Origin of the sequence: Williamsia soli (genome assembly GCF_017377795.1) — a bacterium.
Taxonomy (GTDB): domain Bacteria; phylum Actinomycetota; class Actinomycetes; order Mycobacteriales; family Mycobacteriaceae; genus Williamsia; species Williamsia soli.
Genome location: NZ_JAFRDR010000009.1, coordinates 57,001 through 113,499, shown reverse-complemented (window position 1 = coordinate 113,499; position 56,499 = coordinate 57,001). Strand labels below are relative to the sequence as shown.

The window sequence follows — 56,499 nt, the reverse complement described above, 5'->3', positions numbered from 1 at the left end:
CGCCGAACTCGCCGCCGCCACCGAACTGTCCCGTCCAGCGGTGCGGCGAATCCTGCTCACCCTGCAACGCCTCGGCTACGTCGCGGGGTCGGGCGGCCGCTGGTCGCTGACACCCCGGGTGCTGAGCATCGGCCAGCATTACACCGCCTCGCATTCCCTCGCCGACACCGCGATGCCACATCTGCTGAAGATCGTTGAGAGCGTGCATGAATCGGCGTCGCTCGGTGTGCTCGACGGCGCCGACGTCGTCTACGCGGCCCGCGTCCCGGTGCGCCGGATCATGAGCATCAACGTGTCGGTCGGTACCCGGATCCCCGCCTACGCGACGTCGATGGGCCGCGTGTTGCTGGCCTGGGCGAGTCCCGACGTCGTCGATTCCGTGGTCGCCGACGCCGGCTTCGGCCGCCATCTCACCCCGACCACAGTGTCGTCCGGATCCGATCTCGAGCGTGAACTCGCCATCGTCCGGTCGCGGGGCTACGCGCTGACGTCGCAGGAACTCGAAGTCGGACTCATCTCGCTGGCCGCCCCGGTCCGCGACGCGACCGGTGTGGTCGTGGGTGCGCTCGCGTGCTCGTCCTCGTCAGCGCGCACCACCCCGGAAGCGTTCGAATCCGATGTGGCGCAGTTCCTGGTGGAAGTCGCCGCCGAGTTCAGCACTGACCTCGGCGCGCGTCGATAGCCGAAAAGTCGCCTTAAATTCTGAGTGATCGAAACCCTGATGGGCACCTCGACCTTGGGATCCGTGACAAACACTGGCCTGCAACTGCATTGGCGGTTTGACCGGTCTCTGAGCTGCGCTTAATGTCGAAACGAATCATCAGGAGCGATTGAGAGACCCGGCTCGCTGACGTCGCAGCAACCCCCTGCATGTGTGGGTGAGGGTGCTACTGCCGGGACCGATGAAGGGCGTGTCGTGTCATCTGTGCAGGAGTCCGCGTGAAGTTTCTGTTGATCACGCTGATCACCCATACCCCCGATCCCATCACCGGACTCACGCCGACACCGGCCGAGCGGTTCCGCGAAGTGATCGATAATGCAGTCCTTGCCGAAGAGCTCGGATTCGACGGTTACGGCGTGGGGGAGCGGCACGAGCGGCCGTTCATCTCCTCGTCGCCACCGGTGGTGCTGAGCCACATCGCGGCCCGGACGTCGAAGATCGCTCTGTTCACCGCAGTGACGACGCTGAGCCTTCTCGACCCGGTCCGGGCGTTCGAGGACTACTCGACACTCGACAACCTCTCGGATGGTCGGCTGCAGCTGATGATCGGCAAGGGAAACGGCGCGGCGCAGGCCAAGCTGTTCCATGTCACCGAGGCCGATCAGTGGGAGCGCAATCGTGAGGGCTACGAGTTGTTCCGGCAGCTGTGGGAGAACGACACCGTCACGTGGGAGGGCACCTATCGACCGTCGTTGACCGAGGCCGAGGCGCTGCCGCGTCCGTTGCAGAAGCAGATCCGGATCTGGCACGGCAGCGCCACCAGCCGCGAATCGGTCGACCTCGCGGCCTCCTACGGTGATCCGCTGTTCTCCGCAAACGTCACCAATCCGATCGAGCCCTACGCCGAGCTCATCGACTACTACCGGGAGCGATGGGCGCACTACGGTCACGACCCCGCCGCCGCGCTGGTGGGTGCCGGATCGGCCGGTTTCTATACAGCGAAGAACTCGCAAGACGCCATCGACGCCTATCGGCCGATCTTCGATGCCACCGTCAAGCGGATCGGATCATTCGGCCTGCCTCTGGTGTTCCCGACGCTCGAGGACGCCATCGAACGCAGCTCCTTGCTCCTCGGCAGTCCGCAGCAGGTGATCGACAAAGTCCTGCGCTATCACGAGAAGTTCGGACACGAGGTGATGCATCTGCACGCCGATGCCAGCGGGCTTACCGATGCTCAGCACCGCGAGTCGCTCGAGATATTCCAGAGCGAGATCGCGCCGGTGCTGCGGCGGGAGATCCCCAGTCGCCCCATCTCTCCGAGTACTTCTCTGGTGGCAGTGTCATGAGCAACAACCGGGTACCCCTGTCGATCCTCGATCTCGCGCCGATCAGCGAAGGGGCGGACGCGGCAACTGCGCTGAGGAATTCCGTCGACCTGGCCCGGCACGCCGAACTCTGGGGTTTCAAGCGGTTCTGGCTCGCCGAGCACCACTTCGTCGCCGTCGCCAGTTCGTCGCCGACGGTCGTCATCGGACAAATTGCCGCGGCCACCTCCAACATCCGTGTCGGTTCCGCTGCCGTGCAGGTGGGGCAGCGGACCGCGGCGTCGGTCGTCGAAGAGTTCGGCATCCTGGACGCCTTCTATCCGGGGCGGCTCGACCTGGGGCTCGGGCGTACGGGACAGCGCCGTTCGGAAGCGCAGAAGGCTACACCTGTACCTGAGCCCGCACCGGAGCGCGAGCGCGAGGTGGTCGACGGTGTCATCATCCCTGCGCCTGTGGATCTCAGCGAACTGCTCAAGGGCTCCCGGCTGGCCGCGACGTTCGGTGTTCTCACCCAGCCGGGCGCCCAGGCGCCGGACTTCGCCGAGCAGGTCGCCGACATCGAGGCGCTGCTGGCCGGCACCTACCAGACTCCCGACGGTCTCGAATTACACTCGACCCCAGGCGAACACGCTGATGTCGAACTGTGGATCTTCGGCAGCAGCAAAGGGCAGAGCGCGCAGGTCGCCGGCGCGAGGGGTCTGCCGTTCGTCGCCAACTACCACGTGAGTCCGGCGACCACGGTCGAAGCCGTCGACGCCTACCGCGCGGCCTTCGTCCCGTCAGGGACGCTTGCCGAGCCCTACGTGGTGGTGTCCGCCGATGTGGTGGTCGCCGACGACGATGCGACCGCGCAGTGGCTCGCGTCCTCGTTCCCGCAGTGGGTGTACAGCATTCGAAGCGGGCACGGAGCAATTCCGTACCCGGACCCGGAGACCGTGGCGCCGTTGCCCGCGGAGAAGTTCGACCTCGTCGCAGATCGGGTCGAAACCCAGTTCGTCGGCAGTCCGGAAACCGTGGTCGGACGTCTCGAAGCTCTACAAAGGCTCACCAAAGCAACAGAATTGGTGATCACCTCGGTGACCCACGATCACGAGGACCGCCTGCGGTCCCACGAATTGCTCGCGAAGGCGTGGGGTCTGTAACCCTCCTTTGCCGCAGCCCGACTCTCCACACCTCAGTAAGGACGCCGTCATGCCAGTTGAATTCCTGGGTATCGCCGCCACCAACGATGCCACCGAGATCCATCCCCGTACCACCGCCAGTTCTTTCGACAAGGAGTACACACTCAAACTCGCTCGTGCACACGAGGACTTCGGCTGGGATCGCATTCTGTTCGCCTACGGAGCGGGTGCACCGGAGCCCGCGGCCGCGGCGTCGTACATCGTCAGCAACCTCGACCGCATCCAGATCCTGCTCGCGCACCGTCCGAACGTGTCCTATCCGACCTTCGCAGCCAAGACCTTCGCCACGCTCGACCAGATCTCCGGCGGGAGGGTGACGGTGCACGTCATCACCGGCGGTAACGATGCCGAGCAGCAGCGCGAAGGCGACTTCCTGTCCAAGGACGAGCGGTACGACCGCACCCGTGAGTACATCCAGATCGTCAAGAAGGCCTGGACATCCCACGAGCCCTTCGATCACCACGGCACGCACTACCAGTTCAACGACTTCGTCTCCGACATCTTCCCGGTCGCGCAACCGCGTCCGAACATCTCGTTCGGTGGATCATCGGCCGCGGCCTACGCAGTCGGCGGCGCCGAAGCCGACATCTACGCGTTGTGGGGCGAACCGCTCGAGAACACCGCCGAGCAGATCGCGTCGATCACCGACTCGGCCAAGGCTGCAGGCCGCGAGAAGCGACCGCGCCTGCAGGTCGCCTTTCGGCCGATCATCGCACCTACCGACGAATTGGCCTGGCGTAAAGCCGAATCCATCGTCGAACGGTTGCACGCACGCACCGCCGGGGGAGCTGCGATCTCCCGCAGGCATTCGCTGACGGCGCCGCAGAACGCCGGCTCTCAACGCCTGCTGGGGATTGCCGACTCCGTCGACCGCTTCGGAAAGGCCGGATGGACCGCGACGGCCAAGGCGACCGGGGGAGCGGGTAACTCCAACGCGCTGGTCGGTTCGCCGGAGACGGTGGCAGCCGCGCTGCTCGAGTACTACGACCTCGGGATCGAGATCCTCTCGGCCCGCGGCTACGACCTCCTCGACGACGCCATCGACTTCGGTCGGTACGTGATCCCCATCGTGCGTGAAGAAGTGGCCAAACGTGACAAGCGGATTCAGGGCGCGGCGTGACGAACAGCAGTTAAAACCTGGCTGATTCTATTGAAGATATTGGTGCGCAACCATTTAGCGTAGTAGTTCTGCCCGGATTCATGGAGGAAATCGATGACCGCACGTATGTCCCGCCCGCTGATCGCCGTTGCCGGCGCAGCACTGTTGTCGGCAACGCTGCTCAGTGCCTGCGGCTCCGACGACTCGTCGAGTGGAGGTGACGCCGGCCCGGCGCAACCGGGCGGCACGCTGCGCTACGGACTCTCGCAGGCGCCCACGTGTTCGGACCCCGCGCAGGGCGGCAGCAACCAGACGATCTACGTGACCCGCCAGGTGGTCGATTCGCTGACGGATCAGGATCCCAAGACCGGCGACATCACCCCGTGGCTCGCGGAGAGCTGGGAGATCAGCCCGGACGCGAAAGCGTTCACGTTCAAGCTCAAAGACGGTGTGACCTTCAGTGACGGCACGCCGGTCACTGCCGACTCGGTCAAGAAGAACTTCGATGCGATCGGGACGCTCGGGGCTGCCAAAGCCCCTCTGGCCGCGAGCTACCTGTCGGGCTACACCGGCACCACGGTCGTCGACCCGCTGACGGCGCAGGTGAACTTTGCCCAGCCGAACGCCCAGTTCTTGCAGGCCACCTCGACATCGCAGCTCGGCTTGCAGGCCGATTCCACCGTCGCCCAGACCGCCGAACAGCGCTGCCTCGGCACCAATATCGGTAGTGGCCCGTTCACCTACGCGGACTGGCAGCAGGATCGCTCGGCTTCGCTGGCCAAGCGTGTCGGCTACAACTGGAGCTCGCCCGTGTTCGGACACTCCGGTGAGGCCTACCTCGACACGATCGACTTCACCGTGATCCCCGAATCGGGCGTGCGCACCGGTTCGTTGGCCTCCGACCAGCTCGATGCGGTCAGCGACGCGCTGCCGCAGGACGCCCCGCAGATCGAGTCCACCGGCGGCGAGGTTCTCACCACGCCGAACCCGGGAGTCCCGTTCGGTTTCCAGCCCAACGTCTCCCGCGGCGTCCTCGCCGATCCCGCTGTCCGTCAGGCCCTCATCCCGGCGATCAACCGGCAAGAGCTGATCGACACCGTGCTCAACGACGACTTCAAGGTCGCGACCGGCTCGCTGGCCGCCAACACTCCCGGCTACAAGGACCTGTCGTCGGAGGTGACGTTCGACCAGGACAAGGCGAAGTCCATCCTCGACAAGGCCGGATGGGTCGAAGGCAGCGACGGCATCCGCGAGAAGGACGGGCAGAAGCTCTCGTTCACCCTCTCGTTCAGTGCTGTGTTCGCCGGCAACCAGGCGATCCTCGAACTGGTCCAGCAGGAACTCAAGCAGGTCGGCGTCGACATGAAACTCGGGCTCGTCTCCAACGCCGAGTTCACCGCCCTTCAGGGCAGCGGCGACTACGACGCGGTGTACTACAACAGCACCCGCGCCGACGGCGACATCCTGCGCACCACCTTCGGGCTCGAGAGCCGGAACTTGAACAAGCGCGGCCCGATCCCTGCCCTCGACGATGCTCTGACCGCCCAACTGGCGGCCACGGACAAGACCCAGCGCGACGGCTACCTCGCCACCGCGCAGGAACAGATCATCTCGAACGGGCTGTGGATCCCGACCACCGAACTCTCGCAGATCATCGGCAAATCCCCGAAGACACAGGATCTGAAGTTCGATGCGTCGGCACGGCTCGTGTTCTTCGACACCTGGATCTCCGGGAACTGATCATGGTCCGGTATGTCGGGTTGCGGGCACTGCAGGCGATCGGTGTCCTGTGGGCATCGTTCACGGTCGCCTTCCTGATCCTGTTCATCCTGCCGTCTGACCCGGTCAGCATTGCGGTGCAGGGCAACTCGGCAACACCGGTCGATCAGCAGGCCGTCGAGGATCTGCAGGCGCGGTACGGGCTCGACCAGTCGCTGCTGTCTCAGTACTGGACCTCGCTCAGTCATGCGGTCCGCGGCGACTTCGGCACGTCGATCTCGACGGGCCAGCCGGTGACGACCGCGATCGGCAACGCGTTGCCGAATACCCTGGCGCTGGCTGTCTTCGCGGTGGTTCTTGCCGTCCTGTTCGGCGGTCTGATTGCCTTTGCGACCACGTACACGAAAGCGCAGTGGTTGCGTACCGCTTTGCAGGCGCTGCCGCCGCTCGGCGTGGCCGTTCCGACCTTCTGGGTCGGACTGATGCTGTTGCAGCTGTTCTCGTTCGATCTGCACATCTTTCCCGCCTTCGGTGACCAGGGGTTCTCGTCTCTGGTGCTCCCGGCGATCACGCTGGCCCTTCCGACGGGTGCGGTGATCGCGCAGGTACTCGCGTCGAGCATGGGCACCACCTGGCGGCAGCCGTTCGTCGAGACAGCGCAGGCCAAGGGGGCGAGCCGGATCAGGGTGGTGCTGCACCATGTGGTCCGGCTGGCCAGTGTTCCGGCGCTGACCATCGCCGGTGTCCTCTTCGGCAACCTGCTGGCGAGCGCGGTCGTCGTGGAGACGGTGTTCTCTCGTGCCGGGGTCGGGCGGCTGATGCAGACATCGGTCATGGCCCAGGACATCCCGGTGGTGCTGGGGATCGTCGTCTTCTCGACGGTGACGTTCGTCGTCATCAACTTGATCGTCGACCTGCTGTATCCGCTGATCGATCCAAGGATCGTCGAGTCCTTCCGGAAGAAGCCGGCGGCGCCCGACAAGGCCACGCCGGCAGCCGACAAGGCGGAGGCAGCTCATGTCTGATCTCATCCTGGCTGACAACGAGATCCGCGAGGCCGAGGCCGCGTCGGAACCCGTTGGTGACGACACCCAGCGCAGGCCTGCACGCAGATTCGGTGTGCGTGGTCTGTTGCAGTATGCCGTGCTCGCGATCTCGGTGGTCGTCGTGCTGCTCGTCATCGGATTCGCACTCTTCCCGTCGGTGTTCGCGAGCGGTGATCCCTTGACCGGCGTCCCGGCGGAGAAGTTCGAGGCCCCCAGCGCCCAGCACTGGTTCGGCACCGACAACATCGGCCGGGATGTCTACACCCGGGTCGTACACGGGTCCGGGTTGTCCCTGACCGCAACGTTGCTGGCGGTGGGTATCGCGCTGGCCGCCGGCACCCTGATCGGGTTGCTCGCCGGGTCCATCGGCGGCATCGTCGACGCGTTCTTCATGCGTGTCGTCGATGTGCTGTTGTCGATCCCGGCGCTGCTGCTGTCGCTGGCGCTGGTCACCGCACTCGGATTCGGAACGGTCAACGTCGCGATCGCGGTCGGTGTCGCCATGGTGGCCAGTTTCGCTCGTGTCACCCGATCCGAGGTGCTGCGCGTACGGCGAGCGACGTACGTCGAAGCCGCCTTCGCGTCCGGGGTCCGCTGGCCCACCGTCCTGTTCCGGCACATCCTCCGTAACTCCTATGCCCCGGTGATCTCCCTCGCCGCTGTGGAATTCGGTATGGCGATCCTGGCCGTATCGGCACTGAGCTTCCTGGGGTTCGGGGCTGTACCGCCCACACCGGAGTGGGGGTCGCTGATCGCCGAAGGGCGCAATTACCTCGCGGTGGCCTGGTGGATGACCACACTTCCAGGCCTCGTCATCGTTGCGGTGGTGCTCTCCGCCCACCGCATCGGACATCAATTCGACCGGAGTGGACACCGATGAGCACCTCGACTCCGGTCCTGCAGATCAAGGGCCTGCGGGTTCAGTACGGTTCCGGTGCCGATATCGCCAACGCGGTCGACGGGATCGACCTCGAGGTCGCCCAGGGTGAAGTCGTCGCGATTGTCGGCGAATCTGGGTCGGGTAAGTCGACCACAGCGCAGGCCGTCATCGGGTTGCTGTCCGGAACCGGGAAGATCGCCGCCGGGTCGGTGAGTTTCCGAGGCAACAGGATCGACAACCTCCCCGATCGGGCACTCGAGAAGATCCGGGGCGCACACATCGGATTGGTCCCGCAGGACCCGACCACGTCACTGAACCCGGTGACGCGGATCGGTGAGCAGGTGGGTGAAGTGCTTCGCATCCACGGCCGGGCCAACCGCCGTACTGCCGCGGTCGAAGCGCTGCGCATCCTCACCGAAGCGGGCCTGGACAACCCAGGACTCCGTGTTCGGCAATACCCGCAGGATCTTTCGGGTGGCCAGCGTCAACGCGTCCTGATCGGTATCGCCCTGGCGTGCGAGCCGGAACTGATCATCGCCGACGAACCGACGAGTGCACTCGACGTCACGGTCCAACGCCGGATCCTCGATCATCTCGACGAGCGGATCGCCGCCACCGGCGCTGCCGTTCTCCTCATCACCCACGACCTCGGCGTCGCGGCCGACCGCGCCGATCGCATCGTGGTCATGAGTGAGGGAAAGATCGTCGAGACCGGGACCTCCGAGCAGGTGCTGACGAATCCACAGCACCAGTACACTCAGAAGCTTCTCGCCGCGGCGCCCAGTATGACCGCGGTGTCCGGCGTCTCCGTTCGCAAGCCACGCGCGGCATCCGGCGACGCTCCGGTGTTGTCGGTACGACATCTGACCAAGACCTTCCGGGTGGGTCGGGGCAGCTCTCTCACGGCGGTCGACGACGTGTCGTTCGATTTGCCTCGGGGACAGACTTTTTCGCTGGTCGGAGAATCAGGTTCCGGCAAGTCGACGACCGCACGGATCGTGGCACGACTGGAGGCCGCATCGTCGGGCACCGTCGACTTCGAGGGGGCCCCGATCACCGATCTGCGCGGAAAGGCGCTGCGGGAGTTGCGGCGCCGCGTGCAGCTCGTCCACCAGAACCCGTACGCATCCCTGGACCCCAAGCTCACGATCGACAAGATCGTGGCCGAACCGTTGCAGGCGTTCGGAATCGGCTCCGCGCAGGATCGGCGCGACAAGGTGCGCGAGCTGCTCGATCAGGTGGCACTGGGGGACAAGTATCTGTCCCGCCACCCGGCGCAGCTCTCGGGCGGTCAGCGGCAGCGCGTCGCGATCGCCCGCGCGTTGGCCCTGAACCCGCAGCTGGTCGTCCTCGACGAACCGGTGTCGGCGCTCGACGTCTCCGTGCAGGCGCAGATCCTCGACCTGCTCGCGCGGCTGCAACGCGAGTACGACCTGAGTTATCTTTTCATCTCCCACGACCTGGCGGTGGTCCGCCAGATCAGTGACGGTGTCGCGGTGATGAGACGTGGTCAGATCGTCGAAACCGGTCCCATCGCAGATGTTTTCGACACTCCCTCGCACGAGTACACACGCGAACTGCTGGATGCGATCCCCGGGAAACGGGTGGCTCTGTCGTGACCTGGGTGGCTCCGAGATTCCACTGGTTCCTGCCCACCGGCGGCGACGACGAGAGACTCGGCGCCCGCTCGCACGGGGTGTCGATCGCCAGCGGGTACGACGGCGACGCGGCCGAATCCGACGGGCATCGCGACGCGTCACTGGAGTACCTGACCGACTTGGCCAGGACCGTCGACGAACTCGGCTACGACGCCGTCCTGACCCCGACCGGCGGACACTGCGAAGACGCCTGGCTGGTGACAGCGGCGCTGATACCCGCAACCCGTCGCCTCAAATTTCTTGTCGCGTTCCGGCCCGGTGCGGTCGCACCCGTGCTCGCCGCGCAGATGGTCAGCACCTTCGACCGTCTCTCCGCGGGGCGCATCCTGCTCAATGTCGTTGTCGGGGGCGATGATGCGGAGCAACGGTCATTCGGTGACACGTTGGGTAAGGACGAGCGGTACGCCCGCGCCGATCAATTCCTCGAGATCACCCGGGATGTCGGATTGGGCAAACCCGTTCAGGTCGATGGGCCGTACTACACGATCGACCGACCGCGATCGCCCGGCTTTGCCGGCCATCCGAGCGTCCCGATGCCGGACGTGTACCTCGGCGGATCATCCGAGGCAGCGATCGACGTCGCGGCACGGCAGGCCGACGTCTTCCTCACCTGGGGCGAACCACCGGCCGCCGTCGGCGAGAAACTCGCGCGGGTCAAGCAACGGGCTGCCGATCTGGGACGAACCATCCGCGGAGGCATCCGGTTGCACGTCATCGCCCGGGACACCGCGGAGCATGCCTGGCAGGCGGCGGACGAACTCATCTCCGGCGTCGACGCCGACACCATCGCGGCACGACAGCAACAACTCGCCGCCATCGAATCCGAAGGTCAGCGGCGGATGCTCGCACTGCACGGCGGCGATCGGGCCAACCTGGTCGTCGGACCCAACCTGTGGGCCGGAATCGGACTGATCCGCGGCGGTGCGGGTACTGCGCTGGTCGGCAGCCACGACGAGATCGCGGACCGCATCGACGAATACCGGGACGTGGGCATCGAGGAGTTCATCTTCTCCGGCTATCCGCACATCGAAGAGGCCCGCCACTTCGGCACCGGAGTCCTCTCGAAGTACCGGTCGGGGCAGCGGACATAAGGGTGCTCTACACCGGGCCGGCCCGCCCGGGACGGTAGCGTCGATCCATGCACTTCATCGACAGCCTGGTCGACGGCGGCAAACTGCCGATGTTCTTGCTGTTCCTGTCGTTCCTGGTGACCTTCATCGTCACCCGGACCATCACCCGCATGATCCGGGCGGGTAAGGGGCCGTTCAAGGACAACGTCTCCGGTGGAGTTCACATCCACCACTCGATCCCGGGCATCATCCTGATGATCGTCGGCGCCTTCACGTCGGTCGGCGTCGACGGACATTCGCCCTGGGCCGAGGTGAGTGCGGTGATGATCGGAATCGGTTCGTCGCTGGTGCTGGACGAATTCGCGCTGATCCTGCATCTGAGCGACGTGTACTGGTCGTCGCAGGGGCAACTCTCGGTACAGCTGGTGTCGCTGACCATTGCCTTGCTCGGCCTGGCCCTGCTGGGGATCAACCCGATCGCCGAGACCACGGGCTTCACCGGCGGACATGCCGTGGTGCTGGCGTATCTGCCGATCCACATCTTTGTACTGCTCGTGTGCGTCGAGAAGGGGAAGTACTCGACAGCGGCGATCGGGGCCTTCATCCCGCCGGTCGCGTGGGTGGGGGCGGCTCGGCTGGCCCGCCCGAAGTCACGATGGGCTCACAAGCGCTACTCGCCCGCGAAACAGCAGTCCGCCCGCCACCGCGCCGACCGCTTCGACGAGCGGTTCGGGCAGTGGGGCCTGGACGTCGAGGACCTGGTGGCGGGTAAACCGACCGCGCCGGTACAACCGTCGAAGTGATTTATCCGATGTTGACGCCGTAGTCGCGGGCGATCCCGGCGAGTCCCGAGGCGTAACCCTGGCCGATGGCACGGAACTTCCACTCACCGCCGCGCCGGTAGATCTCACCGAAAACCATTGCGGTCTCAGTGGATGCGTCTTCGCTGAGGTCGTAGCGCGCGAGCTCGCGGCCATCGGACTGATCGACGACTCGGATGAACGCTCCATGAACCTGCCCGAAGCTCTGCCCGAGGGTGTCGGCGTCGTGGATGGTCACCGGGAAGATGATCGACTCGACCTCGGGGGAGAGGGCCTTGAGGTCGACGTTGATCGACTCGTCGTCGCCCTCGCCCTCACCGGTCCGGTTGTCGCCGGTGTGCTCGATCGCGCCGTCAGGCGAGCGAAGATTGTTGTAGAACACGAAGAAATTGTCGTTGACGACCCGCTTGCCGGAGTTGATGCCCAGTGCGCTGGCGTCGAGGTCGTAGTCGGCGCCGGTCGTCGACCGCACATCCCACCCGAGACCAACACTCACCGCCGTGAGGTTCGGTGCCTCTTTGCTCAGCGATACATTTCCGCCTTTGGCCAGACTGACTGACATCTTTATCGTCCTCCGTCGATCGATATGGACTGTGCTTTCGGTGGTGATCAGTCACCCAAGCCTACCGATGGCATGGAGTCCGCGGTTTACAGTCGGGGCATGCGCATCGACCTCAGCGGAAAGACAGCATTGGTGACCGGTTCGAGCCAGGGCATCGGATGGGCCATCGCGAAGGGCCTCGCCGAGGCCGGAGCGAAGGTGGCGATCAACGGCCGGGATCGGCGGAAGGTCGACGCGGCCGTCCGCGACATACAGACCCGCGTCCCGGATGCCGATCTGGTCCCGGTGGCCTACGATGTCACGACTTCCGATGGGGTGAACAGTTTGCTCGGTGAGCTCCCGGCCGTCGACATCCTGATCAATAATCTGGGCATCTTCGGCGCCGAGCCGGCACTGGAGATCTCCGATGACGAGTGGCGCCGGTACTTCGAGGTGAACGTCCTGGCCGCTGTGCGCCTGATCCGCGGTTACCTGCCGGGGATGACCGAAAGCGGTTGGGGCCGAGTGCAGAACATCGCCAGCGACTCCGCCATCGCGATACCCGCGGAGATGATTCACTACGGCATGTCGAAGACCGCTCTGCTCGCCGTCAGTCGTGGGTTCGCCAAAGAAGCGGCCGGAACGGGTGTGACCGTCAACTCGGTGATCGCTGGACCCACGCACACTGGTGGCGTCGAAGACTTCGTCTACCAACTCGTCGATGGGAATCTGTCGTGGGACGAGGCGCAACGCGAGTTCATGCGGCTCCACCGCCCGCAGTCCTTGCTGCAACGCCTGATCGAGCCCGAAGAGATCGCCAACATGTGCGTGTACCTGGCGTCGACGCAGGCGTCGGCGACCACCGGGGCAGCGGTACGCGTCGACGGTGGATACGTCGATTCCATCGTGCCCTGACGACCGCCGACCGTGCCCTTCCGGTCGCCGACCGTGCCCTTCCAATCGCCCACCGTGCCCTTCCGGTCGCCGACCGTGCCCTTCCGGTCGCCCACCGTGCTCTTGCGGTATCCGCGCGTGCCTTTTCATGCGTCGGACGTGGGTCTGGGGTCCACTCCTTCGGATATTGATCGGTCAGAGAATGGAACCGATCTCGGTCCGCCGCCGTCGATCAGTGTATGGAATCGGGTGACGTTTCACTGTGGGGTTCGGGTTCATCGCGTCGCGCGTCGCGTCAGGTCTATCGTGGTGTTCACGTTCCGCCAGACGCAGATATCGACCCTGCCTGGCAGATGCGCTGCGCACTGCAACGGGCCGGGCCGGGAGCGGTCATCAGCGGGGTCTCGGCAGCGATTCTGCACGGAATAGCGTGGTATGACGATGATTTCGAGGTCGAAGTCTGTCGCCCGGCCACCGGTCAGGGCCGCAACCGTGGTGGAATCAAGGTGGTGCGTGCCGATTTGGGCCCGGGTGACGTCACGACTGTTGATGGCATTCCGGTTCTATCGGTGGTGCGAACAGCTTATGACCTCGGTCGAAGACCTCCGGAGTGGAGGGCGCTCGGCCATCTCGATGACCTGATGAAGGCCACCGGTCTCGAATCATCCGACCTGTGGGCCTATGTGGTCGCGCATCCGGCGAAACGCGGTGTCTGTCAGATCCGGGGTTTGATCCCCCACATCGACACCAACGCCGAGTCACCGCCCGAGAGTTGGTTGCGACTCCTGATGATTCGGGGTGACCTTCCCAAGCCCGAGGCACAGATAGCTCTCCACGATCGCAGTGGCCACGAGTTCGCTCGATTGGACCTCGGCTACCGGAAGTATCGCATCGGTGTTGATTACGACGGCGAAGAGTTCCATTCGACCGAGCAGCAGCGCGCTCACGATGAGGCTCGTGATGCGAAGGCCGGCGCAATGGGTTGGGTCATCATTCGGGTGCGCTCGGAACAAATACGGAACGACCCGCGAGATGTCGTGGACGAGATCCGGAAACATCTATGGGACAGAGGATATCGAGAGTGATCAGCTAGGCACGTTCGGCGACGGGAGGGGCACGGTGGGCGACTGAAAGGGCACGGTGGGCGTTGGGAGGGGCACGGTGGGCGACTGAAAGGGCACGGTGGGCGTCGGGAGGGGCACGGTGGGCGACTGAAAGGGCACGCTCGGCGGGGGTCGGGAGAGGTCAGGGGACGAGGTAGTCGCTGTCTCGGGCGTCGGTGATGACCATGTGGCCGGGGGCGTGGCCGATGGCCAGCGCCGGCCGCGACTCCATGACCGCGGCTTGCGGAGTCACGCCGCAGGCCCAGAACCCGGGGATCTCGCCGGGTCGGATCTCGACAGGGTCGCCGAAATCGGGGGCACTGAGATCGCCGATGCCGATCGCCTCAGGGTCGCCGATGTGAACGGGGACGCCGTGGACGGCCGGGTAGCGTGAGGTGACGCGCACGGCAGTCGCGACGAGATCGGCGGGTATCGGGCGCATCGACACCACCTCCGGTCCGTGCAGGCTTCCGGCCGGGCGACATCGCCTCGACGTGCGGTACATCGGCACATTGCGACCCTGCTCGATGTGGCGCACGGGTACCCCGGCGTCGAGGAGTGCGGCTTCGAAGGTGAAGCTGCAGCCGATCAGGAAGGACACGAGGTCGGGGCGCCACCACGACGTGACGTCGATCGTTTCAGCGACCATCTCGCCGTACTCGTAGACGCGGTAGAGCGGGACGTCGGTGCGGATGTCGCCGTCTCCCAACAGCGGTCCGCTGACGTCACCGGCATCGAGTACATCGAGCACCGGACAAGACTTCGGATTGCGTTGCGCGAAGAGCAGGAAATCGTAGGCGTCCGCGCGGGGCAACGTGAGAAGGTTCGCCTGCGTCCACCCGGGAGCCCATCCCGCGGTGGGTGTCACCAGACCGTCGCGGAAGAGTGCCCGCGCGGCGATTGGGTCGATGGCAGCGGCATCTGGGTGTGTCATCGCCGACTCCAATGCAAGCGCACCGACTGACCGGGACGAATCTGGGCTGCGATGTCGGTGTCTTCGTCGACCAGTACCGCGACCACCGGATAGCCACCGGTCATGGGATGGTCGGCCAGGAAGATCACCGGCTCGCCGCTCGGCGGCACCTGGATCGATCCGCGCACCAAGCCCTCGCTGGGCAGCTGCCGGTCCTCATCGCGGTGCCGGAGTCCGGGAGCGTTGCCGCTCAACCGCATCCCGACGCGGTCACTGTGATCGGACGCCTGCCAGACCGTATGCACCAAATCGTCGACGTCGACGACCCAATCGTCGCGAGGCCCACGCAGCACACTCAACTCGACCTCGTCGGCCTCCGGTGTGGCGACGGCGGCGACATCGAGATCCGGGAGATCGCCGGGTCGCGGTCCGATGGCCAGGGTGTCGCCTTCGGCGAGCGGCTCGGGTCCCAGCCCGGACAGGGTGTCGGTGCTCCGGGAGCCCAAGGTGGGTTCAACGGCGACACCCCCGCGGACAGCGACGTAGGCGCGCAGACCTGCGCGCGCCATCCCGAGCGTGAGAGTGCCCCCCGCGGGGACGACGAACGCGGCATTGCGGCCGACGGCCACCGGTCCGGAACCACTGTCCACCAACACCTCCAGGTCGGCGCCGGTCACCGCGAACCAGGTCTCGTCGCCGACGCGCAACGACAGCCCGCCGAGCGTCACCTCCAGTGCGGCCGCTCCGTCGGGGTTGGCGAGAAGGCGGTTGGCCAAACCGTACGACCGGCGATCGGCGGCACCTGATCGCCCGACACCCAACGCGGCCAGACCCGACCGGCCCTCGTCCTGGACGGTGGTCAGCGGACCGGCGGCGAGAACTTCAAAGGAACTCATGACTCGGCCCTGCGGAACTGGACCCGGGTCCCCGGCTGCAACAATGCCGGAGGGTCGCGGTCGACGTCCCACATCGGTAAGTCGGTGTGTCCAAGCAGTTGCCAGCCACCGGGGGACGACCGCGGGTAGATGCCGCTGAACTCCCCGGCCAATCCGACCGCTCCGGCCGGGACCCTGGTGCGCGAGGTGTCGCGGCGCGGCACCTCCAATCGGGTATCTCCGCCGATGAGGTAGGCGAATCCCGGTGCGAAGCCTCCGAACGCGACCTTCCACGTGGTTCCCGCATGTGCCTCGATCACCTCGTTGGTGTCGAGACCGGTCAGGCGGGCGATGTCGTCGAGGTCGGGGCCGTCATAGACCACCGGCACCTCGACTACTGGTCCGTCGTCGAGTGTTGTTGTCTCGGTGGGCGACAGCCCTTTCAGGTCTTTCTGCAGGCGGGGTATCACCTGTGGCTCGTCGCCGATCATCAACACGGTTCGGGCACCGGGCACCAGGTCGACCACCCCGGGCAAGGCGGCGTCGCGTATCGCTGTAGTCCAGCCGATCACCTCATCGGTGTCAGCGACCTCGAGGAGCAGGGCGCGGTCACCATAGGTCAGCAGGTTCATGTGAACGCCTCCAGGTCAACACCTTCGGATGTCAGTAGGTCCCGCACCGCCCGTGCCATCTCGACGGCCGCGGGTGAATCACCATGTACACAGACCGAATGTACGTCGACGTCGACAACCGAACCATCGACGGCCTCGACCTGACCGTCGGCCACCATCCTCAGCACCCGCGCTGCCACCTCGGCCGGATCATGCAGAACGGCACCGGGTTCCTTCCTCGACACCAGAGTCGCCTCCGGCGTGTACCCGCGGTCGGCAAACGCCTCGCGCACCACGCGGAGGCCGTGTTGCTCACCGAGTGCCAGCAGTCGGGAACCCGGAAGACCCAGGAGCGCCAGCGTCGGGTCCACCGAAACAATAGCGTCGACGACCGCCTGCGCGTGCGCTTCATGATGAACCGCGGTGTTGTACAGCGCACCATGGGGTTTGACGTATGTGACGCGTCCGTCGGCCGCGCCGGCCAGTGCCTGCAGGCCGCCGATCTGATAGACGATGTCGTCGGTCAATTCCGTCCGGGAGGCGTCGACGAAGCGCCGTCCGAATCCGGCGAGGTCGCGATACGCCACTTGCGCGCCGATGCGGACGTGGCGTTCGACCGACCAGCGTGCCGTCCGGGCGATGGTGCTGGGGTCACCGGCGTGGAATCCGCAGGCGATGTTCGCGCTGGTCACCAGATCGAGCATCGCCTTGTCGTCGCCGAGTTCCCAGCGGCCGAAGGATTCGCCGATGTCACTGTTGAGGTCGATGGTGCTCACAGGTCTCCCAACGTGGTCAGTGATTCGTAACCGAGGTACAGCGTGATCAACCAGGCGATCACGCCGATACCCAACAACCAGATGGGATAACGGTAGTTACCCATCAGATCGCGTCGACGCCAGGCGACCCACAGGATGAGCGTGAAGCCGAACGGCAGGATGATGCCGTTGAATGCACCGGCGAAGATCAGCAACTTCACCGGGGTTGTCTCGATCAGCAGGTAGATGACGGTGCTGATCGCGATGAAGGCGACGGTCAGTAGATTTCGTCGGCGCGGAGAGGTTTCGGTCGAGGTCAGGAACGACACCGACGTGTAGGCCGCGCCGATCACCGAGGTGATGCTGGCCGCCCACAAAATGATCCCGAACAGGAGCATGCCGGCGGAACCGAGTGCCGACTCGAACGCCGAGGCGGTCGGATTGTCTTTCGCCAGTTGGACTCCGCCCGCGGTGACCCCGAGCACGGCCAGGAACAGCAGCACCCGCATCACGCCGGTGACGATGACGCCGAGGACGGAACTACGACTGATCTGGGTGACGTGCTCCGGTCCGGTCAGGCCGGTATCAAGCAGCCGATGCGCTCCGGCGTAGGTGATGTAGCCGCCGACAGTCCCGCCGATGATGGTGGTGATGACGAGGAAATCGATCTCTTCGGGAATCACGGTGTTGCGCAGCGCTTCGCCGGCCGGTGGTCCGGAGACGATGGCCACGTAGCCGGTCATCAGGATCATGCCGGCGCCGAGGACCACGACGATCCGATCAAGCGCGACCCCGGCTCGCTTGCTCAGGAAGATCGCGATGGCTATCAGGGCCGAGAGTGCGCCGCCGACGCGCGGTTCGAGGCCGAACATGGCATCGGTGCCGAGGCCGGTGCCGCCGACGTTGCCGATGTTGAACACCAACCCGCCGAGGACGACGAGTCCGGCGAGGACGTAGCCGGCACCCGGGATGACCTCGTTGGCGAGTTCGTGTGCGCGACGCCCGGCGACCCCGATGACCCGCCAGACATTCAGCTGGACGGCGATGTCGACGAGGATCGAGACGAGGATCGCGAAGGCGAATGCCGCGCCGAGCTGCACGGTGAATTCGGTGGTCTGGGTGATGAAACCCGGACCGATGGCGCTGGTGGCCATGAGGAACATGGCGCCGAGCAGGGCGGCTCGACCACCTTTGTTGGTTGCTTCGACGGGGATGGTTTCGGCCATGGAATTGCTCCTTGGGGTGACGTGCCCGGTGCGTGCTGTCGTGCTCCTAGCGTCGTTCCCGGATGTTTCCGGGACTTTTCCTTGGCGATAAGGATTGTTCAACAATCCCACAATTCCCGAACTCGTACACTGTTTTCGTGGAAAACCGATCTGACCTCGACGATGTCCTGGGTGCACTCGAGGCCGCCCGGCCGGATGTCGTGCGTACGTCCTCGGCCGAGCGCGCTGCCGCAGTGCTGCGAGCCCAGGTGGATGAAGGTCGGTTGCGCTCGGGTGCCCGGCTACCCGAGGAGTCGATCGCGCGGGCGCTCGGTATCTCGCGCAATACGCTGCGAGAGGCACTCAGCCAGCTCGTTTCCGAACGCATAGTTGTGCGGGTACCCAATCGGGGTGTTCTCATTCGGACACCCACCGCTGATGATGTGCGCGATGTGTACCGTGCGCGGCGGGTCATCGAAACCGGAGCGATCCGCGTCGGCGCTGGTGGGGATGAGTTCTTGCAGGCGATGCGCGCGGCGGTGAGCGAGGGGCGTGACGGGCTGGCCACGGCCGACGGCGATGCTGTTGCCACCGCCAATCAGCATTTTCACCGTGCCGTCGTCGCGCAAGCCCGTAGTAGCCGACTCGATGTCGAGATGAACCTGCTGCTCGCCGAGATGCGCCTGGTGTTCTTCCGCAGCGGGTCGGCGAGCGACTTCCACTCGCGGTACGTCGAGCGCAACGGGGAGATCGTAGAGCTGCTGGCCGGGGGAGAGGTCGAGTCCGCCGCCGACGCTATGGACACGTATCTGCGCGATGCGGAGCGTCATTTGCTCACGCAGTTCTCACCCAGCTGATCGGGCCTGAGCAGTAAACGCACGGTCGACCGTTTGATGGGCACGGTCGGCGGTTGTTAAGGCACGGTCGGCGAATCAATCCCAGTGTGCCGCAACGCGGTAACCTGGTCCGTCTGGGTCGGCGCCGACAGTCAGGCGGCCACCGGTCGACTCGACACGTTCCCGCATGCCGATCAGGCCCAAGCCGGTGCTCGACGTGGTCTGCGGCGACACAAACCGCCCGCCTCCGTCGTCAATGACTTTGACAGACAGCATATTCGGGGACGCAACGGTCACGCCGACTGTGACCGCAGCCGCCGGTCCGGCGTGGCGACGCACGTTGTTCAGCGACTCCTGGATCACGCGGTAGCCCGCGGTACTCTCCGCGGACGGGACCGCTCCGATATCGCCGACCACGTCGTAGCGGATGGTCACACCGTCCCGGCGCGCTCTCTCGACGAGTTCGGTCACCTGCGGCAATCCCGCCGTGGGCGTCCGCGGCGCGGTGTGATCGCTGTCCCGCAACGTTTCGAGCATCATGGCGAGTTCGTCGAGAACCTCGCTGCTGGCCTGCCGAATCGCTTCCAGCGCGGCTTTGGCCTGGTGCGGTTGCCGATCGAGGAGATGGGCCGCGACACCGGACTGCACGTTGATGGTGGCGAGGGCGTGCGCAACGGAATCATGCAGGTCACGAGCGATGCCGAGGCGTTCGTCGGTGGACGCCTGCTGCCGCCGTAGTTCCTCACGTTCCTTCTGCGCCGCCACGCGCTCGGTCCGTGCTGCCAGCAACATGCCGGCGAGCGTCAACGCGAATGCCCACGCCGGCCCGGCCACTCCGATGATCCCGAGATCGCCGTCGGCAACCCATGCGCCGGCCATTACCGCGACCGCCATCACGACGGCGCCCACGAGCGCGACGATGCGCGACGCGCGATATCCGGCCAGCGCCATCGACACCGGCCCGACCAGCAGCACCGGCCCACCGGGGTAGCTGCGGGCCAGATAGGTGAAAACCGTTGCCGCCGCGATGGCGATCATCACCTGCGGGTAGCGACGCGACAGTCCCAGCGACAGAGCCCCGATCACGCCCAGCGCGATGGCCAGGGCGTCGATGGAGTGGGAGTCTGCGCCGCCGTGATCGACCCGGAAACTTCCGACGAGCACGACAACAGCCACGACGATCACCACGGCGACATCGCTGCGGCGCAGGCCGAGTTCCCGGAAAGGCTTCACAGGCCGATCGTAGGACCGCGCCCCCGGGCTCCGCGTCCGTTCAGTGTTGAGATCGGGTGAGTGGCTACGCTGAGGGGATGATCAGGGTGGCGCTCGCCGACGATCAGCTTCTGGTGCGAACGGGTTTCCGTGCACTGCTCGATGCGGAAGACGACATCGAGGTGATCGGCGAGGCGGGCGACGGAGAAGCTGCAGTCGCGCTCTGTGTGGAGCGGCGTCCCGACGTGATCATCATGGACATCCGAATGCCGGGCACCGACGGTCTCGACGCCACACGTCAGATCACAGCCCGCGCAGATCTGGCCGATGTCAGGGTTCTCATCCTCACCACCTTCGAACTCGACGAGTACGTCTTCGAGGCGTTGCGGTCCGGTGCCAGCGGGTTTTTGGTCAAACACACCGAGCCTGCGGAGTTGATCCAGGCAGTGCGGGTGATCGCGGCGGGGCAGGCGCTGCTGTCGCCCGGGGTCACCCGCCGGCTGATCACCGAATTCGCCCACGGCGGCGAGACATCGGTATCGGAGCCGCCGGCGAGGATTGTCGACCTGCTCACCGCGCGTGAACTCGAAGTGGTGCGATTGTTGGCCGAAGGTCTGTCGAACGACGAGATCGCCGCGAAGTGGTTCGTCAGCAACGCCACGGTCCGGACCCACGTGAGTCGCGCGATGACCAAACTCGCGGCCCGGGATCGCGCACAGCTGGTGGTCTTCGCCTACCGACTGGGTCTGGTACAGATCCCACCGCGGTAGTGGTTCCTCGACACCTGACGTAGACGAGATGTCCACACCAGGGTGACGACTTCGGCCGGCAGGCGCGGCATCGTTGCCCTCATGACAACTGCACCCGTCGCGGTTTCCGTCACCGGACTCACCAAACGCTACCGATCACGAACCGCGGTCGACAACGTGTCGTTCACGGTCCCAACGGGATCGGTGACCGGGCTCATCGGTCCCAACGGGGCCGGCAAGACCACGGTGATGGCCATGATGCTTGGGCTGATCACTCCGTCCGAGGGCGAGGGCACCGTGCTCGGCGCGCCGATTCGCGATCGGGCCCGGTACCTCCCGCGCACCGGCGCACTGATCGAGTCGCCGGCGTTCCATCCGGCCGTGTCCGGCCGCGACAACCTCCGGTCTCTGGCGAGGCTGGCCGGTCACAGCATCACCGGGATCGACGACATGCTCGGCATCGTCGGACTCTCAGACCGCGGCGGCGACCGGTTCGGGAGTTACTCCCTCGGTATGAAACAGCGTCTGGGCATCGCCGCTGCACTCCTCGGCGACCCCGAACTGGTCATCCTCGATGAGCCGACAAACGGACTCGATCCGCAAGGGATGCAGGAGATCCGCGATCTCATCCGCATCATCTCCGGTCAGGGACGTACCGTGATCGTGTCCTCGCACCTGCTCGGTGAACTCGAGCAGATATGTGACTGGCTTGTGGTCCTCGATCACGGCGGACTGGTGCATCTGGGCACACCGGAGTCCCTCGGTGGCACCGCGGATGCGCTGGTCGTGGAGCCCTGTGCAGCTACCGATCTCGATGCGCTGGTAGTCGTCGCCGCGTCCGCCGGATTGCCGATCGACCGGGTTGCCGAGACGATCGTCATCACTCTGGACGTACAGTCCGACGCGCATCGGATCGCCGCAGACCTCAACACCCGCGCCCACGCGGCGGGGATCGTGCTGAGCGAATTACACCATCGCCGAGCCGATCTGGAATCCCGCTACCTCACGATGATCAACGCCGCCGCACCCACAGAGAAGGCCGTCCGATGAATCTGCTCAACTCATTTCGCTCAGAATGGATCCTGCTGAACCGCCCGCGGCTCTGGGTCGGGCTCGGCCTGACAACGGTCGTGTTCGCGGCGGTCGCCACTTGGTTGCTGATGGAATCGGCCGAACCCGTGGGCCGCGGTGGCGACGGTCCGGGGGTGTCGCTGGAAGCCTTGACCGGATCCGGAGGAGCCACCGCCGCCGTCATCTCGTCGATGGGCTTCGCCACGGTCCTGGTGGTGGCGGCCTTCGCCGCCGCCATGGGCAACGAGATCACGCGGGGGACGCTGCGCGCCGCGCTTGCGAAGCAACCCAGTCGGCTGACATTGATCGCCGGAAAGCTGGCGGCCCGAGTGAGTCTGGCGTCGATCCTGATGGCCGTTGCTCTCATCGTGGGCGCCGTGACCGCCGCGGTGGTGGCACCGTCGGCAGATGTGGACACCGGCGGCTGGTTGGGCGCCGACGCCCTCGGTAGCGGTATCGCCGACTATGGCCGGTTACTGGTGTTTGTCTCGATGTACGCGCTGATCGGCACAACCGTTGCGGTGCTGGTCAGATCGACACCGATAGCGCTGGGCATCTGCCTGCTGTGGTTCGGGCCGATCGAGAACGTACTCGGCGAAGGCCGGGAGTGGGCGGAGCGGTGGTTTCCCGGACTCGTGATGCGATCGCTGGTTCAGCCGGACAGTCCGGGCGCCCTGTCTCTCGGCACCACGCTGACCACCCTGTCGCTCTACGCGGTGATGTGTGGAGGCGTGATCGCCTACGCGATGTCCCGCCGCGACGTCACTGCAGGATAGGGAGTCCGATGTCGCCGAACGTCTTCCAACTCAGCAGACCTGCCCGCAAGGCTCTCCTGACCACGCACATCCTGCTGAGCGTGGCCTGGTTCGGCGTGAACCTCGCGCTGATTGCCCTTGATGTCGTTGCGTTCACGACCGACGACGGTCAACTGGTGGCCGCCGGCATCGCGGCGATCGTGATCATCATCCCGCCGGTGATTCCGGCCCTGGCCCTGGGAACACTGCTGACCGGAGTCCTCCTCGGGCTCGGAACCAGGTGGGGATTGGTCACGCACGGGTGGGTGACTGCGAAACTGATCATCAGCGTGGTGTTGACCGCATTGGTCGCAACCCTGTTGCTGCCCAACGCCTTGTCGATGGCCGAGCCCGACCCGGGCCTCTCGGCCGAGCAACTACGTGCCGAATTCGACCTGATGTCACTGCTGATGCCGCCGATCGTGTCATCGGTGGCCTTGATGGTCGCGACCGTACTGTCGGTGTACAAACCGGTCGGCCGCCGGCAGAAATCGCGCCGGCGGCCAGACCGTTCGATCAGTCCGTCTTCGGAAGTCCCGGCGGATTCAACTGGGACTCGGTGACGGCCTCGTCCTGCAGGTTCCAGCGTTTGAGCACTTCGGCATACTCGCCGTCGGCGATCACCTTGTTCAGCGCCGCCTGCACGGGCTCGATGAGCGGGTTGCCCTTCAGGGTGGTCGCCGCGATCAGGCCGGTGAGGCTTTCACCGGCACCGGAGACGGTTCCGACTATCTTGGTCTCGCTCGGGGTGCCCCGCACCTGTGCGTCGTGGAACGCGTTGATCGGGTTGGGTCCGAAATACCCGTCGATCTGCCCCGACGTCAACGCCGACCAGATGCCGGCTGTGTCCTGGTAGTACTTGATGTCGATGGTGGGCTTGCCCTCCGCCGTCAGCTTGGCGGCGTAGTCGACCAGGATCTTCTCCTGGTTCGTACCCGATCCGACCGCGATGGTCTTGCCGCTCAAGTCCTGATAGCTCGTGAAGGTTACAGCCGAATCCTTCGGCACGATCAGCGACAGCACATCGGTCCGGTAGGTCGCGAAGTCGTAGAGCTCTTTGCGGGCCTCGGTGACTGTGATGTTCGAGAACCCTACATCGGTGGCACCACTGTCGATTCCGAGGAACAGGCCCTCCCATGAGGACCGTTTGAACTCGGGTTTGAGACCGAGGACACCGGCAACCAGGGTGGCGATGTCCACCTCGTCGCCGATCCAGACCTGATCGTTGTCGGTGGACGGGAACGAGAAGGGCGGATTGCCGGTTCCGGATCCCTGCCCGATGATCAGGGTGCCTCGGTCGCGGATCGCCTGGGGGACGGTGGCGGCGATCGCCTCGTCCTTGGCCGGGACGATCTGGTTTTGGTTCGCACTGAGGTTGAGCGCCTCCCCGGACTCGTTCTTGACCTCCTGGGTACCACCGTCGTCGGGGGAGGAGCACGCGACCAGGGAGGTGAGAACGGTGGTGGCGGCCAGGAGCGCCAGCAGGAGCCGGCGCGGCCGACGATTGTTCCTGCTCCGGGCATGGTTCTGCTGCGGCATGGGGCTGCTTTCTGTTCGTGCGTCAGTGGACGCGGCTGAGGAAGTCGCGCGTACGCGGATGTTGCGGATTGTTCAAAATCTCTGTGGGGGTACCGGTTTCGACAATTCGTCCCTCGTCCATGAACACAACTCGGTCGGCGACGCGGCGGGCGAACGTGATCTCGTGGGTGACGATCAGCAGCGTGCGTCCGGCGCGGGCCAGGTCCTGGATCACGTGCAGGACCTCGTCGACGAGCTCGGGGTCGAGGGCGGAGGTCGGTTCGTCGAACAGGATCAGTTCGGGGTCCAGCGCCAGCGCCCGGGCGATCGCGACGCGCTGTTGTTGCCCGCCGGACAACTGTCGCGGATACGCGTGCGCCTTGTCCGCCAGCCCGACGCGCTCCAGTAGGTCGCGCGCGCCGGCTGTCGCGGACTCCTTGGGAACCCCGAGCGCTGCCACCGGCGCCTCAGCGATGTTCTCGAGCGCGGTGAGGTGCGGGAAGAGGTTGAAGCCCTGGAAGACGAATCCGATCCTGCTGCGTTGCTTGAGGAGTTCGCGTTCACGTAGTCGGTGCAGAGCTTTTCGTCCGCGGCGATAGCCGATCAGCTCGGAATCGAGGAGTACGAAGCCGCGGTTGGGCGGCTGGAGGTAGTTGATGGTCCGCAGGAGTGTCGACTTTCCCGAACCCGAGGGGCCGATGATGGCGACGACCTCGCCTTTCGCGACGTCGAGACTGACGTCGCGTAGCACTGGGGTGCCGCCGAACGACTTCTCGACGTTTCTGATCTCGAGCAGTGGTCGGGTCATGATTGTTGTGTCCGGTCTGTGCGTCCATCGCGAGAAGCGGCGCGGCGCAACGAGTATTCGGCGTGCACTTCGTGCACGCGGGTGACTGCTCGCTGGATGGGCGTGGGCGGGACTTCGCGATGGGCGCCCTTCGCGAAGTATCGCTCGATGTAGAACTGGATCACCGATAGCAGGCCGGTGAGGATCACGTACCAGACCACGGCGACCATGAGCAGCGGGATGATGCGGCCGTTGCGGCCGTAGATCACCTGGACCTGGTAGAACAGGTCGGGCAGGGCGATGATGAACACCGCCGACGTGCCTTTGAGCAGGCCGATGATCTCATTGGCCGCGGGCGGCACGATGGTCCGCATGGCCTGCGGGAAGATGATTTTGGTGAACTGCCGCCGAGCGGGGATGCCCAGAGCGGCGGCGGCTTCCCGTTGTCCCTCGTCGACGGAGATGAGTCCTGCGCGGATGATCTCGGCGCCGTAGGCGGCCTGGTGGATCGAAAGTCCGATCACGGCTGCCGTCATGGGGCCGATGAGATCCTTGGTTGCCGTTTCCCCAAAGATCGGACCGAAGGGAATCCCGTATCCCAGATGGGTGTACAGCGCCCCGAGGAACCCCCAGAACAGAATCTGCACGATCAGTGGGATGGAGCGAAAGAGCCAGATGAACGCCCAGCTGACGCTCCGCAACAGCGGGTTCGGCGATTGCCGCATCAGGGCGAGGACGACACCGCCTGCGAAACCGAAGACGGCACCGTAGGCAGTGAGTTGAATCGTCAGCCAAAGTGCGTCGAGCACGGTGGTGCTGAAGAAGAACTGCGCGAAGGTGGGCCAGTCGAATCGAGGATTGGTCACGGCGCCGGCAACGAACTGCGACAACAGGATCAGGACCACGACAACGCCGAGCCATCGTCCGTAGTGGGGCGTGCGAACTATCGGTAGATCTTCGAGTGGAATCTCGGAGTCGTCGAGGTCGCGCTGCGAACTCGGCGAGATCAAACTGGTCAACGTGGCCCCCGTGTCGAATCCTCCTGTGCTCAGGAGGTGGTTCGGCGAAAACTATCGGAAGGCCGGTGTGCGCACAATTGATTCGATCACGACGACCGAAAAGGCGCCGACCGCAACAAGTGTGCTCGAGAAGGGGCGGTCAGTAGTCGTCTTCCTTGTTGGGCCGGGTCTGATCGGTCCAGCCGTTGCCGTCGTGATAGCGCTCGAGCGACGGGTCGCGCTGGTCGGGATACCAGTCGGCCGGGATTGGCGGACGCTTCGCGCGCTGTGCCTGGATCAGCGCCGCGATCACCCCGATGACCAGCACGACGGTTACCACTGCCACGACGATCTGCCAGGTCTCCATGCCCCCAGTATCCCGCGACGACCACGCCCAGCGGTGGCGGATGACGAAGTTCGGCGTGTCAGGACCGGGCGAGGTCGATGAGTTTCCTGACCGTCCGGAGGTTCCGGCCGGTGCCCTGCACGCCGAGGCCTCTCGCGATGACGGGTGCCGTCAGCTTCGAGGTGCCGGCACCGGCGTCGTAGCGGATGTGCAGATTGTTGCCGATGACTTCGAAGACGTCTGCGCCGAAGTCTTTCTTCGCGAACCCGTCCACGGCGGCTTTGGCCGGGATACCGGTGAGGGCGTACACATAGGAGTACTTCGGTTCGACGACGTCGAAGGGGTGCGCGGCGAGGGCGGCCTCGAGATCGGTGTCCGATCTGCTGATGACCTCGCGAAAGTAGCCGTACTTCTCTTCGATGGCCTTTTCCAGGGCGCGATCGAACGAGGTGGGCTCGCCAGGTGGAGTGCACAACAGGTTCCCCGACGCGATATAGGTGGACACGTCTGTGGCGCCGAGGTCGATGGCGAGTTCACGCAGCTCGGCCATCGGCAATTTCGCGCCGCCGACGTTCACTGCGCGGATGAGCACGATCCGAGTGGCCATGAACCGATTCTGTCACCGCTCTCGGCGGTCTGACTTGAACAATCGCGACAGCCTGAGCCCGATGGCGATCTCAGTTCGGTTCCTGCACGAGAGCGAGACCGAAACCGTCCCAGCCCTTCAGCCCGATGGTCTGCAGCGCCGTGGCGTCGAGACGTGGATCAGTGGCGAACAACTCGAGCACGTCGCGTCCACCCTGGGCGCGTTCGTCGTTCTCACCGGGGTCGGACACGGCACCACCGCGCACGATGTTGTCCACCACGATGACCGTGCCGGGGCGGCTCAGCCGCAGGGCGGCGCGAATGTAGTTGCTGCTGTTCGGTTTGTCGGCATCGATGAAAACCAGGTCGAAGGGGTTGTCGGCGGGCAGCGTCGGCAACGTGTCCAGCGCGGCGCCGACCCTGATCTCGACCCGGTCGCCGACGAGCGCGCGGTCGACGTTGATCCGGGCGACCTCGGCGTGGTGCGGCTCGTATTCGAGGGTGACGACCTGGCCGCTTTCGCCGACGGCACGGGCGAGCCAGATGGTGCTGTAGCCGCCCAGTGTGCCGATCTCGAGGATGCGTCGCGCACCGATGGCCCGCGCCAACAGATGCAGGAACTTGCCCTGCACCGGCGCCACATCGATCGGCGGAAGCCCGGCCTCCGCGTTGGCTGCGATCGTGGCGTCGAGCGCGGCGTCCTCGCCAATGAGGATGTCGCTCAGATACTTATCGGTGTGGGCCCAGTTCTCGGTCATGCATCCAGTGTGCGCGCTGCGTAGGATTTCACCATGACCCGGACCGATGACATCGTCGAACAGATCCTGACCACATACGACACGATCACTGTGGTGGGAGCCAGCGCCGACCCGGGCAAAGCTGCCCACAGTGTTCCGGCGTTCATGGCCGACCGCGGATGGCGCATCGTGCCGGTCAACCCGAAAGCCGACGAACTCTTCGGTGAGAAGGTCTACCGCACCCTCGCCGACATACCGGAACACGTCGGGCTCGTCGACGTATTCCGGCCCTCGGAGGCGACACCCGACATCGCGCGTCAGGCGGTCGCCGCCGGCGCCAGCGCGCTGTGGTTGCAGCTCGGGATCGCCTCGGCCGAAGCCCGCGAGATCGCCGAGGGTGCCGGCCTGCTGTACGTCGAGGACCGGTGCCTGATCATCGAACAGCGACGGCTGGGCCTGCGCGCGCCGAGCCTGGGTTAGGAATACCGCACGATCCGCGACAGCTTCTTGGCGTCGGTGAGCATGCTTTCGATGATGGCCCCGGACACCGAATCGAACTCCTCGGCAGCGCGATTGAGCCGTTCCGAACCCAGCTCATCGGCGGCCGCTGCGATGAATTCGTCGGAGTCGTCCTCGGTGCCGATCTTCATCACCCACTCGAGCTTCGCGAGCTGTTTGTCGACCTGCTCGATGCCCGCACGGTACCGCGCGAACGCTTGTAGTCGCTGGACGAGCTGGCCGAGGCGTTCGTCGTAGATCTCGGTGCGACCGGCATGGATGGCAAGGACGTCGGGATCGTCGCCGAGGTCGTCGGGTGGACGCGGACCCAGCCTGTCGACGGCCGTGCGCAGCCGCGCGCAGCTACTGCTGATCTCGGCCACCTCGGCGTCGAGATCGACCCGGATCATCTTCTCGTCGAAGATGTCGTGCCGCCAAGAGGTGCTCAGCTCGATCGCGGTCGCCGTCGAACACGCGAAATAGGCCAGTTTGCCGATCGGATGCGACCGCATCTCGTCGATCGTTGCCTGATCGTCTGTGGACAGGTGCGACTGCCGCAATTGGCGCCGGAGAAGGCGTGGGTAGTGGTCCTCGTCGGTGCGGACGAACCAGTCGTCCGGGCGGCCCGACTCACGGTCCAGGAGCTCGTCGACGGCGATCCGTGGTGAATCGCCGCGCCAGGTGTCGGCGGCGATGAACGCGAACCGGATCGCGACGGCACCGGCCGGACGCGGCCCACCCTGCAGGTTGATCCAGTAGGGGGTGTTGGTCGTCTTCGCGAGGTCGGTCAGCCCGTCGCCGCGGGGGCGGCGGGGTTCGATGGCGGCCGCGCCGGCGTCGTCGTCCTCGCGCAGGGGCGGATTCTGCGACTGCTTCTGCGGGGGCGGGAGGGAGGCTTCGCGGAACTTCCCCGACCAGTTGATCGACTTCAACCACTCGGTGCCGACGAAGGCCAGTGCGGTCGTGGCAAACACCAGCACGAAGCCGATGATCGCGGAGACGTACACCATGTGTCCCATTATCCGGATCTGTGCCGTTGCCCGCCGAAAGACGCTCGGGGTGACCTGACCGAAAAGACAGGCGAACGCGTTTCGGGTACCTGGCCCGGTCTCGAAGTGAAAGGGTGGGAGAGGACCGACAGTAAGAGACGAGGACGGACAGGAGAGACGAGATGACCAACGCAACGGACGTGTACCGAGAGTCCAGAGATCAGTTGCTCGCTCTGTCAGGTGACCACGAGCGTGCAGTCGCCGAGTTCGCCTGGCCCGTCGTCGGACCGGTGTTCAACTGGGCCATCGACTGGTTCGACGCCATCGCGCGGGGCAGCGAGAAACCGGCGCTGGTCATCGTCGAGGAGAACATGGCCCGCGTCACCGTCACCTTCGACGAGATGCGACGGCGGTCGAACAGGGTCGCACGCTGGCTCCGCGACAAGGGGGTGAGCAGCGGCGATTCGGTCATCATCATGCTCGGTAACCAGGTCGAACTCTGGGAGTCGATGCTCGCGGTGATGAAACTCGGGGCGGTGATCGTGCCGACGACCACCGCTGTCGGAGCCGCGGATCTGCGCGACCGGCTGGCCCGGACCGAAGCCGGACACGTGCTGTGTAATCCGGCCGACGTCGGCAAGTTCGACGACGTCCCCGGTGATTACACGCGCATCTGTACGGGCACGGCGGCGGGCTGGCTGGATCTGACCGACGCCGCTCGAACCGACGACACCGGTATCGCGCATCCGGGGACCGCGCCCGACGACCGGATGCTCCTCTACTTCACCTCCGGCACCACCAGCCGGCCCAAGCTGGTGGAGCACACCCAGTCGTCGTACCCGATCGGGTCGCTGTCGACGATGTATTGGCTGGGGCTGCGCCCAGGTGATGTGCACCTGAACATCTCGTCGCCCGGGTGGGCCAAACACGCGTGGTCATGCTTCTTCGCGCCCTGGATTGCCGAGGCGACGATCTTCATCTACAACTATTCACGCTTCGACGCCGCAGCACTGATGTCGCAGCTGCGCACCAACGCCGTCACGACGTTCTGTGCGCCGCCGACCGTGTGGCGGATGCTCATCAAAGCCGACATGAGCGGTGGCGCGGGGTCGCTGCGGGAGATCATCGGGGCGGGTGAACCGTTGAACCCCGAGGTCATCGCGCAGGTCCAGGACAAGTGGGGGCTGACCTTGCGGGACGGGTTCGGCCAGACGGAGATGACCGCGGCGGTCGGGAACACCCCCGGATCGGCGGTCAAGGCGGGGTCGATGGGGCGGGCGCTGCCGGGTGTCCCGGTCGTGTTGGTGGATCCGCTGACCGGTGAGCGCGTCACTGCGGAATCGGAGACCCCTGAAGGCGAGATCTGTCTGGAGTTGAACAGTGCAGGCGGGCGGCCGCTCCCGCTCATGACCGGCTACCACGGCGATCCCGAGCGCAACGAACAGGCGATGGCGGGCGGTTTCTATCACACGGGCGACGTGGCCTCGGTCGACGACGAGGGGTACATCACCTACGTCGGCCGCACCGACGACGTCTTCAAGGCCTCGGACTACAAGATCAGTCCCTTCGAGTTGGAGAGCGTGCTCATCGAACATCCAGCGGTCGCCGAAGCGGCAGTGGTGCCGGCGCCCGACGAGGTCCGCCTGGCGATCCCGAAGGCGTACGTTTCGCTCGCGCCGGGGTACGAACCGACCCGGGAGACCGCCTTCGAGATCCTGAAATACGCGCGCGAGCACCTGGCGCCGTTTCAGCGAGTACGTCGGATCGAGTTCTTCGAGCTCCCCAAGACGATCTCGGGAAAGATCCGCAGGGTGGAGTTGCGGGGACGCGAGAACGAGGCGCTCACCGGCGCTGCGCTGTCCGAGGAGTGGCGCGACGACATGTTCCCGGAGCTGAAGGGCTGATCGTCTCGCGGGCGAGATCCGCCCCCGACTCCGTCCCGCGGCTAACGTTGCTGCAATGGAGATACTGACCCGGACCGCTGGTTCTGAGGAGATCGCGCTCGCCGTGCGTACATCCGGTCCGGCTGCCGCAAACCCGGTACTGCTGGTGCACGGCATGGGCGGCGATCATCACACCTGGCGACCGCTGGCCCGCGCACTGCGCACGGCCGGCCGGACCGTCATCTCCTACGATCAACGCGGGCACGGCCGCAGTTCGCGCTCGCCGTCGTATCTGCTGAACGATTTCCGCGACGACCTCAGCTTCGTGCTCGACGGGCTCGGTGTCGAGCAGGTGGACGTGGTCGGGCATTCGCTGGGCGGGCAGACCGCCCTGCGCATGGCGATGAGTACCCCCGAGCGGATCGGCAAGCTCGTGCTCGAGGAGATCCCGCCGATGCCCAGGACCCAGGCCGATCTCGACGAGAACATCGCGCCGTTCACCGGTATGGCCGATCGAATGCGTGGGCTCTGGAGTGTCGCGCGGTACCCGGGACCGGTGTTGCGATTCGATCACCGGATGTCCGACGTCGTCACCCGCCAGTTCGACGCTGTCGACACGGCGTGGTGGGATGCGCTGTCGCTCATCACCTTTCCGACTCTGGTCATCTCCGGCGGCGATCGCAGTTTTCTGCCGCCCCGACACTTGCAGAGTCTGACCGATGCGCTCCCGAGCGGTGACTACTTCCAGATTGACGCAGGGCACAGCGTGCACCGCGATCGGTCGGATGAGTTCAATCGCCGGGTGCTCGATTTCCTGCGGTTGTAATCCTTCGTCCGCCCACCCGTTTTTGCATCGGCCACCTGAAACAGTGGGTGGGTCGGCCGATTTCGGGTGGGCGGGCGTCATCGGTGCCGAGCGCACGGTGACGGCGACAACCGCGTGGTCACTGATCCGGTGGATCGCCTTCGGCCGACGCTGGGGCGGGAGCAACCGACTTCTTGCCACGCGCACCGACGATCGACGCGGCCAGCGGCAAGACCAGGACGGTCACGGCGCCCGCGGTCACGAGTACGGAGGCATTGCCTGCAGACATGTCACCCGACGCGACCGCGACCCCGGTGACGGCAACGATGATCGGCAGTCCGGTGGCGGAATACAAACCGAGTTGGACGCGCTCGCGTAGGTCGAAAGGCGGTCCGGCGCCGGAGTTCCCGCGGTCCCAGCGTGCTGCCACGAAAACCGGCACACCACGGACGAGCAGGATCATCGCGACGAACACCACCAGGACCCAGGGTTCGGCTGCCACAGCCGAGATGTCGATGGCCATCCCCGAGGTGATGAAGAAGATGGGTATCAGCAGGCCGAAAGCGATGCCGTCGAGTTTGATCTCGATCGATTCGTCTCCGTCGGGAAGCATCCGACGGAGAATGAACCCGGCTGCGAACGCACCCAGAATGGTGTCGAGATCGAAGGCGTACGCCAACGCCATCAGGCCGACGAGCAGCAGCACCGTGATGCGCACCGAGGTCTGCGCGGTGGTGTCCGAGCCGGCCGAGACCACCCTCGTCAGCCAGTGATGCCGTGCGACGAGGTGTTCGGAGATCAACCAGACCACCACAGCCGCAACGGCAAAGATCACCAACACGATCGCCGACTTGAGCGAGCCACGGGCGCTGAGCAGGACCGCCATGGCGATCACCGGTCCCAGTTCACCGAACGCACCGTGGTTGAGCACGGTCAGGCCGAGGCGCCCCTCGAGCATCCCCGAGTCGCGCAGGATCGGCAGCAGTGTGCCCAATGCGGTCGAGCACATGGCGATCGCGACTGCGCTCTCCGCCGATATCAGACCGGTCGTGCCGATCGCGAAGGTCACCGCAAATGCCAGCGCGAGGCAGCAGATCCACGTGTACAACGCGCGACGGCCTTCTCTGCCGACGAGTTCCGAGGTCTTGATCTCATAACCTGCGAGGAGAAACAACATTCCGAGGCCGAGCTCACGCAGAAGTTGGATCTCGGGTCCCTCGACCGCGATGTCGAGGGCGTGTGGCCCGATGATGATGCCGCCGACCAGCAACAGCACCACCTCCGGTATCCGCCTCTTGCGGATGAGTCCCGCAACCAGCGGTGCCAGTACCGCGATCACGGTTATCCAGAACAACGACGTGACGACGGTCGCCGACACGTCAGCTCACATTCCGTGCTGCAGAGGCCAGCCCGGCCACCGCCGTCGCGATGGCCGGTGGGATCTCGGTGGGCTTGCGGGTGTCGCGGTCGACGTAGACATGCACGAAGCGTCCGGTGGCGGCAGGTCTGACGGTGCCGTCGGGGCGCTCGGCGAAGATCGCCAGCGAGTAGACGACACTGCGGGTCCCGAGCCGCTCGATCGACAACCCGACCTGTAGCTGCTCGGGGAACGTCAGCTCGCTGTGGAAGATGCACGACGTCTCGGCGACGATGCCGATCGCGGCCAACCGCCGGATGTCGGTCCCGGATGCCGACATCAACCAGGCGTTGACGGCGGTGTCGAAGTACGAGTAGTACGTGACGTTGTTGACGTGACCGTAGTGGTCGTTGTCGTCCCACCGGGTGGGGACCGGCCACAGCACCGGGTAGTCCTGCGGAACCGGAAGCGCGGGTCTGGTCACTGTCCAAAGCCTCTCTGCGTCGGCGATTGCCTCGTCAAAGAGTACGAGGTGCATAGTGGTTCGGGGGTGTGGAGGCGTAGAAAGGGCGAGCGATGAGGATAAGTGGAGCGGTACTCGAGGAGATCGGGCGGGCACGGCCTTACGCGGAGTCGATGCCGATCGCGATCCACGAGCTCGAACTGCAGGCGCCCGGGCCCACCGAGCTGCTGGTGCAGATCGAAGCGGCCGGCGTCTGCCACTCGGATCTCAGCGTCGTCGACGGCAACCGCGTACGTCCCGTACCGATGTTGCTCGGACACGAAGCGGCCGGAATCGTGCGCGAGGTCGGTGAGCAGGTCAGCGGGGTCGAGGTCGGGCAGCGCGTGGTGATGTCGTTCTTGCCTCGGTGCGAGGACTGTGCGGGTTGCGCAGCCGACGGCCGGTTGCCATGCGGGCCCGGGAGTGCGGCCAACAATGCCGGCGAATTGCTCGGTGGCGGGCGGCGGCTCGCGAACCTCGATACAGGCGACCACATTCATCATCATCTGGGCGTGTCGGGATTCGCCACCCACGCCGTGGTGGACGCCGCATCGGCCGTTCCGGTCGGAGAAGACGTACCCGCGGACATCGCTGCGGTCCTCGGTTGTGCTGTTCTCACCGGTGGGGGCGCGGTGCTCAATGCGGCCAAACCGGGGCCCGATGACTCGATCATGATCGTCGGGCTCGGTGGGGTCGGGATGGCGGCACTCATCACAGCTGTGGCGCAGCAGGTCTCGCGCATCATTGCCGTCGACACCTTCGACGACAAACTCGAGCACGCACGGTCGCTGGGTGCTCACGAGACCTACACTCCGCAGCAGATCTCGGCCGACGGGATCAAAGCCACCCATGTCATCGAGTGCGCCGGGAATGCGCGGGCATTCGAGACCGCGTTCGCCGCAACAGCACCGGGTGGCACCACCGTCACCGTCGGATTGCCTGCACCGCAGGCGAGATCGAGTATCTCGCCCCTGACGATAACCGCAGAAGCCCGCACGGTCATCGGGAGCTACCTCGGTTCCGCTGTGCCGAGTCGGGACATCCCGAAGTATGCGCAGATGTGGCGCGAAGGCAGGCTGCCGGTGGAGCAACTCATCTCTTCGCGGATAGCGTTGTCGGACATCAACTCCGCGATGGATCAACTCGCCGACGGCAAGGCGATCCGGCAGGTCGTCATCTTCTGACAGCCGGGGTTCAGCGCACCCTGAACAGTTCGGCCGGTCGGCCGGTTTCGGCGGATGATCGCTCGCCGGTGCCCACGAGGTCGCCGATGAACCGACGCCGAAAGGTGTCCTTCGGAAACTCGTGCGCGAAGATCGCCTCGTGCAGCCTCCGTAGTTCCAAGAGGGTGAACTCCTCGGGCAGCAGGTGATCCGGGTCGGCGGCGCCGCGGTATCGCTGTCGTAGATCCCGAACGGCCTCGGCCGCCATGGAGTCATGGTCGAAGGCCAACCGTTCGTGCGCACCGGTGTCGGTGATCGATACCAAACGCGATGTGTGGGGGAGTTTTTCACGCGCGATCGCCGCCCCGTGGGCCATCGACAACACCCAGCCGCGGTCGTCGCGGTCGGGATCGTCGAACATGCCGAGCTGATGGAAGTCGAGGCCGGTGATCGCCGCCTTGCTCGACAGTGCCCGGGCGGCGGCGTCGCGCAAGGTCTCTCGTGGATGCAGGAAGGTTCCCGGGAGGGAGAGTCCACGTTCGGAGTCGATGACCAGGACCGCCAGCTGATCGCCGGTGACCGTCAGAACCGCGACGTCGACGGCAACCGATGGTCGCGCGTAATCGTCGAGCGCTTTGCCAGACGAATCTCTCCACACCACGTCTTGCACCTTAGCGCAACCGTGCGCTAAGGTTTAGATCAATATTGATCTAAGGGGTGCGATGAGACTTTCCGAACAACAGCTCGACCGGGCGACCGGGGTCCTCGTGGGTACGGCGGCCGGCGATGCGCTGGGGGCGGGCTACGAGTTCACCCATCCCTCGGCGGACACTCGGATATTCATGAAAGGCGGCGGCACGTTCGATTGGGCGCCGGGTGAATGGACGGATGACACCTCGATGGCGATGTGTGTCGCACGCGGATTGTCGTCGGGGCGTGCCGACCTCGACGCGATCGCAGCCGAGTTCGTACGGTGGTACGACTCGAATCCACCGGACATCGGGAATCAGACCCGTGCTGTGCTGTCGGCGCGCAGCACCAGTGCTCAGGCGATGACGAGGAAGGCTGCGAGTCTGTCCGGTCGCACCGGCGGCAACGGGTCGCTCATGCGCACCGCTCCGGTCGCGCTGGCGTTCCTCGACGATGCGGCCGGGTGCGTCGATGCTGCCGGGGCCATCGGCGATCTGACTCACCACGACGAACGGGCTCGTGAGGCGTGCCAACTCTGGAGCTTCGCGATTCGGCACGCCGTGCTCACCGGCACGCTCGACGGGATGCGGCTGTACCTGGCGGACGCCCCTGCGTCGACCAACGACTACTGGTCACCACTTCTCGACATTGCCGAAACCGGTACGCCTGCAGATTTTCCCAACAACGGCTGGGTCGTCCACGCTCTGCAGACCGCGTGGTGGGCAATCACCACGACGGGTGGCGATGTACCCGCGACGCTCGAATACTGTGTGCGGGCCGGCAACGACACCGACACCACCGCAGCGATTGCAGGTGGGCTCGTCGGAGCCTGCCGCGGCGCAACGGCAGTGCCGAGCGAGTGGGTCGAGATTCTGCACGGCTACCCCGATGCCACCGGCGCCGACCTCGGCACCATCACCCGTCGGATCATCGACCCGGCGACGCCCTAGGCGAGGACGGGTAGGGACCGATCGCCCGCTCGGCCCGGAAGGGTTATCCTGTGGTCTACAACACACTGTCGAACGTCAGGAATTGCCCCGTGAGCCGCTACGCAGTCCGCGCAAGGACCAGCGAACTCGATCCTGAACGGGACTTCGAGGAGATCAACCGGTTGCTCGCAACCGTCGAGTTTCCCTGGGACATCAATCAGGCCCTGAGTTTCGCGCTGTTCCGGACCTACGCGGTCCCGACGGTCGGCCAACTGCTCTTCGACACCGGTGAGTTCACCGGCAGGGTGCAGAAGCGCTACGACGACACCACGTTGCTGCTCGATGCCGTGCTCGAACACGGTCTGGACAGCGACGAAGGGCGCGCAGGTATCCGCCGCGTGAACCAGATGCACGGCGCGTACGACATCTCGAACGACGACATGCGCTATGTCCTGGCCACCTTCGTGGTCACTCCGGTGCGCTGGATCGAAGACTATGGTTGGCGTCAGCTCAACCACAACGAGGTGGTGGCGGCGACCAATTACTACCGGCGCCTCGGTGCGTTGATGGGCATCAAGGACATCCCGGTCACGTACACCGAGTTCGCCCGGTTCCTCGATGAGTACGAGGACAAGAACTTCGCGTACAACGACGGCGCTCGCAAGGTGGCCGACTCGACGCTGGCGCTGATGGCGACGTTCCCGCCGAACGACAAGGCGCCGGCCTGGTTGATCAACATCTTCGCCCGGTCCCTGATGGACGACGCCTTGCTCGATGCGTTCGGGTACAAGCACCCGCCTCGTGTTGCCCAGATCGTCTCCCGGGCCGCACTGCGGGCGCGGGGTCGGCTGGTCCGGTTCTTCCCGGTTCGCAAGGCCCCCATCCACGCGCGGGATCTGCCCAACATCCGCAGCTATCCGAACGGCTACGACCTCACCGAGCTGGGGACATTCCCACGCGGGTGTCCGGTACCGCAGCACTGACTTTGCTCGCTCCTCGTCAGTCCTAGCAATACGGGGTAGCGATACCCGGGATCAGACAAATCCGGCGACCTCGTGCGGTCGGTAAGGCTCTTCGAGGTATCGCGACTCGTCGTCGGTGAGGTCCACCTCGAGCGCAGCGACGGCGTCCGCAAGATGTTTGGGTTTGGTGACGCCGACGATCGGTGAGGTGGTGCGGGCGGCCACCCACGACAATGCGATGGCTGCCGGGGTGACCTCACGCTTGGCGGCGACCTCGAGTACGCGGTCGACGATGTCTTTGTCGCCGCTCACATACAGCTTCTTTCCCACCTCATCGGTGCCGGTGCGAGCGGTCTTTTCGTCCCACGGCCGGGTGAGCCTGCCACGGGCCAGTGGACTCCACGGAATCACTCCCACTCCCTGATCGGCGCAGAGCGGCAACATCTCTCGCTCTTCCTCGCGGTAGATGAGGTTGTAGTGGTTCTGCATCGAGATGAACCGCGTCCAGCCGCCGAGGTCGGCGGTGTGCTGCGCCTTGGCGAACTGCCACGCGTGCATCGACGACGCACCGAGGTAGCGGACCTTGCCCGCTTTCACGACGTCGTGCAGCGCCTCCATCGTCTCCTCGATCGGGGTGTCGTAGTCCCACCGATGAATTTGGTAGAGGTCGATGTAGTCGGTGCCGAGGCGGCGCAGGCTGTTGTCGACCTCGGCGAGAATCGCCTTGCGCGACAGGCCTGCCCCGTACGGTCCGGGGCGCATACGCTGGTAGACCTTGGTGGCTATCACCAGGTCGTCGCGCGCACCGAAGTCACGGATCGCGCGACCGACGATCTCCTCACTGGAACCGAGCGAATACATGTTCGCGGTGTCGAACGTGGTGATCCCGGCGTCCAGGGCCTGTTCGATGATGTCGCGACTGGCTTCTTCGTCGAGGGTCCAGGCATGCGTGCCCTGATCTGCCGCACCAAAACTCATGCAGCCCAGCGTCACCGCCGAGATCTTGAGACCGGTGTTTCCGAGGTTGATGTACTTCATGGCGGTGTCTCCCGATTGTCAGACAGAGGGCAGCAGTCCGTACAGTACGGCCTTCGCGAACGACTCAGCCTGGGCGCCCTCGAAAGGCGCATGCCCGCTCACCAGTCGTAAGACCATGGGGCCGAACAGCACATCGATCACGACATCGACATCGGTGTCCGGGTCGACTTCGCCGCGGTCGACCGCTCGCTGCCATATCTCGGCGACTCGTGCGCGCCTGCCGTCGAGGAAAAAACGGTGGAAGTACTCGGCGCCGGCTTTGTCGTCCACGCAGGCCGCCATCAACTGCGTGAAGACCTGGCCCTCCTGGGTCGAATAGAAAGTGCTCACGTTGCGAAGCTGCTCAGTCATGTCGTCGACGATGTTGCCGGTGTCCGCGGTGGGGATGGCACCGCCCAGCGCGACGCTGAAAGCTTCTGCGGCAACGGCAATTCGGCTCGGCCAATGCTTGTAGATCGTGGCCTTGCTGACGCCGGACCGTTCGGAGATCGCGTCGATCGTTGCCGCCGGGAGCCCACCCTCGGTGAGCAGCTCCCGGGTGGCGGCCACCACGTCGTTGTGGCACTTGATGCTGCGGGCGCTCGAGAGGTTCGCGGACTGCTCTGTGGTGCTCATTAGCCCACCGCCGCGGTGAGCGCCTCGAGGTCTGCGGCAGTGAGCTCGATGCCGGCGGCCGCGATGTTGTCTTCGACGTGGGCAACGCTGGACGTGCCGGGTATGGGCAGCACCACCGGTGACACCGCGAGCAGCCAGGCCAGGGCGAGTTGTGACGGGCTCACGCCTTTGTCGGCGGCGAGCTCGGTGAGCTTGCTGCCTTCGCCCGCGAGCTCACCGGTGGCGAGCGGGAACCAGGGGATGAAGCCGATGCTCTCGGCGGCAGCGTAGTTCAGGAGATCCTCGGCCCCGCGGTTCGCGAGGTTGTAGAGGTTCTGGACGGTGGCGATCTCGGCGATCTCTCGCGCGGCGACCGTCTCCTCGACGGTGACCTCGGACAGGCCGATCTGGTTGATCTTGCCCTCATCCTGCAGCAGCTTGAGCTCACCGACCTGGTCTTCGAGCGGCACCTTCGGATCGATCCGGTGGAGCTGGAACAGCCCGATCTGCTCGACCCCGAGCAGGCGCAGACTCATCTCGGCCTGCTGACGCAGGTACTCGGGTCGCCCGACCGGACGCCAGTCGCCGGGGCCGCTCCGGGTCAGGCCGGCTTTCGTTGCGATGACCAGATCGTCGGCGTACGGATACAGAGCTTCCTTGATCAACGGCTCGGCGACAACGGGTCCGTACGAGTCGGCGGTGTCGATCAGGTTGACCCCCAACTCGACGGCTCGACGAAGCACCTTGATGGCTTCGTCGTGGTCCTTGGGTGGTCCCCAGACCCCTGGTCCGGTGAGTTGCATGGACCCGTAGCCAAGACGGTTCACGGAGAGCTTGCCCCCGATGGAGAACTGGCCGGACTGGGTGGCGGATGCGGTGTTGCTGGTCATACGGCTCCTCAGGTAACTGAACTGAACCCCCAGTTCACCGTACGCCTCCCTGCGGTGGGAGTCTCGAGGTCAGATGATGCCCAGCGCGAGCATTGCGTCGGCCACGCGCGTGAAACCGGCGATGTTGGCACCCGCGACATAGTTGTCCGGCAGCCCGTACTCGTCTGCAGTCTGTGCGCACCGCTCGTGGACGGAGGCCATGATCTGAGCCAGGCGGGCGTCGGTGTGCTCGAACGTCCACGAATCGCGGCTGGCGTTTTGCTGCATCTCCAGGGCGCTGGTGGCGACTCCGCCTGCGTTGGCGGCCTTGCCCGGAGCAAACCGAATACCGGCCTCCTGGAACATCCGGATCGCGTCCGGTGTCGTCGGCATGTTGGCGCCCTCGCCCACGATCCGGCATCCACCTGCGATCAGGGTTGCTGCCGCGGTGGCGTCCAGTTCGTTCTGGGTCGCGCACGGAAGGGCGATGTCGCAGCGCACATCCCAGATCGACGCGTCTGCCCGGAATTGCGCCTGTCCGCCCCTGATGAGGGCGTAGTCGCTCACCCGACCGCGGTCCTTTTCTTTCACCTGGGCCAGAAGTGCTGAGTCGATGCCCTTTTCGTCGATCACGATGCCCGAGGAATCGGAACAGGCCACCACGGTGCCGCCGAGTTCGGTGACCTTTTCGATAGTGTAGATCGCCACGTTGCCGGAGCCCGAAACGACCACCCGCTTGCCGTCGAACGAGCCGCCGTGGGCGCGCAGCATTTCATCCACGAAGTACACCAGTCCGTAGCCGGTCGCCTCTTTGCGGGCGAGCGATCCGCCCCAGGCCAGACCCTTTCCGGTGAGCACGCCCGACTCGTATCGTTTCGTGATGCGTTTGTACTGACCGAAGAGATAACCGATCTCACGGCCACCGACGCCGATGTCGCCCGCGGGTACATCGACGTATTCGCCTATATGTCCGGACAACTCGGTCATGAACGATTGGCAGAACCGCATGACCTCCGAATCGGAGCGACCCTTGGGGTCGAAGTCCGAACCGCCCTTGCCGCCGCCAATGGGCATGCCGGTCAACGAGTTCTTGAAGATCTGTTCGAAACCGAGGAACTTTACGATGCCCAGATTGACCGTCGGATGAAACCGCAGGCCACCTTTGAAGGGGCCCAGCGCGGAGTTGAATTGCACGCGGAAGCCGCGATTGATCTGGACTCGACCGGCGTCGTCGACCCACGGCACGCGAAAGATGATCTGCCGCTCAGGCTCGCAAATCCTGTTCAGGACAGCGGCTTCGGTGTACTCGGGATGTTTGTCGACCACCGGCTCGAGGCAGTCGATCACCTCGCGGACAGCCTGATGGAACTCGGCTTCGCCCGGATTGCGACGGACCACCGTCGCGTAGATCTCGTGTAGCCGGTCCTGCGGTGATTGAGTCAACATTCCTCCGATTTCGACGAGATCCGGCGGTCTATCCCGTGTTCGACCCCGAACTCTAGTCGAGCCGAGTTCTCCGCTGCGCCCTGCCGCGGTGGCGTGGATGCGTCAGACGGGCATCTTGCTGTCCTTGGCCGCGATGAGCGTGGACCCGGCCAGTGGGATGAGGGCAAGTGCGAGCACCGACATCGACAACGTCCACGAACCGGTCGCGTCGTGCAAGGCCCCGATGGCCAGTGGCCCGATGGCAGCGAGGCAATAGCCGACCGACTGCGCCATTCCCGAGACCTGACTCGTCTGCGCGGTGCTCGAACTACGCAGCACCATGAACAGCAGGACGAGGCTGATGGCGGCACCGGGGCCGACCGCGATGAGCAGAACCCACAGCACGGTGAGTTGCTCGGTGGTCACGAGCCCGATGAAGCCGATCGCGCAGGCGGCGATGGCAGCGAAAGTGACCGCGCGTTGGTCTCGGAACCGGACCGCGATGATCGGCGCCAGCAGCGACATCACCAGCGCCACGGTCTGAGCGAGGGCGAGCAGGCCGCCGGCCCCGGCCTTCGACATGCCGCGTTCGCCGAGGAACTCGGGTAGCCAGGCGGTGAACGTGTAGAAGATCAGCGACTGTGACGCCATGAAAATCGTGATCGCCCAGGCGATCTTGTTGCGCCACAGCGATGCGGGCAGCGCGGCGGTGCTGATCCGGTGAACCCGCGAGAGCTGCGGGATCCACAGGATCACACCGAGCAGGGCCAGCAGCGACCAGCTCGCCAGCGCGGCGCGCCAGTTCTCGCCCACCGCGGAATCGATCGGCACCGTCAGCCCGGCGGCCAAGGCTGCCCCGCCGGAGAGGGTCATCGAATACAGCCCGGTCATCAACCCCGACCGGTGGGAGAAGTCGCGCTTGATCAGCGCGGGTAGGACGACGTTGCAGATGCCGATGGCGACGCCGGCCAGCGCTGAGCCCGCGAACAGTGCAAACCAGCTGGGCACGAGCCGCAGCAGGATCGCGGCGCAGAGCAGGACCATGGCGGCGAACACGGTGCGTTCGATGCCGAACCGGGCTGCGATGCGCGGAGCTATCGGTGCGACGAGGCCGAAGAACAGCACCGGAAGGGTGGTCAGCAGGCCGGCCGCAGCGCTGCTGAATCCCTCGGATAGCTTGATGTCGTCGATGAGAGGCCCGACGGCGACCACCGCGGGACGCAGATTCGCGGCCACGACCATGATGGCGAGCGCGGCGAATATCGCAGCGGTCCGTCCCTGGTGGGGTGGCGTCGTCCGCTCCGCGGTGGTGGGTGCGGTCGTCATGACAGTGCCTCGATGGATCGGTCCAGATAGTGGTCGACGGCGGCGAGCGCGGCGGCGGAGTCACCCGCGGCGATCGCGTCGACCACTTCGGCATGGCCGGTCGGGTGGGGGTGGGCGTCGACGTCGGCCGCGATGAGGGTGGCGTGCGTCCGGCTCATGACCTCGGCGACGCCGTCGTAGAGCTCTGACAGCAATGCGTTGCCCGCGGCAGCGACCAGTGCGGTGTGGAAGGCGATGTCGGCGTCGATGTACCGCTGTAGGTCATCTGCCTCGAATGCGGACCGCATCGTGATCAGCAGCTTGCGCAGCGATCGCACGTGCTCGGCGGTCCGGTTGCGGGCGGCCGACTGCGCGGCTTCACGTTCGAGCGCGCGGCGGACCTGCAGCAGCTCGAGCACCTCCGAGCTGGAGACGCACCGACTGATCGCCGCTGCCAGCAGATTGCGGCTGCGCACGTAGGTGCCGTCGCCGCGCCGCGGTTCGAGGAAGCCGGAGTGTTCGAGCGCGCGAACCGCCTCGCGGATCGTGTTGCGCCCGACGCCCAGCTGCTCGACGAGTTCTGGCTCGGCAGGAATCCGCGCACCGACCGCCCACTCACCGGTGCGGATGAGTTCTTGCATGCGGTCGACGACGACCTCGCTGGTACGGCGAGGACGTTGTATCTGAGCGGTCATGTCAAACAACCTAACATCCCATGTTTGCCGTCGGGACCATTGCCGCGCGTCATGCCTGGTGCGAGGGAGGCGGCTCAGTCGCCTTCGACGTTGCTGTCGAGCGAGAACATCGACAGGGCCGTGAAGATCGTCAGTCGACGGTCGGGCTCGTTCATGAAGGGCCCGGTTATTGCCTCGATGCGCGCGATTCGGCTTCGCAGGGTGTTGGGGTGGATGAACAATTCCCGGGCGGATTCGGCGATGTTGCAGTCCGTGGAACGCAGGACGCGCAGGATCCTTCGCTGATCGAGACCGTCGGGTGTCTCGTCGGCGATGGAGCCCAGCGTCTCGTCGACGAAGTTCCGACGGGCGTGCTCGGGTAGTTGGTACAGCAGTCCGAGCACACCGAGGTCGCGGTATCTCGTGACCCGATTGATCGCACCGATCCGGCGACCCACGGCCACGGCGCGCACCGCCTGCCGAAAAGAGCTCGGATAGCTTCGCGGGTCGTCCACCTGGTCGCCCGCACCAACTGCCAGCGGGACCTGCACCCCGCGGTACAGGGCGCGGGCCAACGCATCGAGATCGGCCGTCGCCTTGATCATCACGACCAGGACCCCCTCGTTGACGATCGTGATCGCATCAGGATCGAACCGCAACGCGACCGGCGCGAGCGAGGCCTTGAGGTCGTGCAGCCCGTTCATGTCGACCGAGACGCCGAACGGTTCGATAGCCAGGCACGCGACGGCATGTCTCGGGAACACCGCCAGTCGGCGGCTCTTGCGAAGGCTCGCCTCCCGCTGGACGAGGTCCTCGCCCAGGATGTTCTTCAGGTTGCGGGCGATCTCGACCGCGGCATCGTCGGACTGGGCGTCGCGAAGTCTGACGTGCAACCGGATCACGGCGAGCACGCCGTCGAGCATCGCCAGCTCGCCCGAGCCCAACGCATCACGCGCACTGACTTCGAGGGCCGGGGTGGTCCCGGGGATACCCGAGAGCGGAAGCACCACTGCCGCGCCCGAGGGGGTATCGGACAACCGGACCGTTGCGCCGAGCGCGTCGCCGATCGCGGCGAGCAGTGCGTCGAGATCGTCGGCCTTGCCCAGGATGCCGAGCAGGGTGGACTCGGGCTGCACTTCGGCGGGTGGAGACGGCTGAGCCGACGACACCAGCCGATCCAGCTTTGCAGCGACATCGGCGGCCGAGTCGGTACCGGCATTCCAGAGCAGACATACATCTGCGCGTTCGGCGAGCGCCACCGCCTGCCGTGGCGGATTGACCGGTCGTGCCGGGCTGACGAGTATCGCTGCGGGCTTCCTCCTTATCAGGGGTTCGAGGAGAGACCGCAGATCGGGGAGTGGGCCATTCGGACGCACGGGGTGCCACGAGGTCACGACCACCGCGCCGTCGAGCGAGATCGTGTGCAGCGCTTCGGCGGCGTCGAGCACCGAGCTCACCTCGGTGTCCCAGGTGGTCGGTGTGGTGGCGATCTGGACACCGGTGGCGACCGCCAGATCTGCGACGGTGGCAGTCCCGCTGGTCACGACAATCCTCCTCCACGCCGATGATCGAGCACGCGTAGGCGGCATCGGACCCGACTGTGAGGCAGAGTAGTCGCGTGCTCTCCATCCCGCCGGTCGATCTTGCCGAGATCGGACCGGGCACGCATTCGCGCGCCCGCCAGATCGAACTCCTCGACACCGCGTGCGCCCGCAGTGGCTATGCCTATCTCGTCGGGCACCAGATCCCTGCGGCCTTGCTCGCCGAGCTGTACTCGACCTCACGGCAGTTCTTCCTGCTGCCCGACTCGGTGAAGGAACGGGTCGCCCAGCCGGCGCCGGATCAGGTACGCGGCTGGTCCGGATCGGGCTCGGAGGGAATGTCGTACTCACTGGGTGAGGAGTCCCACGGCGACCTCAAGGAGAAGATGGACATCGGCCCGGTCGATGCCCCGGTGCTCGGTGAACCGGATGCCGGTTCGATGGCGTACCCGAACCTGTGGCCTGCGGCGCCGCCGGCCGGGTTCCGGTCGATCTGGGAGCAGTACTACCGGCACATGCAGCGGATCGGCGGCGAGTTGATGTCGCTCACCGCTGAGTTGTTCGGGCTGCCTGCCGATCATTTCGTACGCGACTTCGACACCGAGCTGAGCATGTTGCGGGCGCTCTACTATCCGGCGCAGGCCGAGTCGCCGCTACCGCATCAGTCGCGAGCGGGCATCCACACCGACTACGGCGCCTTCACGGTGACGTCAGCGGAGTCGACACCGGGCGGCCTCGAGGTCCTCGGCAGGCACGGGGAGTGGCACGAGGTCGCGACCACCCCGGCGACCCTGGTGGTGCTGGTCGGCGACCTGCTGGCCGAGTGGACCGGAGATCATTGGCCGGCCACGCTGAATCGGACCGCCAACCCTCCCCGTTCGGTGGCCCTGGACAGCTCGCGTCTGGAGTTCGCCTTTTATCAACACCCCAACGCAGAGGTGGCGGTCGCGCCCCTGCGCGGCGCCGACCAGCACTTCAGCGACGCACTCATCGCCGGGCGGCATCTGACCGACAAGTACGTGCGGCAGACGACGTTCGGTCGACGCCCCCGGCGCTGACGAACCTGCCCACCGACCAGCGCCGGATGATCGTCATCTGTTAACGGCGCGATGTGCCGGAAGTCGATTGCGTAATGCAGTGTTACGCAAATGTTTCGGTTGACCTGAGGTGACAGTTCTCGCGCGGATCTACCGGAGAGCTGTGCCCTTGTCGGTCGTTCGCGTGGCAAACAGACTTGTTCACAGACGACGAACAAGGAGTGAGAACACGATGTCTGTGGTGCCGGTGATCGACATTTCTGCCCTGCACGACGGCGACGACGAGGCCAAGGCCGCGGTCGCCGCCGAACTCGACCTCGCCTGCCGCGAGATAGGCTTCTTCCAGATCAAGAATCACGGCGTCCCGGCCGAGGTCATCGAGGCGATGTACCGGACATCGGACGAGTTCTTCTCCTTGCCCGACGCCGACAAGCGCCGGGTCGCGCAGCCGAGCCCGGACACCGTTCGCGGTTACTCCTCGGTCGGGGAACAGGCGTTCTCGTACAGCGAAGACGTGCAGCAGCCGCGAGATCTGCACGAGAAGTTCGACGTCGGTCCGGTCGACTTCGACGCCGCGGACCCGTACTTCTCGAAGGAACACGCCGGCCCGCACTTCCTGCCCAACCAGTGGCCGCAGACGCCGGAAACCATGGAGCAGGCATGGACGACCTACTTCCGGGTGATGAACGAGCTGTCCCGAAAACTGATGAGTGCCTTCGCTCTTGGTCTGGGCCTCGACCCCGACTTCTTCGCGGGCACCATCGACAAGGACATCTCCATGCTGCGGGCCATCAACTACCCGCACATGACCACACCGCCCCAGCCGGGCCAGATGCGCGCCGGTGCTCATACCGACTACGGCAGCCTCACCATCGTCCGTCAGGAAGAGGCGCCGGGCGGCCTCGAGGTGTTCACCAAGGACGGCGACTGGATCCCGGTGCCGGTGGTGCCGGATGCGCTGGTGGTCAACATCGGAGACCTGATGGCGCAGTGGACCAACGATCAGTGGACCTCCACCCGCCATCGCGTCCGGACGCCGCGACCTGACGCCGCCGGCGACACCCGGCGTATGTCCTTGGTCTTCTTTCATCAGCCGAACTACGACGCCATGATCGAATGTCTGCCCACCTGTGTCGCCGATGGCGATCAACCCAGGTACGCGCCGATCAGCTCGGGCGATCACCTGACGTCCAAGTTCGCGAAAACCATTGTCCTGAGCTCGTAGTGATGACCGAGTACGCACCCGCCTCGTTCGAGATAGAACTGCGCCGGACCGGCACCGTCCGCAGGGTGCCCGCCGATCGCTCCGCCCTCGACGTCGTGCGCGAGGAGGTCCCGCATGCGGAGTTCAACTGCCTGCAGGGCGAATGCGGGGCCTGCGTGGCGACGGTTCTAGACGGTGTGCCGGACCATCGAGACACCGTGCTCTCCGAACGGGCACGAGAGGCCGGGAAACGAATCATCCTCTGCGTCAGCCGGTCTCTGACCCCACGCATCGCCATCGATCTCTGAGAACCAAGGAGCGTGTGACAACTCATGACCACCGGTCTGTCTTTCGCCAGTGTTTTCGCCGACGACATCGGCGGACTCAGTGACTTCTATCGCCGTGTGTTCGGGTTCGACGAAGTCGTCGAGCTGCATTCTGAACACTTCCGGGGCCTTCGGGTCGGCGGCACCGTGCTCGGCTTCAGCGCTCACACCGCCTACGACATGCTCAATCTCGTCGCCCCCGAACCCGGGAGCGATGGAGTGAGTTCGTTCCTGACCTTCGAGATGGCCGACGACGACGAGGTGGACACTGCGACCGCGGCCGCCATCGCGGCGGGCGCCACCTGCGTCAAGACGCCGGCGCGAACGTACTACGGAGCCTGGCAGTCGGTCTTCCTCGACCCTGAGGGCAACGCCTTCCGAATCAACCACCTCACCCTCGAATTGCCCTGATTGCTTCTCGTTTCACCCTGGGCATTCCTCGACACCGGCGTCGATCTGTCCCCTACGCAGCTGGCCCCCGTCACCCCGGCGGAGGCGAAAGGAACTACACATGTCCATCTTCGACTGGCAGGTCAAAACCGGTGATGCCGTTGTCGCACCACACGAACGGCTGAGCTGGCCCAAAACCGTGGGAATCGGATTGCAGCACGTGGTCGCCATGTTCGGTGCCACGTTCCTCGTACCGGTGCTCACCGGTTTCCCACCGGCGACGACGTTGCTGTTCTCCGGGATCGGCACCATCCTGTTCTTGATCATCACCCGTAACCGGCTGCCGAGCTATCTGGGTTCGAGCTTTGCGATCATCGCACCGGCGATCGCGGCCTCGACCGCCCACGGGCCAGGAGGTGCGCTCGGCGGCATCGTCGTGGTCGGCGCCCTGCTCATGATCATCGGCGTGGTGGTCAACTTCAGCGGTATCGGCTGGATCGAGGCCATGATGCCCCCGGTCGTCACCGGTTCGATCGTCGCCCTGGTCGGCTTCAACCTGGCGCCGACCGCCAAGACCAACTTCGAGCAGGGCGCCGTGACCGCGTTCATCGTGCTGGTACTGCTGATCCTGTCTCTGGTCCTCTTCCGTGGACTTCTCGGCCGGCTCGCGATCTTCCTCAGCGTGGTGATCGGGTACTTCATCGCGCTGGCCCGTGGCGAGGTCGACACCGATGCGATCAGTGCGGCGAGTTGGGTCGGGTTGCCCGACTTCGCCACCCCCACCTTTCACCTGTCGGTTCTGCCCATGTTCATCCCGGTGGTGCTCGTGCTGGTCGTCGAGAACATCGGCCACGTGAAGTCCATCAACACCATGACCGGCATCAACAACGACCATCGCATCGGAAAGGCCCTGGCGGCAGATGGTCTCGCCACCATCATCGCCGGTAGCGGGGGCGGTTCGGCCACCACCACCTACGCCGAGAACATCGGCGTCATGGCGGCCACCAAGGTGTACTCGACGGCGGCGTACTGGGTGGCCGGTGCGGCGGCCATCCTGCTGGGCCTGTCGCCGAAGGTGGGTGCGGTCATCGCTTCCATCCCGGCGGGCGTCCTCGGCGGTGTCACCATCGCGTTGTACGGACTCGTTGGAATCCTGGGCGTGCACATCTGGGTCACGAACAAGGTCGACTTCTCCAAGCCGATCAACCAGTTCACCGCAGCCATCGCCCTGGTCATCGGCATCGCCGACTTCTCGTGGAAAATCGGCGATCTCAGCTTCGGCGGTATCGCGCTCGGCGCCATCTCCGCGGTCATCATCTACCACGTCATGCGAGTGATCGGGACCTGGCGCGGCACGGTTGTCGTCGACAAACGCGAGCAGCCGGGGCCGATCGACCCCACCGATCCGGAACGCGAACTGGCCGGAACGAAGGAGATTTGATGGCGACAATTCTGATCAGTGGTGGCACCGTCATCTCCGCCACCGGCAGGCAACTCATCGACGTCCTGATCGACGGCGAGACCATCGTGGCTCTGATCGAGCCGGGATCTTCCACCCTCGGCACCGATCTCGCCGGCAATGTCGACAAGGTGATCGATGCGACCGGGAAGTACGTCATCCCCGGTGGCGTGGATGCACACACCCATATGCAGATGCCGTTCGGCGGGACCACGGCCTCGGACACCTTTGAAACCGGGACCAGGGCAGCAGCATTCGGAGGTACCACGACGATCGTCGACTTCGCCATCCAGACTCCTGGCCAGCGGCTGCAGGAGACCCTTGCGCAGTGGCACGAGAAGGCGGCGGGCAACTGCGCGATCGACTATGGCTTTCACCAGATCATCGGCGACGTCAACGACGAATCCATCTCCGCGATGGGCGAATTGATCACCGAAGGGGTCACCAGCTTCAAACTGTTCATGGCCTACCCGGGCGTCTACTATTCGAACGACGGACAGATCCTGCGGGCGATGCAGAAGTCGGCGGCGACCGGTGCGCTGATGATGATGCACGCCGAGAACGGCATCGCCATCGACGAACTCGTGTCGCAGCACCTCAAACGGGGTGAGACCTCGCCGTACTACCACGGGGTGTCGCGACCCTGGCAACTCGAGGAAGAAGCCACGCACCGCGCGATCATGCTCGCGGACGTGACCGGTGCCCCGCTGTACGTAGTGCATGTTTCTGCCCGTCAAGCGCTCGAGCAGATCGCGACGGCCAGGGGCCGTGGCGCCAACGTCTTTGCCGAGACCTGTCCCCAGTACCTGTACCTCTCGCTCGAGGAACAGCTCGGGGCGCCGGGTTTCGAGGGTGCCAAGTGGGTGTGCTCGACACCGCTGCGCTCGCGGGCCGAAGGGCATCAGGACGAACTGTGGAAGTTCATCCGCACCGGCGATGTCGCGGGCGTCGCCACCGACCACTGCCCTTTCTGCATGGTCGATCAGAAGGAGCTCGGGATCTCCGACTTCTCGAAGATCCCCAACGGGATCGGGGGAGTGGAGCACCGGCTCGACCTGATGTACCAGGGTGTCGTCGACGGCAAGATCACCCTGGAGCGGTGGGTGGAGGTGTGTGCCACCACCCCGGCCCGAATGTTCGGTATGTATCCCCGCAAGGGTGTGATCTCGCCGGGTGCAGACGCCGACGTCGTCGTCTACGACCCGAACGGGCACACCAGCATCGGGGTCGAGAAAACCCATCACATGAACATGGACTATTCGGCGTGGGAGGGCTTCGAGATCGACGGCGCCGTCGACACCGTGCTCTCGCGGGGCAAGAAGATCGTCGAGCGCCGAACGTACCTCGGCTCTCGTGCGGACGGGCGGTTCGTCCGCCGCGAGCTCTCGCAAAACCTGATCTGAGAAGGAGACTCACATGGACTTCGGCGTTGTCATGCAATGCAATCCACCGGCCTCGCGTGTCGTCGAACTGGCGGTGGCAGCGGAGAACCGCGGCTTCACACACGTCTGGACCTTCGACTCGCACGTGCTGTGGCACGAGCCGAACGTGATCTACAGCCAGATCCTCGCCGCCACCCGCAACGTGATCGTGGGGCCGATGGTCACCAACCCGCTGACGCGGGATGCCACGGTCACGGCCTCGACGTTCGCGACGCTCAATTCCATGTACGGAAACCGCACGGTCTGCGGAATTGGCCGTGGTGACTCCGCGGTCCGGGTGCTCTCGGGCAAGCCGTCGACGCTGGCGACCCTGCGGGACAGCATCTCCGTGATCAGAGAACTCGGTAATGGCCGAACCGCCACGATCAACGACACGGAGATCAGGTTCCCGTGGGCCGCCCGATCGCGCCTGGACGTGTACGGCGCCGGATACGGGCCCAAGGCACTGGAGATGATCGGCCAGGTCGCCGACGGGTTCATCCTGCAGCTGGCCGATCCCACGATCGTCGAATGGACCGTCAGCCGGGTCAAGCAGGCCGCAGAGGCGGCAGGCCGCGACCCCGACTCGGTGTCCATCGTCGTCGCAGCGCCAGCTTACGTGGGCGATGACATTGCGCACCAACGGGATCAGTGCAGGTGGTTCGGCGGGATGGTCGGTAACCACGTCGCAGATCTGGTGAACAAATACGGCGGAGACGACACCCAGGTGCCTGCCGCGTTGACCGACTACATCAAGAACCGCACCGGCTACGACTACAACGAGCACGGCCGCGTGGGCAACAGTCACACGAGCTTTGTGCCCGACGAGATCGTCGACCGGTTCTGTCTGCTGGGTACCCCGGATCAGCACATCGAGCGCCTCGAGGAACTGCGTTCCCTCGGCGTCGACCAATTCGCGGTCTACCTCCAGCACGACGGCAAAGACGCCACCCTCGGCGCCTACGGCGAGACGATCATCCCGGCGCTGGCCCCCACGCTCGCTGCACGCGCATAGTGGTATCGCGGGACAAGAGAGGACCGACATGAGCACATCTGATTCGGGTGTCACGGTGAGGATCGGGCAGGATCCGGCCGCCGATGCCGACTTCATCGACGACTTCGCGACGATGTCGACCTTCGGGGCCACCGCGGCCGGCGGAGTCGAACGTCAGGCGGCGACCGAGGCCGACGCCGAGAACCGGCGGTGGTTGGCGACCTGGCTCGAGGAGCGTGGGTTCACCGTCGCCTACGATCGCATCGGAAACATGTTCGGGCTCTACGAGTTGGTGCCGGGAGCGCCCTACGTGCTCGCAGGCTCCCATCTGGACAGCCAGCCCCGAGGTGGACGATTCGACGGAGCGTACGGCGTGCTCGCCGCAGCCCACACGATGGACCGTCTGCGCCGGTACTACGTCGCCAATCCCGATCGGGCCGTATACAACCTGGCGGTGATCAACTGGTTCAACGAGGAAGGCTCGCGCTTCAAGCCGTCGATGCAGGGGAGCGGGGTGTTCACCGGCAAGATCGACCTGCAGTCCGCCCTCGACACCACCGATACCGCGGGCGTCACGGTGGCCGACGCTCTGGGCGAGTTGGACATGCTGGGCGATGGCGATGTCTTCACGACCGGCGAGCACCACACACCGGGCGGCTTGAGTGTCGCCTCGTACGCGGAGATCCACATCGAACAGGGACGTGAGCTGGACAAGGCCGGAGTGCTGATGGGGGTGGTTCCGTCCACCTGGGGTGCCAACAAATACGAGATCTCGGTGATCGGCGCGCAGTCACACACCGGTGCCACGGCCATCGCCGATCGTCAAGATGCGCTGTATGGGGCTGCGAAAGCGGTTGTGGCGCTGCGTGAGCTCGCCGACGAGTACGGCGATGACCTGCACACGTCTTGCGGTCAGCTGAACGTCTATCCGAACTCGCCGGTGGTGGTGGCGCGAGAGGTGCACATGCATCTCGATCTACGGTCGCCGTCGGACGACCTGCTCGACGAGGCCGACGCGAAACTGAATCGGGCGTTCGCCGAGATCGAGGTCGCCGCGGATGTGCAGATCGAACGCCGGTTCGCGCACACCTGGAAGGGCCACACCTACCAGCCCGAGGGTGTCGCATTGGCCGAAGACGTGATCGATGCGCTGGGCCACAGCCACATGCAGGTACGCACTCGGGCCGGGCACGATTCGACCAACATGAAGGACATCGTGCCGACGGTGATGTTGTTCATTCCCAGTGTGGACGGTGTCTCCCATGCCGAGAATGAATACACCCACGATCAGGATCTCACCGCGGGCGTGGATGTCCTGACCGAGACCGTGGCGCGCATGGCGGAAGGCAGACTGTGAGCATGGACAACGACAACACCCCGTTCCCGAGTGAGGCGGCACTGGACGCCGCACGAGAGAGCGGTCGCCGCGCCTACGAGCTCGACCGGGAACACGTCTTCCATTCCTGGTCGGCTCAGGCTCAGTTGAAGCCGATGACGATCCTGGCCACGGCCGGATCATACGTCTGGGACGGCGACGGCAACCGGCTGCTCGATTTCTCGTCGCAGATGGTCAACACGAACATCGGCCACCAGCATCCGAAGGTGGTGGCCGCGATCGCCGAGCAGGCGAACAAGCTGTGCACCGTCGCGCCGGCTCATGTCAACGACGCCCGTTCCGAGGCCGCGCGGCTGATCGCCGAGCGCACCCCGGGCGATCTCGACAAGATCTTCTTCACCAACGGCGGCGCCGACGCGGTGGAGCATGCGGTCCGAATGGCCCGTCTGCACACCGGCCGTCGCAAGGTGCTCACCCGCTTCCGCTCGTACCACGGCGGCACCGATACCGCGATCAACATGACCGGTGATCCGCGGCGCTGGCCCAACGACTACGGCGCCGCGGGCGTCGCGCACTTCTTCGGACCGTTCCTGTACCGCACCGAATTCCATTCGGCCGATCAGCAGCAGGAATCCGAGCGGGCGCTTGCTCACCTGGAGTCGGTGGTGGCCATGGAGGGCCCGCAGACGATCGCGGCCATCGTGCTCGAACCCGTCCCCGGTACTGCGGGGATCATGGTGCCGCCGCCCGGATATCTCGCGGGCGTCCGCGCACTCTGCGACCGCCACGGCATCGTGATGATCGCGGACGAGGTGATGGCCGGGTTCGGCCGGACGGGAAAGTGGTTCTCCATCAATCACTCCGGCATGACGCCCGACCTCATCACCTTCGCAAAGGGTGTGAACTCCGGCTATGTCCCCCTGGGCGGGGTGGCCATCAGTGCACAGATCGCGGCGACGTTCGCCGACCGGCCGTACCCGGGTGGTCTGACCTACTCGGGTCATCCGCTGGCGACGGCCGCGGCGGTGGCGACCATCAACGCGATGACCGAGGAAGGCATTGTCGAGAACGCGGCGCAGATCGGTGCCGAGGTGCTCGGGCCGGGCCTGGAGAAGCTGGCGGAGTCCCATCCGAGCGTGGGTGAAGTCCGTGGCGTCGGGGTGTTCTGGGCGGTCGAACTGGTGAAGAACCCGCAGACGCGGGAACCATTGGCGCCTTACGGCGGATCGAGCGCGGCGATGACCGAGGTACTCGGTGCCTGTAAAAAGGGTGGATTGTTGCCCTTCGCCAACTTCAACAGGATCCACATGGTGCCGCCGTGCAACGTCAGCGCGGACGAGGTCACTGCGGGCCTGGAGATCCTGGACTCGGCACTGACCGTCGCGGATACCTTCGTCGCCTGAAGGGTCAGTGCCCGCTTGCGGTGAGTGCGGTGGCGGCGACCGTTCGGCCGAGTTCGATCATGTCCTTCGCGCGGTGAAAGTCCAGAGTTCGAGCCGCGTCCGCGGGCACACTGATCAGCACATCGGGTGGTAGTCCGGCCATCCGGTATCGGGACACCAGGCCCTGCATGGCTTCGACCGACAGCCCGGTGACCTCGGTCAGGCGCAGGTCGGCGGGCAGGGCCTGCATCCCGGTGTCGTCGTTGTCCGGTTCTTTGGCGACTGCCTCGTCGCGCCCGGTGACACTGGAGACGGTCTTACGCAGCCGTTCGCGCCATTCTTCGAAGCGTTGCGGCGCGGCGGACACCTTCATCGGGGTCGCGGACTCGCGGGGGCTGCGCGGACCCAGCAGCGACACGGCGATCGTCAGATCGACGGGCACCGCGGCAGTCGGCTCGATCGGGATGGGATTCATGAGACCACCGTCGACGAGCAGACGGCCGTTGATCATCACCGGTGTGAACAGGCCGGGGATGGCGATCGAGGCGCGCACGGCAGACAGCAGGGGGCCACGCTGAAACCACACTTCACGTCGCGCGACGAGGTCGGTGGCCACTGCGGTGAACGGGATCGGCAGATCCTCGATCTGCAGGCCGGAGAACAGGTCTGCCATCTCGGCGAGAAGCCGATCGGCGGTGATCGCCCCGGGCGCAGACCACTTGGGGTCCATCAGGCGCAGGACATCTCTCTGGGACAATCGGGTCGCCCACGCCGCGAAGTCGTCGATCCGTCCGGCCGCGGTCAGACCACCGACGAGTGCACCCATCGATGACCCGGCGATGGTGACGATCTCGAAGCCGCGGTCGCGCAGCTCCTCGACGACACCGATGTGTGCGTACCCACGAGCACCACCCGAGCCGAGCGCGAGTGCTACTCGCCGTGAAGATGACACGCGCCCAGCCTAGGCGGTCTCGCTCGCAGTAGGGTGAACCGGAAAGGACGACGATGCCAAAACGCAGTGCCGGATTGTTGCTGTTCCGCCAGATCGACACCACCACGGAGGTGTTGATCGGGCATCCAGGTGGGCCGTTCTGGGCGCGCAAAGAGGATGGGGCATGGTCGATTCCCAAAGGTGAGTACGGCGACGATGAGGAACCTCTGGCGGCCGCCCGCCGAGAGTTCGTCGAGGAACTCGGGCTCGACGTGCCGGCGGGTGAGGTCATCGAACTCGGCGAGGTGAAGCAGTCCGGTGGAAAGGTGGTCACCGCGTTTGCGATCGGCGCCGACCTCGACATCACCGATGCGGTGAGCAACACCTTCGAGATGGAGTGGCCGCCGAGATCCGGCAAGCTGAAGGCTTTTCCGGAAGTCGACCGGGTGGCGTGGTTCGATCTCGACACCGCTCGCGTCAAGCTCAACAAAGGGCAGCGAGAGTTCCTGGACCGCTTGGTTGCCGCATCTGCGGGGTGAACGCCGAACTGCACCCTTGGGGGTCCGATACGAGGTGAGTGCAGCCCAGCAGGCCACAGTCGGGGTCAGGGCTTGGCTGCGAAGACCGCTCGGTACCAGATGTTGGCGATGGTCTCGATGGCCGTCTCGTCTTCGATCCGATCGCCTGCCAACTCGCCGCCGGCGACCATCGACGTCCAGCAGTAGGAATCGAGCATCGAGATCAGCGCCGACGCCAGCGCATCGTGGTCCAGATCGACCTTGTGGCCCGCCTTTTCGAGTTGCGC

General features: G+C 65.3%; 59 protein-coding genes and 1 riboswitch (2 of these 60 cut by a window edge). Of the genes, 33 read left to right on the top strand and 26 right to left on the bottom strand.

Annotated elements, in window-relative coordinates; translation table 11 throughout:
• The 10 genes from J3S28_RS21820 to J3S28_RS21775 all read left to right on the top strand — a co-directional run.
• Positions 1-682: the 3' portion of an IclR family transcriptional regulator domain-containing protein gene (locus tag J3S28_RS21820; protein ID WP_207842888.1), read on the top strand. 119 nt of this gene lie to the left of the window's left edge; 682 of the gene's 801 nt are visible here — the last part of the coding sequence; its start codon lies off the left edge, out of view; it ends in the stop codon at positions 680-682.
• A gap of 132 nt (positions 683-814) precedes the next feature.
• Positions 815-909, top strand: a riboswitch (SAM riboswitch).
• 30 nt (positions 910-939) lie between these two features.
• Positions 940-2,007, top strand: coding sequence for an LLM class flavin-dependent oxidoreductase (locus J3S28_RS21815; RefSeq protein WP_207842886.1), 1,068 nt, complete (start codon positions 940-942; stop codon positions 2,005-2,007).
• Complete coding sequence (locus tag J3S28_RS21810; RefSeq protein WP_207842884.1) at positions 2,004-3,128, top strand: LLM class flavin-dependent oxidoreductase; 1,125 nt, start codon at positions 2,004-2,006, stop codon at positions 3,126-3,128. The genes J3S28_RS21815 and J3S28_RS21810 overlap by 4 nt, the downstream gene beginning before the upstream one ends.
• Before the next feature lie 49 nt (positions 3,129-3,177).
• Positions 3,178-4,287 (top strand): LLM class flavin-dependent oxidoreductase, encoded by a 1,110-nt coding sequence (locus J3S28_RS21805; protein WP_207842882.1) that lies wholly within the window; start codon positions 3,178-3,180, stop codon positions 4,285-4,287.
• 93 nt (positions 4,288-4,380) lie between these two features.
• The gene (locus tag J3S28_RS21800) at positions 4,381-6,006 is read left to right on the top strand and encodes an ABC transporter substrate-binding protein (RefSeq protein ID WP_237341909.1); all 1,626 of its coding nucleotides are present in this window, start codon (positions 4,381-4,383) and stop codon (positions 6,004-6,006) included.
• A gap of 2 nt (positions 6,007-6,008) precedes the next feature.
• Positions 6,009-7,010, top strand: coding sequence for an ABC transporter permease (locus J3S28_RS21795; protein ID WP_207842880.1), 1,002 nt, complete (start codon positions 6,009-6,011; stop codon positions 7,008-7,010).
• Entirely contained in the window at positions 7,003-7,911 is a 909-nt protein-coding gene (locus J3S28_RS21790) for an ABC transporter permease (RefSeq protein ID WP_207842878.1), read from the top strand. Before J3S28_RS21795 ends, J3S28_RS21790 begins: the two co-directional genes overlap by 8 nt.
• Complete coding sequence (locus J3S28_RS21785) at positions 7,908-9,530, top strand: dipeptide ABC transporter ATP-binding protein (RefSeq protein WP_207842876.1); 1,623 nt, start codon at positions 7,908-7,910, stop codon at positions 9,528-9,530. The genes J3S28_RS21790 and J3S28_RS21785 overlap by 4 nt, the downstream gene beginning before the upstream one ends.
• Before the next feature lie 5 nt (positions 9,531-9,535).
• Entirely contained in the window at positions 9,536-10,660 is a 1,125-nt protein-coding gene (locus tag J3S28_RS21780; RefSeq protein ID WP_207843096.1) for an LLM class flavin-dependent oxidoreductase, read from the top strand.
• A gap of 47 nt (positions 10,661-10,707) precedes the next feature.
• On the top strand, positions 10,708-11,442 hold the full coding sequence (locus tag J3S28_RS21775; RefSeq protein WP_207842874.1) for a hypothetical protein: 735 nt from the start codon (positions 10,708-10,710) through the stop codon (positions 11,440-11,442).
• 1 nt (position 11,443) lies between these two features.
• Here the strand turns inward: J3S28_RS21775 and J3S28_RS21770 are convergent, their stop codons facing one another.
• Entirely contained in the window at positions 11,444-12,022 is a 579-nt protein-coding gene (locus tag J3S28_RS21770) for a TerD family protein (protein ID WP_207842873.1), read from the bottom strand.
• A gap of 99 nt (positions 12,023-12,121) precedes the next feature.
• Between J3S28_RS21770 and J3S28_RS21765 the strand changes: the two genes are divergently transcribed.
• Both J3S28_RS21765 and J3S28_RS21760 read left to right on the top strand, forming a co-directional pair.
• Entirely contained in the window at positions 12,122-12,916 is a 795-nt protein-coding gene (locus J3S28_RS21765) for an SDR family NAD(P)-dependent oxidoreductase (RefSeq protein ID WP_207842872.1), read from the top strand.
• A gap of 332 nt (positions 12,917-13,248) precedes the next feature.
• Entirely contained in the window at positions 13,249-13,980 is a 732-nt protein-coding gene (locus J3S28_RS21760) for a DUF559 domain-containing protein (RefSeq protein ID WP_207842871.1), read from the top strand.
• 160 nt (positions 13,981-14,140) lie between these two features.
• Here the strand turns inward: J3S28_RS21760 and J3S28_RS21755 are convergent, their stop codons facing one another.
• Genes J3S28_RS21755 through J3S28_RS21735 form a run of 5 tightly spaced genes read right to left on the bottom strand, consistent with a single transcriptional unit; the run spans position 14,141 to position 18,378 of the window.
• Entirely contained in the window at positions 14,141-14,932 is a 792-nt protein-coding gene (locus J3S28_RS21755) for a putative hydro-lyase (RefSeq protein WP_207842870.1), read from the bottom strand.
• On the bottom strand, positions 14,929-15,807 hold the full coding sequence (locus tag J3S28_RS21750) for a 5-oxoprolinase subunit C family protein (RefSeq protein ID WP_207842869.1): 879 nt from the start codon (positions 15,805-15,807) through the stop codon (positions 14,929-14,931). The genes J3S28_RS21755 and J3S28_RS21750 overlap by 4 nt, the downstream gene beginning before the upstream one ends.
• A complete protein-coding gene (locus J3S28_RS21745; RefSeq protein WP_207842868.1) occupies positions 15,804-16,418 on the bottom strand; it encodes a 5-oxoprolinase subunit B family protein in 615 nt (204 codons plus the stop codon). Before J3S28_RS21745 ends, J3S28_RS21750 begins: the two co-directional genes overlap by 4 nt.
• Positions 16,415-17,173 (bottom strand): LamB/YcsF family protein, encoded by a 759-nt coding sequence (locus J3S28_RS21740; RefSeq protein WP_207842867.1) that lies wholly within the window; start codon positions 17,171-17,173, stop codon positions 16,415-16,417. Before J3S28_RS21740 ends, J3S28_RS21745 begins: the two co-directional genes overlap by 4 nt.
• Entirely contained in the window at positions 17,170-18,378 is a 1,209-nt protein-coding gene (locus tag J3S28_RS21735; RefSeq protein ID WP_237341908.1) for an NRAMP family divalent metal transporter, read from the bottom strand. Before J3S28_RS21735 ends, J3S28_RS21740 begins: the two co-directional genes overlap by 4 nt.
• 137 nt (positions 18,379-18,515) lie before the next feature.
• Between J3S28_RS21735 and J3S28_RS21730 the strand changes: the two genes are divergently transcribed.
• A complete protein-coding gene (locus J3S28_RS21730; RefSeq protein WP_207842865.1) occupies positions 18,516-19,214 on the top strand; it encodes a GntR family transcriptional regulator in 699 nt (232 codons plus the stop codon).
• Positions 19,215-19,289: 75 nt separating this feature from the next.
• On the opposite strand, the gene J3S28_RS28815 is transcribed toward J3S28_RS21730, so the two are convergent.
• Positions 19,290-20,426 carry a sensor histidine kinase gene (locus J3S28_RS28815; protein WP_207842863.1) on the bottom strand — a complete coding sequence of 379 codons (1,137 nt, stop codon included), beginning with the start codon at positions 20,424-20,426 and terminating at the stop codon, positions 19,290-19,292.
• 77 nt (positions 20,427-20,503) lie between these two features.
• Here J3S28_RS28815 and J3S28_RS21720 point away from each other — a divergent pair, with 77 nt between their 5' ends.
• The 4 genes from J3S28_RS21720 (at position 20,504) to J3S28_RS21705 (ending at position 23,582) form a co-directional block, all read left to right on the top strand.
• A complete protein-coding gene (locus J3S28_RS21720) occupies positions 20,504-21,175 on the top strand; it encodes a response regulator transcription factor (protein WP_207843094.1) in 672 nt (223 codons plus the stop codon).
• 81 nt (positions 21,176-21,256) lie between these two features.
• Positions 21,257-22,204 carry an ABC transporter ATP-binding protein gene (locus J3S28_RS21715; protein ID WP_207842861.1) on the top strand — a complete coding sequence of 316 codons (948 nt, stop codon included), beginning with the start codon at positions 21,257-21,259 and terminating at the stop codon, positions 22,202-22,204.
• Positions 22,201-23,001: an ABC transporter permease gene (locus J3S28_RS21710; protein WP_207842852.1), complete on the top strand. Its 801-nt coding sequence runs from the start codon at positions 22,201-22,203 to the stop codon at positions 22,999-23,001. The genes J3S28_RS21715 and J3S28_RS21710 overlap by 4 nt, the downstream gene beginning before the upstream one ends.
• 8 nt (positions 23,002-23,009) lie before the next feature.
• Positions 23,010-23,582, top strand: coding sequence for a hypothetical protein (locus J3S28_RS21705; protein WP_207842850.1), 573 nt, complete (start codon positions 23,010-23,012; stop codon positions 23,580-23,582).
• Here J3S28_RS21705 and J3S28_RS21700 read toward each other — a convergent pair.
• The 6 genes from J3S28_RS21700 to J3S28_RS21675 all read right to left on the bottom strand — a co-directional run bounded on the left by J3S28_RS21700 (position 23,536) and on the right by J3S28_RS21675 (position 28,011).
• The gene (locus J3S28_RS21700; RefSeq protein ID WP_207842848.1) at positions 23,536-24,558 is read right to left on the bottom strand and encodes an ABC transporter substrate-binding protein; all 1,023 of its coding nucleotides are present in this window, start codon (positions 24,556-24,558) and stop codon (positions 23,536-23,538) included. The genes J3S28_RS21705 and J3S28_RS21700 overlap by 47 nt on opposite strands.
• 22 nt (positions 24,559-24,580) lie before the next feature.
• Positions 24,581-25,345: an amino acid ABC transporter ATP-binding protein gene (locus J3S28_RS21695; protein ID WP_272874231.1), complete on the bottom strand. Its 765-nt coding sequence runs from the start codon at positions 25,343-25,345 to the stop codon at positions 24,581-24,583.
• The gene (locus J3S28_RS21690; protein ID WP_237341939.1) at positions 25,342-26,334 is read right to left on the bottom strand and encodes an amino acid ABC transporter permease; all 993 of its coding nucleotides are present in this window, start codon (positions 26,332-26,334) and stop codon (positions 25,342-25,344) included. The genes J3S28_RS21695 and J3S28_RS21690 overlap by 4 nt, the downstream gene beginning before the upstream one ends.
• A gap of 148 nt (positions 26,335-26,482) precedes the next feature.
• Entirely contained in the window at positions 26,483-26,689 is a 207-nt protein-coding gene (locus tag J3S28_RS21685) for a DUF2510 domain-containing protein (RefSeq protein ID WP_207842846.1), read from the bottom strand.
• A gap of 58 nt (positions 26,690-26,747) precedes the next feature.
• Positions 26,748-27,275 (bottom strand): DUF1697 domain-containing protein, encoded by a 528-nt coding sequence (locus tag J3S28_RS21680; RefSeq protein WP_207842844.1) that lies wholly within the window; start codon positions 27,273-27,275, stop codon positions 26,748-26,750.
• A gap of 70 nt (positions 27,276-27,345) precedes the next feature.
• Positions 27,346-28,011: an O-methyltransferase gene (locus tag J3S28_RS21675; RefSeq protein WP_207842842.1), complete on the bottom strand. Its 666-nt coding sequence runs from the start codon at positions 28,009-28,011 to the stop codon at positions 27,346-27,348.
• A gap of 33 nt (positions 28,012-28,044) precedes the next feature.
• Here J3S28_RS21675 and J3S28_RS21670 point away from each other — a divergent pair, with 33 nt between their 5' ends.
• The gene (locus tag J3S28_RS21670; protein WP_207842840.1) at positions 28,045-28,470 is read left to right on the top strand and encodes a CoA-binding protein; all 426 of its coding nucleotides are present in this window, start codon (positions 28,045-28,047) and stop codon (positions 28,468-28,470) included.
• Here the strand turns inward: J3S28_RS21670 and J3S28_RS21665 are convergent.
• On the bottom strand, positions 28,467-29,498 hold the full coding sequence (locus tag J3S28_RS21665) for a hypothetical protein (RefSeq protein ID WP_207842838.1): 1,032 nt from the start codon (positions 29,496-29,498) through the stop codon (positions 28,467-28,469). The two genes, J3S28_RS21670 and J3S28_RS21665, sit on opposite strands and share 4 nt — an antisense overlap.
• A gap of 161 nt (positions 29,499-29,659) precedes the next feature.
• Between J3S28_RS21665 and J3S28_RS21660 the strand changes: the two genes are divergently transcribed.
• Both J3S28_RS21660 and J3S28_RS21655 read left to right on the top strand, forming a co-directional pair.
• Positions 29,660-31,381 (top strand): AMP-binding protein, encoded by a 1,722-nt coding sequence (locus J3S28_RS21660; protein ID WP_207842836.1) that lies wholly within the window; start codon positions 29,660-29,662, stop codon positions 31,379-31,381.
• 55 nt (positions 31,382-31,436) lie between these two features.
• Complete coding sequence (locus tag J3S28_RS21655) at positions 31,437-32,186, top strand: alpha/beta fold hydrolase (RefSeq protein ID WP_207842835.1); 750 nt, start codon at positions 31,437-31,439, stop codon at positions 32,184-32,186.
• Between the two features lie 118 nt (positions 32,187-32,304).
• Here J3S28_RS21655 and J3S28_RS21650 read toward each other — a convergent pair whose 3' ends face one another.
• Positions 32,305-33,543 carry a cation:proton antiporter gene (locus J3S28_RS21650; RefSeq protein ID WP_207842834.1) on the bottom strand — a complete coding sequence of 413 codons (1,239 nt, stop codon included), beginning with the start codon at positions 33,541-33,543 and terminating at the stop codon, positions 32,305-32,307.
• Position 33,544: 1 nt separating this feature from the next.
• Positions 33,545-34,006, bottom strand: a complete 462-nt coding sequence (locus J3S28_RS21645; protein ID WP_307797322.1) for an acyl-CoA thioesterase — start codon at positions 34,004-34,006, stop codon at positions 33,545-33,547.
• 92 nt (positions 34,007-34,098) lie between these two features.
• Here J3S28_RS21645 and J3S28_RS21640 point away from each other — a divergent pair, with 92 nt between their 5' ends.
• Entirely contained in the window at positions 34,099-35,208 is a 1,110-nt protein-coding gene (locus tag J3S28_RS21640) for an alcohol dehydrogenase catalytic domain-containing protein (RefSeq protein WP_207842832.1), read from the top strand.
• Positions 35,209-35,218: 10 nt separating this feature from the next.
• Here J3S28_RS21640 and J3S28_RS21635 read toward each other — a convergent pair whose 3' ends face one another.
• A complete protein-coding gene (locus J3S28_RS21635; protein WP_207842831.1) occupies positions 35,219-35,857 on the bottom strand; it encodes an NUDIX hydrolase in 639 nt (212 codons plus the stop codon).
• Between the two features lie 52 nt (positions 35,858-35,909).
• Between J3S28_RS21635 and J3S28_RS21630 the strand changes: the two genes are divergently transcribed.
• On the top strand, positions 35,910-36,827 hold the full coding sequence (locus J3S28_RS21630) for an ADP-ribosylglycohydrolase family protein (protein ID WP_207842830.1): 918 nt from the start codon (positions 35,910-35,912) through the stop codon (positions 36,825-36,827).
• A gap of 89 nt (positions 36,828-36,916) precedes the next feature.
• Positions 36,917-37,789, top strand: coding sequence for an oxygenase MpaB family protein (locus J3S28_RS21625; protein ID WP_207842828.1), 873 nt, complete (start codon positions 36,917-36,919; stop codon positions 37,787-37,789).
• A 51-nt stretch (positions 37,790-37,840) separates the two neighbouring features.
• Here J3S28_RS21625 and J3S28_RS21620 read toward each other — a convergent pair whose 3' ends face one another.
• The 7 genes from J3S28_RS21620 to J3S28_RS21590 all read right to left on the bottom strand — a co-directional run bounded on the left by J3S28_RS21620 (position 37,841) and on the right by J3S28_RS21590 (position 45,217).
• The gene (locus J3S28_RS21620) at positions 37,841-38,806 is read right to left on the bottom strand and encodes an aldo/keto reductase (protein WP_207842826.1); all 966 of its coding nucleotides are present in this window, start codon (positions 38,804-38,806) and stop codon (positions 37,841-37,843) included.
• A gap of 18 nt (positions 38,807-38,824) precedes the next feature.
• Entirely contained in the window at positions 38,825-39,421 is a 597-nt protein-coding gene (locus J3S28_RS21615; RefSeq protein WP_207842824.1) for a TetR/AcrR family transcriptional regulator, read from the bottom strand.
• Entirely contained in the window at positions 39,421-40,290 is an 870-nt protein-coding gene (locus J3S28_RS21610) for an aldo/keto reductase (RefSeq protein WP_207842823.1), read from the bottom strand. The genes J3S28_RS21615 and J3S28_RS21610 overlap by 1 nt, the downstream gene beginning before the upstream one ends.
• Before the next feature lie 69 nt (positions 40,291-40,359).
• Positions 40,360-41,715 (bottom strand): NADP-specific glutamate dehydrogenase, encoded by a 1,356-nt coding sequence (gene gdhA / locus J3S28_RS21605; RefSeq protein WP_207842821.1) that lies wholly within the window; start codon positions 41,713-41,715, stop codon positions 40,360-40,362.
• A 102-nt stretch (positions 41,716-41,817) separates the two neighbouring features.
• The gene (locus J3S28_RS21600; RefSeq protein ID WP_207842819.1) at positions 41,818-43,020 is read right to left on the bottom strand and encodes a CynX/NimT family MFS transporter; all 1,203 of its coding nucleotides are present in this window, start codon (positions 43,018-43,020) and stop codon (positions 41,818-41,820) included.
• Positions 43,017-43,694 carry a FadR/GntR family transcriptional regulator gene (locus J3S28_RS21595; protein ID WP_207842818.1) on the bottom strand — a complete coding sequence of 226 codons (678 nt, stop codon included), beginning with the start codon at positions 43,692-43,694 and terminating at the stop codon, positions 43,017-43,019. Before J3S28_RS21595 ends, J3S28_RS21600 begins: the two co-directional genes overlap by 4 nt.
• 74 nt (positions 43,695-43,768) lie before the next feature.
• Entirely contained in the window at positions 43,769-45,217 is a 1,449-nt protein-coding gene (locus J3S28_RS21590; RefSeq protein WP_307797321.1) for a PucR family transcriptional regulator, read from the bottom strand.
• Positions 45,218-45,291: 74 nt separating this feature from the next.
• Here J3S28_RS21590 and J3S28_RS28810 point away from each other — a divergent pair, with 74 nt between their 5' ends.
• From J3S28_RS28810 to J3S28_RS21545, 9 genes are all read left to right on the top strand, one after another.
• Positions 45,292-46,272 carry an isopenicillin N synthase family dioxygenase gene (locus J3S28_RS28810; RefSeq protein ID WP_207842814.1) on the top strand — a complete coding sequence of 327 codons (981 nt, stop codon included), beginning with the start codon at positions 45,292-45,294 and terminating at the stop codon, positions 46,270-46,272.
• A gap of 211 nt (positions 46,273-46,483) precedes the next feature.
• Complete coding sequence (locus J3S28_RS21580) at positions 46,484-47,476, top strand: isopenicillin N synthase family dioxygenase (RefSeq protein WP_207842813.1); 993 nt, start codon at positions 46,484-46,486, stop codon at positions 47,474-47,476.
• A gap of 2 nt (positions 47,477-47,478) precedes the next feature.
• Entirely contained in the window at positions 47,479-47,763 is a 285-nt protein-coding gene (locus tag J3S28_RS21575; RefSeq protein ID WP_207842812.1) for a 2Fe-2S iron-sulfur cluster-binding protein, read from the top strand.
• Positions 47,764-47,787: 24 nt separating this feature from the next.
• Entirely contained in the window at positions 47,788-48,192 is a 405-nt protein-coding gene (locus tag J3S28_RS21570; protein ID WP_207842811.1) for a VOC family protein, read from the top strand.
• Positions 48,193-48,292: 100 nt separating this feature from the next.
• Entirely contained in the window at positions 48,293-49,612 is a 1,320-nt protein-coding gene (locus J3S28_RS21565; protein WP_207842810.1) for a uracil-xanthine permease family protein, read from the top strand.
• Positions 49,612-51,033, top strand: a complete 1,422-nt coding sequence (gene hydA / locus J3S28_RS21560; protein ID WP_207842809.1) for a dihydropyrimidinase — start codon at positions 49,612-49,614, stop codon at positions 51,031-51,033. The genes J3S28_RS21565 and hydA overlap by 1 nt, the downstream gene beginning before the upstream one ends.
• A 13-nt stretch (positions 51,034-51,046) precedes the next feature.
• The gene (locus J3S28_RS21555) at positions 51,047-52,066 is read left to right on the top strand and encodes a TIGR03842 family LLM class F420-dependent oxidoreductase (protein ID WP_207842808.1); all 1,020 of its coding nucleotides are present in this window, start codon (positions 51,047-51,049) and stop codon (positions 52,064-52,066) included.
• A gap of 28 nt (positions 52,067-52,094) precedes the next feature.
• On the top strand, positions 52,095-53,402 hold the full coding sequence (locus J3S28_RS21550) for a M20 family metallo-hydrolase (protein WP_207842807.1): 1,308 nt from the start codon (positions 52,095-52,097) through the stop codon (positions 53,400-53,402).
• A 2-nt stretch (positions 53,403-53,404) separates the two neighbouring features.
• Complete coding sequence (locus J3S28_RS21545) at positions 53,405-54,784, top strand: aspartate aminotransferase family protein (RefSeq protein WP_207842805.1); 1,380 nt, start codon at positions 53,405-53,407, stop codon at positions 54,782-54,784.
• Positions 54,785-54,788: 4 nt separating this feature from the next.
• Here J3S28_RS21545 and J3S28_RS21540 read toward each other — a convergent pair whose 3' ends face one another.
• Complete coding sequence (locus J3S28_RS21540) at positions 54,789-55,715, bottom strand: patatin-like phospholipase family protein (protein WP_207842804.1); 927 nt, start codon at positions 55,713-55,715, stop codon at positions 54,789-54,791.
• A 53-nt stretch (positions 55,716-55,768) separates the two neighbouring features.
• Here J3S28_RS21540 and J3S28_RS21535 point away from each other — a divergent pair, with 53 nt between their 5' ends.
• Positions 55,769-56,233: an NUDIX hydrolase gene (locus tag J3S28_RS21535; RefSeq protein ID WP_207842802.1), complete on the top strand. Its 465-nt coding sequence runs from the start codon at positions 55,769-55,771 to the stop codon at positions 56,231-56,233.
• 65 nt (positions 56,234-56,298) lie between these two features.
• Here J3S28_RS21535 and J3S28_RS21530 read toward each other — a convergent pair whose 3' ends face one another.
• Positions 56,299-56,499 carry the 3' portion of a TetR/AcrR family transcriptional regulator gene (locus J3S28_RS21530; RefSeq protein WP_237341906.1) on the bottom strand. The gene runs 420 nt beyond the window's last position, so the window shows 201 of its 621 coding nt (coding positions 421-621); its start codon lies off the right edge, out of view; its stop codon occupies positions 56,299-56,301.

Coding starts and splice junctions, on each gene's coding strand:
- J3S28_RS21620 (WP_207842826.1), bottom strand. CDS start 38,806: ATGAAGTACATCAACCTCGGAAACACCGGTCTCAAGATCTCGGCGGTG.
- J3S28_RS21580 (WP_207842813.1), top strand. CDS start 46,484: ATGTCTGTGGTGCCGGTGATCGACATTTCTGCCCTGCACGACGGCGAC.
- J3S28_RS21615 (WP_207842824.1), bottom strand. CDS start 39,421: ATGAGCACCACAGAGCAGTCCGCGAACCTCTCGAGCGCCCGCAGCATC.
- J3S28_RS21785 (WP_207842876.1), top strand. CDS start 7,908: ATGAGCACCTCGACTCCGGTCCTGCAGATCAAGGGCCTGCGGGTTCAG.
- J3S28_RS21805 (WP_207842882.1), top strand. CDS start 3,178: ATGCCAGTTGAATTCCTGGGTATCGCCGCCACCAACGATGCCACCGAG.
- J3S28_RS21790 (WP_207842878.1), top strand. CDS start 7,003: ATGTCTGATCTCATCCTGGCTGACAACGAGATCCGCGAGGCCGAGGCC.
- J3S28_RS21535 (WP_207842802.1), top strand. CDS start 55,769: ATGCCAAAACGCAGTGCCGGATTGTTGCTGTTCCGCCAGATCGACACC.
- J3S28_RS21755 (WP_207842870.1), bottom strand. CDS start 14,932: ATGACACACCCAGATGCCGCTGCCATCGACCCAATCGCCGCGCGGGCA.
- J3S28_RS21655 (WP_207842835.1), top strand. CDS start 31,437: ATGGAGATACTGACCCGGACCGCTGGTTCTGAGGAGATCGCGCTCGCC.
- J3S28_RS21660 (WP_207842836.1), top strand. CDS start 29,660: ATGACCAACGCAACGGACGTGTACCGAGAGTCCAGAGATCAGTTGCTC.
- J3S28_RS21695 (WP_272874231.1), bottom strand. CDS start 25,345: ATGACCCGACCACTGCTCGAGATCAGAAACGTCGAGAAGTCGTTCGGC.
- J3S28_RS21800 (WP_237341909.1), top strand. CDS start 4,381: ATGACCGCACGTATGTCCCGCCCGCTGATCGCCGTTGCCGGCGCAGCA.
- J3S28_RS21595 (WP_207842818.1), bottom strand. CDS start 43,694: ATGACCGCTCAGATACAACGTCCTCGCCGTACCAGCGAGGTCGTCGTC.
- J3S28_RS21600 (WP_207842819.1), bottom strand. CDS start 43,020: ATGACGACCGCACCCACCACCGCGGAGCGGACGACGCCACCCCACCAG.
- J3S28_RS21640 (WP_207842832.1), top strand. CDS start 34,099: ATGAGGATAAGTGGAGCGGTACTCGAGGAGATCGGGCGGGCACGGCCT.
- gdhA (WP_207842821.1), bottom strand. CDS start 41,715: ATGTTGACTCAATCACCGCAGGACCGGCTACACGAGATCTACGCGACG.
- J3S28_RS21675 (WP_207842842.1), bottom strand. CDS start 28,011: ATGACCGAGAACTGGGCCCACACCGATAAGTATCTGAGCGACATCCTC.
- J3S28_RS21750 (WP_207842869.1), bottom strand. CDS start 15,807: ATGAGTTCCTTTGAAGTTCTCGCCGCCGGTCCGCTGACCACCGTCCAG.
- J3S28_RS21770 (WP_207842873.1), bottom strand. CDS start 12,022: ATGTCAGTCAGTCTGGCCAAAGGCGGAAATGTATCGCTGAGCAAAGAG.
- J3S28_RS21665 (WP_207842838.1), bottom strand. CDS start 29,498: ATGGTGTACGTCTCCGCGATCATCGGCTTCGTGCTGGTGTTTGCCACG.
- J3S28_RS21735 (WP_237341908.1), bottom strand. CDS start 18,378: ATGGCCGAAACCATCCCCGTCGAAGCAACCAACAAAGGTGGTCGAGCC.
- J3S28_RS21720 (WP_207843094.1), top strand. CDS start 20,504: ATGATCAGGGTGGCGCTCGCCGACGATCAGCTTCTGGTGCGAACGGGT.
- J3S28_RS21760 (WP_207842871.1), top strand. CDS start 13,249: ATGCGCTGCGCACTGCAACGGGCCGGGCCGGGAGCGGTCATCAGCGGG.
- J3S28_RS21705 (WP_207842850.1), top strand. CDS start 23,010: ATGTCGCCGAACGTCTTCCAACTCAGCAGACCTGCCCGCAAGGCTCTC.
- J3S28_RS21775 (WP_207842874.1), top strand. CDS start 10,708: ATGCACTTCATCGACAGCCTGGTCGACGGCGGCAAACTGCCGATGTTC.
- J3S28_RS21710 (WP_207842852.1), top strand. CDS start 22,201: ATGAATCTGCTCAACTCATTTCGCTCAGAATGGATCCTGCTGAACCGC.
- J3S28_RS21565 (WP_207842810.1), top strand. CDS start 48,293: ATGTCCATCTTCGACTGGCAGGTCAAAACCGGTGATGCCGTTGTCGCA.
- J3S28_RS21765 (WP_207842872.1), top strand. CDS start 12,122: ATGCGCATCGACCTCAGCGGAAAGACAGCATTGGTGACCGGTTCGAGC.
- J3S28_RS21795 (WP_207842880.1), top strand. CDS start 6,009: ATGGTCCGGTATGTCGGGTTGCGGGCACTGCAGGCGATCGGTGTCCTG.
- J3S28_RS21685 (WP_207842846.1), bottom strand. CDS start 26,689: ATGGAGACCTGGCAGATCGTCGTGGCAGTGGTAACCGTCGTGCTGGTC.
- J3S28_RS21715 (WP_207842861.1), top strand. CDS start 21,257: ATGACAACTGCACCCGTCGCGGTTTCCGTCACCGGACTCACCAAACGC.
- J3S28_RS21545 (WP_207842805.1), top strand. CDS start 53,405: ATGGACAACGACAACACCCCGTTCCCGAGTGAGGCGGCACTGGACGCC.
- J3S28_RS21670 (WP_207842840.1), top strand. CDS start 28,045: ATGACCCGGACCGATGACATCGTCGAACAGATCCTGACCACATACGAC.
- J3S28_RS21610 (WP_207842823.1), bottom strand. CDS start 40,290: ATGACCAGCAACACCGCATCCGCCACCCAGTCCGGCCAGTTCTCCATC.
- J3S28_RS21570 (WP_207842811.1), top strand. CDS start 47,788: ATGACCACCGGTCTGTCTTTCGCCAGTGTTTTCGCCGACGACATCGGC.
- J3S28_RS21745 (WP_207842868.1), bottom strand. CDS start 16,418: ATGAACCTGCTGACCTATGGTGACCGCGCCCTGCTCCTCGAGGTCGCT.
- J3S28_RS21550 (WP_207842807.1), top strand. CDS start 52,095: ATGAGCACATCTGATTCGGGTGTCACGGTGAGGATCGGGCAGGATCCG.
- J3S28_RS21555 (WP_207842808.1), top strand. CDS start 51,047: ATGGACTTCGGCGTTGTCATGCAATGCAATCCACCGGCCTCGCGTGTC.
- J3S28_RS21630 (WP_207842830.1), top strand. CDS start 35,910: ATGAGACTTTCCGAACAACAGCTCGACCGGGCGACCGGGGTCCTCGTG.
- hydA (WP_207842809.1), top strand. CDS start 49,612: ATGGCGACAATTCTGATCAGTGGTGGCACCGTCATCTCCGCCACCGGC.
- J3S28_RS21575 (WP_207842812.1), top strand. CDS start 47,479: ATGACCGAGTACGCACCCGCCTCGTTCGAGATAGAACTGCGCCGGACC.
- J3S28_RS21700 (WP_207842848.1), bottom strand. CDS start 24,558: ATGCCGCAGCAGAACCATGCCCGGAGCAGGAACAATCGTCGGCCGCGC.
- J3S28_RS21680 (WP_207842844.1), bottom strand. CDS start 27,275: ATGGCCACTCGGATCGTGCTCATCCGCGCAGTGAACGTCGGCGGCGCG.
- J3S28_RS21810 (WP_207842884.1), top strand. CDS start 2,004: ATGAGCAACAACCGGGTACCCCTGTCGATCCTCGATCTCGCGCCGATC.